A 56,701-nucleotide genomic window follows, 5' to 3' on the forward strand; every position below is an offset into this window, starting at 1 on the left:
ATCAATCCGCTGGTGGTGACCCGCGACGGCAACCTCGTCGCGCTCGACGCCAAGATGTCGTTCGACGAGAACGCGTTGTTCCGGCGGCCGGAAATCTCAGAGCTGCGCGACAAGAGCCAGGAAGACCCGCGTGAGACCTTCGCCAGCGACCGCGGCCTCTCCTATGTCGGTCTCGACGGCAATATCGGCTGCATCATCAACGGCGCCGGTCTCGCCATGGCGACGATGGATATGATCAAGATCGCCGGCGGCGAGCCGGCCAACTTCCTCGACATCGGTGGCGGCGCCTCGCCGGAGCGGGTCGCGAAATCGTTCCGCGCCGTGCTTGGCGACAAGAATGTCGAGACCATCCTGGTCAACATCTTCGCCGGCATCAACCGTTGCGACTGGGTCGCCGAAGGCGTCGTCAAGGCAATCCGCGAAGTCGGCGTCAACGTCCCCCTGGTGGTGCGGCTTGCCGGCACCAAGGTCGAGGAAGGGCGCCGCATCCTGGCCGATTCCGGCGAGGCGGTGATCGTCGCCGAAACGCTGGCGGAAGCCGCCGAAAAAGCCGTCGCCGCATGGCGTTCGGCAACGCTCAAAAAAGCAAGCTGAGGGAGCTGAAAATATGGCAATCCTGCTCAACCGCGGCACGCGGGTCATCGTCCAGGGCTTCACCGGCAAGATCGGCAGCTTCCATGCCGAAGACATGAAGCGCTACGGCACCAAGCTCGTCGGCGGCGTGACGCCCGGCAAGGGCGGTCAGAAGCATCTCGGCCTGCCGGTCTTCAACACCGTCAAGGGCGCCGTTCGCGAAACTCGCGCCGAAGCCAGCATCGTCTTCGTGCCGCCGCCTTTCGCTGCCGATTCGATCATGGAAGCCGCCGATGCCGGCATAAAGCTATGCGTCTGCATCACCGACGGCATCCCCTCGCAGGATATGATGCAAGTGAAGCGCTACATGCTTCGCTACCGTTTCGAGGACCGCATGCGGCTGATCGGGCCGAACTGCGCCGGCATGATCACGCCCGGGCAGGCACTTATGGGCATCATGCCGGGCAGCATCTATCTCCCCGGCCGCGTCGGCATCGTCGGGCGCTCGGGCACGCTCGGCTATGAGGCCGCCTCGCAGATGAAGGCGCTCGGCATCGGTGTCTCGACCAGCGTCGGCATCGGCGGCGATCCGATCAACGGCTCGTCCTTCAAGGACATGCTGAAGCTGTTCGAACAGGACGACGAAACCGATGCCGTGGTCATGATCGGCGAGATCGGCGGACCGCAGGAGGCGGAAGCCGCGATCTGGGCGCGCGACAACATGCGCAAGCCGCTGATCGCCTACATCGCCGGGCTTTCCGCGCCGAAGGGCCGGCGGATGGGCCATGCCGGCGCCATCATCTCGGCGTTCGGCGAGTCGGCGCAGGAAAAGGTCGAAATCCTCAAAGAGGCCGGCGTCGTCATCGTGCCGACGCCATCGTCCTTCGGGGAGGTCGTTGCCGATACCCTGGCCGGGATGAAGAAGGCGGCCTGACGGTCGCATGGTGCAAGATGTGAAGTCTGTTTCGGGTCGGCGGATGCATCGCGGCCCATCGATCGGCAGGAAATTCGATGAAACCGCGTTTGATTGTCACCCGGAGATGGCCGGCCCCCGTTGAAGCGATCCTCGCCGAGCGCTTCGACACGACACTCAACCCCAGCGATATGCCGCTGAGCCCTGCTGCAATGACATCGGCATTCGCGAATTTTGACGCGATCCTGGCAACGGTCAGCGACCGCTTGCCTAGTGCGGTGTTTCCCGAGAACACCGCCCGCACCCGGATTATTGCCAATTTCGGCGTCGGCTTCAGCCATATCGATGTCGCGGCAGCCCGCGACCGCGACATCGTCGTAACCAACACCCCGGGAGTGCTAACCGATTGCACCGCCGACCTCGCCCTCAGCTTGCTGTTGGCTGTCGCGCGCCGGACTGGTGAGGGCGAGCGGCAGTTGCGGGCCGGAGAGTGGCGCGGCTGGTCGCCAACCCATATGGCCGGCGCGAAGGTGTCTGGCAAAACCTTGGGTATTGTCGGCATGGGGCGCATCGGCAAGGCGACAGCCAGGCGCGCGCATTTCGGCTTCGGTATGAACATCGTGTTCTTCAATCGGTCCCCGGTCGATGATGACGAGACGCGCGCCATGGGCGCGGTGCAGATGCCAACCCTGGAAGATGTGCTCACGGCATCCGATTTCGTGTCGCTGCACTGTCCGGGCGGCGCGGAAAACCGCCATCTCATCAATGCTCGAAGCTTGCGGTCGATGAAAGGCGACGCGTTCCTGATCAACACGGCGCGCGGCGACGTCGTCGATCAGGATGCCCTGATCGACGCATTGGAAAGGCGAGAGATCGCGGGGGCGGGTCTCGACGTCTTTGCCGACGAGCCGGCCGTTCCGGAGGCGCTGAAGCGGTTGGAGAACGTGGTGCTGTTGCCGCATCTCGGGAGCGCGACCGAGGAAACGCGGGTGGCGATGGGCATGAAGGTGGTGGAGAACCTGACCGCCTTCTTCGAGGGTCGCCCGGTCCCCGATCGGGTCGCCTGAGGGCAGGCGCCGCCTTCGGTTCAGGGCGCGGCTACAGCGGCATCGGCGCGGACGAAGCAGGAAACCGGTTTGGAACAGAGCAGACGCATCAACTTTCGTGAGGACGAGCGCAGCCTTCTGTTGCGCTTGCTGCTTCAGGTCGCAAGCGCGCGTGAGCCCGAGATCGCCGCCGTTCTGGCCGGACGTCGGTCGCTTGTCTCCCTCGCCGCGGAGCAGCGCATCCCGGCGCTTCAGGCAAGCGGCGTATGGTTCCAGTTGCTGGCGATAGCTGACGAGTTGCTTGCCATGCGGGCGCGCCGCGAACTCGAACAAGGCGCGGGTGTTGACGAAGTGCCCGGATCCTTCGCCAGCGTGATCGCGCAGATGGCAGCGAACGGCCACTCCGCCGAGGAAGTCCAGGCGAAGCTCGATGAGCTTCGCGTCGGCCCGACCATGACCGCGCACCCGACGGAAGCCAAACGCGTCACGGTGCTGGAGATCCACCGCCGTATCTATCGCAAGCTGACCGAGCTCGACCAGCCGCGCTGGGCGCCGCGCGAACGCTCCCTGTTGGTCGCCGATCTGGAAAGCGAGATCGAGCTTCTGTGGATGACGGGCGAGCTGCGCCTGGAGCGTCCGACGGTCGAACGTGAAATCGCCTGGGGTCTGCATTTCTTTCGCGAAGTCATCTTCGAGGCAACGCCGCAGCTCTATGGCAAGCTTCAGGGCGCCTTCGAGCGTCACTATCCGGGAGAGCCGATCAGAATTCCCTCATTCATGCGCTATGCCTCGTGGATCGGCGGCGACCGCGATGGCAATCCAAATGTGACTGCCGCAGTCACCGCCCATGCCATGGCCGAATACTGCAACACCGCCCTAGGCTGGTATCTGACGCAGGTGCAGCGGCTGGTGACGGTGCTCAGCGCCAGCTCGAACGTCATCGACCTGCCGGCCAGCTTCAAGCCGGTGCTGCAAACGGCGCTTGATAAAAGCGGACTGGCGCACGTGATCGCCGCCCGCAACCCCGACGAACCGCTTCGCCAGTTCGCCTCGGCCTTGCTTGCCCGGCTGGAGGCCACGCGAGACGGCCGTCCGTCGGCATATCTCTCGGCAGAGGCGTTTCGGGCTGATCTGAACGGGCTGTCCTCCGTTCTCGAAGCAATCGGAGGGCGCGCGGTAGCCAAGCGCTTCATCCAGCCTCTGCTTTGGCAAGTTGGAAGCTTCGGCTTCCGTACGGTCTCGCTCGACATCCGGCAGAACTCCACGGTCGTCAACCGGGTGCTGGCCGAGCTGTTTGCGCTGACAAATCCCGCCGATCCGGTCGCAGCCGGCACGCCGCAATGGTCGGCGCGCATTCGCGCAGCCATCAGCCAGGGCGAGCGGCTGGAGATCGACGCAGGCCGGCTCTCGCTTGAAGCAGGTGAACTGCTTTCGACATTCTCAGTCATCCGCGAGCACATCTCCAGCTCGGATGCCGACGCTGTCGGCTCTTTCGTTCTCAGCATGACCCGCTCGGCCGACGATCTGCTCGCGGTCTATCTGCTGGCGCAATATTGCGGACTTTCAACCGCGCCCGGTGGCGGCGGCACAATCGGGCTGCGGATCGTGCCATTGTTCGAGACTATCGCCGATCTACAGGCCGCACCGGGCATCCTGAATGGATTGCTCGGCGTTTCGCTGGTGAGGCGGACGGTGCGAGATTTCGGCGCGCGACAGGAAATCATGCTTGGTTATTCAGATTCCAACAAGGACGGCGGTTTCCTGGCCTCCAATTGGGAACTGGCAAAAGCGCAAAAGCGCCTCGCCGCCGTCGGGCGCAAGCACAACGTCAGGATCAGTTTCTTTCACGGTCGCGGCGGCTCTGTCAGCCGTGGCGGGGCGCCGACCGGCCGGGCGATCGCGGCACAACCGGAAGGCACTGTCGCCAGAACCATGCGGGTGACGGAGCAGGGCGAGGTCGTGTCGTCGAAATTCGCCAATCGTGGCACCGGCCTCAACCAGCTCGAGGTTCTCGCCGCTGGCGTCCTGGCCCACGGTGTCGTATCGCCCGGTGATATCGAGCCGAAGGAAACGCCGGAGTTCGACGAAGCGCTGGAGGCGCTGGCAGGCATGTCGCAGGCATCCTACGCCGGGTTGATGGCCGAGCGCGGTTTCCTCGATTATTTCAACCAGGCGAGCCCGGTCGCGGAGCTGGCGCTCCTGAAAATGGGGTCACGTCCGGAGCGCCGTTTCGGCGCCAGCGGCATTGCTGACCTGCGCGCCATTCCATGGGTGTTTGCCTGGAGCCAGAACCGTCATCTGTTGACCGGCTGGTATGGCATCGGCAGCGCGCTTAGCTCTTTCGTCGCTGTGCGCGGCGAGGCCGGGCGCGAACTTCTGGCTCGCATGTTCGAGCACTCGCGCTTCTTCCGCTTGATCGTCGACGAGGCCGAGAAGACGCTCTACCAGTCCGACATGGAGATCGCGGGGCTCTACGCCCGCCTGGTGTCCGACAGCGATGCGGCCCAGCGAATCTACGCCCGCATCGCCGCCGAATACGAGTTAACGCGACGCCTGATCGGCGACCTCACGGGAGGCGATCTTTCCGCGCGCTTTCCGATGTTCAAGCGGCGTTTCGACAGTCTGAGGCGACAGATGGATGACATTCACCGGCTGCAGGTCGATCTGCTGCGTGAAGTTCGGGCAAATACCGGCACGGCGGATCAAAAGCGGGCGACCGACGCTCTGCTTGTATCGATCAATTGTATCTCGGCTGGCCTTGGGTGGACGGGATAGGTCCTAAAAAGCGAAGCGGCAGCGTGGTCTGAAGGACGCGCCGCCGCTGCCGTTTCGATCCCCGGAAAGCCCTGTGGCCGCGACGTGTCATCGCCTGCCGTCAGAGCTCGCCATAAGCAATCTGTCAGGGAAATTTTGGTGCGGTCGAGAAGACTCGAACTTCCACGGGTTGCCCCACAGCGACCTCAACGCTGCGCGTCTACCAATTCCGCCACGACCGCACGTGGTAGGAGCCGGAACCGACCGGCTCGCGGCGTGTAGCAAATCGTTTCCGGCGAAACAAGTGCGCCGCAAGCAATAATCGCCAGCGATTGGCATAACGTTCTACAGAATTGGAATGCGTAGCCGAAACTGGACGTTTCGGCCCGATAGCGCCATATGGAAGGCCAATGCATGTCGCCCGAAAGCGCAAGGCGGTTTTGGGATCATGGCATGCATAAACGAAAAACGAAAAGCCATGCCAGAACGCAGCCAGATCGCCACGTCGTTCCTACCGCTCCCCGGTTCAGCACCGGTCGAATGGCGCATCGAGCCTGGCCTCACCGCCTATCCCGATGCGCTGGCCTTCATGGAGGAGCGTGCCGAGGCGATCCGAAGCGGTGCCGCCGGCGAAATGGTCTGGCTTGTCGAACATCCGCCGCTTTACACCGCCGGCACCAGTGCCCGTAGCGAGGACCTGATCGACGCCAACCGTTTTCCAGTGTTCGCGGCTGGGCGCGGCGGTGAGTACACCTACCATGGGCCGGGCCAGCGGGTCGCCTATGTGATGCTCGACCTGAAGCGGCGTCGCGAGGATGTCCGTGCTTTTGTCGCCGCGCTTGAACAGTGGATCATCGGCACGCTCGCCGCTTTCAACGTGCACGGCGAACGCCGCGAGGACCGGGTCGGCGTCTGGGTGGTGCGACCGGATCGCCTTGCCCTGCCGGACGGCTCGCCGGCCGAAGACAAGATCGCCGCCATTGGCATTAGGCTGCGGCGCTGGGTGAGCTTTCACGGCATCGCCATCAATGTCGAACCGGACCTCGACCATTTCAGTGGTATCGTGCCGTGCGGCGTGCAGGACCACGGCGTCACCAGCCTGGTCGATCTCGGCTTGCCTGTGACAATGGCGGACCTCGACCGGGCCCTGAAATCCGCCTTCGAGGACGTCTTCGGTCCTGCCACGGCTTTGCCTGTCGAAGCCGCCCGTAAAGCCGGCTGACCCATCCGGTCTGAATATCAACACCTCAGATCAATTGCGCCGACGCCCACAGAACGCCGTAGCCATGGATGGCGAACACCGCCAGCAGCGCCCCGGCGATGACGAAGCGGTCGACCGTGCGGATAGGCTTCAGCTCGTGGCGCGGCTTGACCCCGCTGCGCATCGTCAGCAGGCTAAGGATTGAAAAGACCGCGCCCGCAGCGAGCAGAAAGCCCGGGGAAAAGCCGGCCTGTCGGCCAAGCGCCAGGAAGGCTGAAAGCAGGGAGAACGAAGCCAGCGCCAGCACGATCGGCCCCGGGCAGATCTGGCGCAGCACCTGGCCGCCATCGAACTTCCACACCGGCACCAGATTGGCGATGTTGAACAGGGCAGCAAAGCCCGCCAGCGTCGCCAGCAGCATTGCTGCCAGTCGATATCCTTCCGCGCCGGCAAAGGTGCTGGCGGCGATGACAACCGGCACCAGGAAGGCTGAGAAGCCAGCGCCCATCAACGCCACGAAGGCCACTTCGAAACGGCTGTCATATGGCCGCCCACCAATGGCAATGCCGCCGAGCAGTGGAATGAAGATCATGCGCGCCTTGCTGTGACCCATCAGGCGAAACGCAGCCATATGGCCGAGCTCGTGCAGGGCCACCACCGACGTTAGGATCGCAGCCAGCGCCAATCCGCCGAGATGCAGACCGAAGAACGGCCACAGGATCAATGCCGAGAGTGCGGCGAAGCCAACCTGGCTAAGCGGATGCTCGAACCAGCCGCCCTTTCGATACCGCCCGGTCCTTGCCCAACGCTGCAGCTTGGAGAGTTCACGGCGTATGGCGAAATAGCGGAACACCAGGAAGGCAAAGCCGCGATAGCGATCGGTCTGGCCAAGCGTGACCCGCGTGCCGCTGCCTTCGGAAACGAGCTCAGTGGTCTCGCGAAAGTCCTTCCAGAACGACGTGTCGAGCGCGGTATCCTCGATGACGCGCATCGAGAAGCGGCTGCCCTCGACCACGTCTTCAAACCGCGACTTGCGCTCGATCGGCTTGCCGTCGCGGCCTTCCCAGGACAGCATGATGCGTGCCATGCCCTCGCCATCCAGCGGCTCGGCCGAAAGGATCTCGCCGGACCAGCCGGCATCGCTGCCAAGCGGCCACAGCGCCTGCCAGAGGCGCTGCCGGTCCATAGCCACGACACTGCTGAGCCTGATCGTGCGCAAACCAAGCGGCACGCTCATCAAGAGAAAGATCAGCCCGAGATTGCTGGCCACGAGGATGGCCGTGACGATGGGCGACACGCGACGTTGCTCCCTGTCTTGGAGGGATTACCCTAAACGTCGCGGCGGCAAGAAAAGCTTAACAGGAAAACTCGGTTCCCGGTCACATGCCATTCGCGTCGGAGTCTCAGTGAAAGGCATGCCGCCAGCGTTGATGCCCCCCTCTCCCCGTCTTGAACGGGGAGAGGGTAAGTGTGAGGAGTTTCGCGCCCGAGGGACGCTTGCGTTCGCGCCACGTCCTCAACTCCAGATCACATGGCGCCGATCCAGATCGCCATGGAAATGAGAAACGTGCTCATGCAAACCAGTGAGATGACATCCTGAACCAGATCGGTCATAACTCTCTCCTGTTGTTGATATGTTTTTAATTTGTTCTAATTTTGTTCTATTGTCAACGGTCGGAATCCGGCCGCGTCCGGAATTTCCGGGCGATCAAATCGGCAGGGTTAAGGAAAGGTTGACGGGCGTGCGACAACCATCAATGGAGCCGCAACGCGCACTGAGGGCGGACTGTCTGCGAGCTCGCCAGGTCTGTCGAGACTGAGATCAGCCCGAGCCGAGCGGCACCACTTTGCCGTCGGCCAGCGTGACGCGCCGGTCCATGCGCGAGGCCAGTTCGTGATTGTGGGTGGCGATCAGCGCCGCGAGGCCCGATTGCTTGACCAGCGCCGCCAGCGCCTCGAACACATAGGAGGCGGTGACGGGGTCGAGGTTGCCGGTCGGCTCATCGGCCAACAACACCAGCGGTGCGTTGGCAACCGCGCGGGCAATGGCGACGCGCTGCTGCTCGCCGCCGGAAAGCTCGGATGGACGGTGCGACGCGCGCTTGCCGATCTGCATGTAGTCCAGCAGTTGCGCCGCTCGCTCCGACGCCTCCTTGCGGCTCAGCCCCTTGATGAGCTGCGGCATCATGATGTTTTCCAGCGCCGAGAATTCCGGCAGCAGGTGGTGGAACTGATAGACGAAGCCGACATCGTTGCGGCGGATGGCCGTGCGCTCGTCATCGGAGAGCCGCCCGCAGGCACGGCCGGCCAGGATGACGTCGCCGGCATCAGGCCGCTCCAGCAGGCCGGCAGTGTGCAGCAACGTCGACTTGCCGGTGCCAGACGGCGCCACTAGTGCGACCATCTCACCGCGCTTCAGCGAGAAATCGGCGCCGTTGAGAATGGTGAGCTTGCGCGGCCCCTGGACGTAGTGCCGCTCGACGCTCTTCAGCTCGATAATGGCCTCGGCCATCATTCATACCTCAAAGCTTCGACGGGATCGAGCCGGGCGGCCCGCCACGCCGGAAACACCGTTGCCAGGAAGGACAGCCCGAGCGCCATCAGGATGACGTAGGTCGTCTCGCGCGGGTCCATCTTCGCCGGCAGCTGGCTGAGGAAATAGAGCTCCGGGTTGAACAGCACCTTGCCGGTCATCCAGGAGAAGAACTGGCGGATGGATTCGATGTTGGTGCAGATCAGCACGCCGAGCAGCACGCCGGCGATCGTCCCGGTCACGCCGATCGCCGCCCCCGTCATCAGGAAGATGCGCAGGATAGCGCCGCGCGACGCCCCCATGGTGCGCAGGATGGCGATGTCATGCCCCTTGTCCTTCACCAGCATGATCAGGCCGGAAATGATATTGAGCGCCGCCACCAGCACGATCAGCGTCAGGATCATGAACATGACGTTGCGCTCGACCTGCAGGGCGGAAAAGAAGGTCTCGTTGCGCTGGCGCCAGTCGACGAGATCAATTGGCCGCTGCGCCGCCTCCTCCACCTTCGGTTTCAGCGCGTCGACATCGTCGGGATTGTCGACATAGATCTCGATCGTCTGGGCCCGGCCGTCCATGTTGAAATAGAGCTGCGCCTCCGAGAACGGCATGTAGACGATGGAACTGTCATATTCCGACATGCCGACTTCAAAAATCGCGGTGATCGGATAGCCCTTCATGCGCGGCGTCGTGCCGAGCGGTGTCACGTCGCCGTCGGGCGAGATCAAGGTGATGGTGTCGCCGAGCGCCAGGCCGAGATTCTCGGCCATGCGCTTGCCGATAGCGACGCCCTCGCCGGTGTCGAAACCGGCGATCGAACCCTGCTTGACGTTGGCCGCGACGATGGCGATCTTGCTCAGATCCTCGCCGCGTATGCCGCGCACCAGCGCGCCGGTCCCGCCGCCGACATTGCCTTGCGCCAGCACCTGGCCGTCGATCAGCGGGATGGCGTATTTGACGCCGGGCACGCCGTTGATGCGGCCGGCGACCTGTGCGTAGTCCTCAAGCGGCGAATCGAGCGGCTGCGCGATCAGATGGCCGTTGACGCCGAGGATGCGCGTCAACAGCTCCGCCCGGAAGCCGTTCATCACCGCCATCACCACGATCAGCGTGGCAACCCCCAGCATGATGCCGAGGAAGGAGATCGAGGCGATCACCGAGATCACCGTCTCCTTGCGCCGCGAACGCAGGTAGCGCCAGGCAACCATGCGCTCGAAGATGGAAAAAGGTCCGGCGCCCGCCGATCTTGCCACCGCCACGTCGCTCATGCGGCGCTGCCAAAGCGCTTTTTCGCGTCGGCGATCGGCAGCGTCTCGCGCTCGCCGGTCCTGCGATTCTTGATCTCGATCTCGCCTGCGGCAACGCTGCGTGGACCGACGATGACTTGCCAAGGCAGGCCGATCAGGTCGGCGGTGGCGAACTTGCCGCCCGGCCGCTGGTCGGTGTCGTCGTAGAGCACATCCTTGCCGGCGGCGACGAAGGCGGCATGCAGCTCGTCACAGACGCGGTCGCACTCGGCATCGCCCGCCTTCATGTTGATCAATCCGATGTCGAATGGCGCCACCGCTTCCGGCCAGATGATGCCGTTGTCGTCATGGCTGGCTTCGATGATCGCCGCGACCAGGCGCGACGGACCGATGCCGTAGGAGCCGCCGGAGACGAAATGATCCTTGCCGTCGGGCCCGGTCACCTTGGCGCCCATCGGCTTGGAGTATTTGTCGCCGAAATGGAAGATGTGGCCAACCTCGATGCCGCGCGCCGAAACCTTGTCACTTTCGCCGATCTTCTCCCAGGCCGCCTCGTCATGCATCTCGTCGGTGGCGGCGTAGGGCGTCGTCCATGTCTTGACGATGTCGCCGATCTCGGCGTCGTTGGCGAAGTCGGTCTTTTCTCCGGGCACGTCGAGCGAAAGATAGTCGCGATGGCAGAAAACCTGGCTCTCGCCGGTGTCGGCGAGGATGATGAATTCATGGCTGAGATCGCCGCCGATCGGCCCGGTGTCCGCCCGCATCGGAATCGCCTGCAGGCCCATGCGCGTAAACGTCCTGAGATAGGACACGAACATCCGGTTGTAGGCCGCCTTGGCGCCTTCGAAGTCGAGGTCGAAGGAATAGGCGTCCTTCATCAGGAATTCCCTGCTGCGCATGACGCCGAAGCGCGGACGCACTTCGTCGCGGAACTTCCACTGGATGTGGTAGAGATTGAGCGGCAGGTCCTTGTAGGACTTAACGTAGGCGCGGACGATCTCGGTGACCACTTCCTCATTGGTCGGGCCGTAGAGCATGTCGCGGTCCTGCCGGTCCTTGATGCGCAGCATCTCCTTGCCGTAGTCATCATAGCGGCCGCTTTCGCGCCACAGATCCGCCGACTGGATGGTCGGCATCAGGATTTCCAGCGCACCGGCGCGATTCTGCTCCTCGCGGATGATCCGGCAAACCTTGTCCAGCACCCGCTTGCCGAGCGGCAGCCACGAGAAACTGCCCTGCCCCTGCTGGCGGATCATGCCGGCGCGCAGCATCAGCCGGTGCGAGACGATTTCGGCCTCGCGCGGATTTTCTTTGAGGATAGGCAGGAAATAGCGCGACAAACGCATGGACTGGTCCGTGAGTGAGGATGGCCGCGCGGGAATCGGCGCGACACGGGCTTGCTTGCCCCGGCTTCATAGCCATTTCATGGCGGAATGGAAACCCGGACGCATCGATCCGAAAATCGGAAATCGGCTTTCGGAAAGGCACGATACATGGGGTCGAACGTGCCAGAGCGTCCTTGCGCGTCGCGCGGACAGGCGGCGTTCCAGGGATGCTGCAATGCCGCGCGCGTCTTACTGGTCGTTTCCCAAGCAAAGCCTGCCACACTATTGTGCAGTGCAGCACGAGAATGCCCGTTTCAAGGCAAAATTCTTCGTGACATTTTCATTCGCGTTGGGCTAATGTGCCCCGATAACCGAGAGGGTAGAGAAAAATCTGCTCTCCTACGCGGTCAAAGTCTTGGGAGGATGCGATCTAGGCGCGGTAACTCGCTGCCGCCGGAAACCGGAAACAGATCGGACGCGTTTAAATTGCAAGGCCTTGTGCCTTGCATTTTTTTTGTGCAAACATCTGGTTAGCAGCAGAGATTGATAAACTGGATGACCTTGCGTCAACCGGCACAAGGCCAGAATCGCCATGCCCTCCAGGCGATATCGTGTCGATCTCGAATCGGCTGAAACGCGGCCTGAAAACGGCCTATTTCGTTGGCGTCTGACTGAATTCCGGAATGATGTGCGGCACCTCGTCGAGGCTGTATCCCAACCCTTTCGTCAGGCCGTAGAAAATGCCCATGAGAACCGCCGTGGCGACGGTGGTTCGCAGGATGGCGCGCAGCATATGCGGGCCGCGCGGCGCACTTGGAACCGTGCCCAGCGTCACGTCGTGATCGTCGTCCTGTGTCCTGACGCTGAACGGCAGCACGACGAACAGCACGATCCACCAGGTGGCGAAGAAAAGTGCGGTGAACGATACCCAGCTCATGATTGCTCCAGTTCGATCAGCGTACCGAAGAAATCCTTCGGATGCAGGAACAGCACCGGCTTGCCATGCGCACCGGTCTTCGGATTGCCGTCACCCAGCACGCGCGCGCCTGCGGCCTTGAGCTGGTCGCGTGCGGCCAGGATGTCGTCGACCTCGTAGCAAAGATGGTGCATCCCGCCGGACGGATTCTTCTCCAGGAAGGCGGCGATCGGCGAGCCCTCGCCCAGCGGCTCCAGAAGTTCGATCTTGGTGTTGCCGACATTGACGAACACCACGGTCACACCGTGCTCCGGCAGTGCCTGCGGCTCCGTCACTTCGGCGCCGAGGGTGTTGCGATAGGCGGCGACGGCCACAGCCAGATCCGGCACTGCAAGCGCAACATGGTTCAGGGGTCCGAGCATATCCGAGCATTCCCTTCTGGGTCCCGATGGCTGGCGTCATACGTCAAATCGACTGATATCAACAGCCTTTCACCAGGCGCGCACTGTCGCACTTTGACGAGCCGTCCTCGAACGCTCTTGAACGGACAGAGAGCTACAAAATCACGGCCAGGCTGTTCCAACCGGCAACTGCGAAGTACAAACGGCAAATGTTCGACGCCCACCCTTCCCGCCCACGCGTTTTCACATTCGGTCTTGGCTCATTCAAAGTTGCCGCTTTGCTCGATGCCGTCGATGTTCGCAACAACCTTGCATCGGCCCTGGCACCTGGACAGTCGTCAACCGCAGTGCACGAACTCGCTGTCTCGAACTTCATCGACCGCGATCGCTACGAGCACTGTTTCATCCCGACGCTGATCGACACCGGTTCCGAAAAGATCCTGTTCGACACCGGATGCGGAGATGCGGACAGTTCGCTTTTGGATTGTCTGCAGGACCTTGGGCTCGGGCCTGATGACATTGACGTGGTGATCATCACCCACGGGCACCCGGATCACATCGGAGGACTTGTGAAGGATGGCGAACCCGTTTTCAGGCGAGCACGCTATGTATTCGGCGCGGCGGAATTCAGCTTCTGGACCGAGGGAAATGCGGTGCTCGAGGCCAGATTGAAAAATCGTGATCTATTCAGGCGCATTTGCAGCAACCTGGCCGACCAGGCAGCATTCATAGCGCCCGGAGACAAGCCTGGCATTGCCGCCATCGACGCAGCCGGTCATTCTCCCGGGCTGCTGGCGTCGAAAGCGACGGACAGCAATTGCTCATCTGGTCGGACGCGGTTCCTGCACTATGTCGTGTCCATCCAGCAGCCGGATTGGCGTGCCGATCTGGATGATGACAAAGACCTGGCGATCGAGACCCGCAGGCGACTGCTCAAGATGGCCGCTGAACAGCGTCTGCTGGTCGCCGGCTATCACATGCCATTTCCAGGTCTGGGCTATGTCGAGCAGATGGACGGCTCTTTTCGCTGGCTTCCCGTCAGCTATCAGCTGAACGTGTAGCGAACGCTGCCACCCTCACCGGGTGACAAACACCGTCACAAGCGGTTTCTTGCCCCAGGCTTCGTTGGCAGCGCCGCGCACAGCGCGCCGTACTGCCTCTTGCACCAGGTCGAGATCCTTTCGCCGCTGGCGGGGGATCGAATCCACCGCGCCGACTGCCGCATCGATCATCAGATCTTCGAGCGCCTCACCGCTTGCATCAGCCTCGGCGACGCCGATGGCGACCAGATCGGGATCGCCGGCAAGCTCATATTTGTCGTCGAGCACGACATTGACCGCGACATGGCCGGCGAAGGACAGTTTGCGCCGGTCGCGAATGCCCATCGCCTGATCGGTGCCGATCAGACTGCCGTCCTTGTAGATGCGCCCGAACGGCACCTGGTCGATGATGGTGGCGGGGCCGGGAGCGAGCCTGAGCATGTCGCCGTCTCGCACCTGCGCCACCTGGCCGATGCCGGAGGTCGACATCAGCGACCCCTGCGCCACCAGATGCGCTGCCTCGCCATGCACGGGAACGCCGATCTGCGGCCGCACCCATTCGTACATCTTGCGCAATTCGCTGCGCCGCGGGTGGCCGGAAACATGCACCAGCGCATCGCCGTCCTCGATGATCTTGATGCCGAGGTCGATCAGGCGGTTCTTGATTTCGAGGATCGCCTTTTCATTGCCGGGGATCGTGCGCGAGGAAAACACCACTGTGTCGCCGGCCGTCAGCGACACCGATTTCATTTCTTCGCGCGACAGCTTGGCCAGCGCCGCCAAAGGCTCGCCCTGGCTGCCGGTGCAGATGATCACCAGGTTTTCGCGCGGTATGAAGCCAAAATCCTCTTCGGCGATGAACTCGGGCAGCCCATCCATGTAACCGAGTTCATCAGCCACATCGATCACCCGCTTCAGCGAACGGCCGAGCACCAGGCACTGGCGTCCGGCATCGCGCGCCGCCTTGGCAATGGAGACGATGCGGCCGACATTAGAGGAGAAAGTGGTGACGGCGACGCGGCCCTTGGCGGCCTGGATGACGCCCTTGAGCCCCTCGCCCACGGCGACTTCCGAGGGTGACTCGCCTTCCCGCAGCGCATTGGTCGAATCGCAGATCAGCGCCAGAACACCCTTGTCGCCATAGGCGCGGAACCGCGCTTCGTCGGTCTTGGGTCCGATCGTCGGCTCCGGGTCGATCTTCCAGTCGCCGGTGTGGATGACGGTGCCGGCCGGCGACGTGATCGCCAGCGACATCGGCTCGGGAATAGAGTGCGCCACGGGAATGGCTTCGATCTCGAACGGGCCGACCGTGAATTTCTCGCCCGCCCGGTAAATGGTCAGCGGGATCTTCGGCGCGCCCTGCTCGCCCTGCCGCTTGGCTTCGAGCAGGCCGGCGCTGAACGGCGTCATCCAGACCGGTGCCTTCAGCTTCGGCCAGGTGTCGAGCAGCGCGCCGTAATGGTCTTCATGCGCATGCGTGATGATGATGCCGCGCAGATTGGCGAGGTTCTCCTCGATGAAGCGCGTGTCGGGCAGCACCAGGTCGACGCCGGGCAGGCTGGCGTCGGGGAAAGTGACGCCGACATCGATGACGATCCACTCGCGCGCGCTCGGCGGGCCGTAGCCGTAGAGGGCGAAGTTCATGCCGATCTCGCCGACGCCGCCGAGCGGCACGAAGACGAGTTCGGCGTTTTCCGCTTTCGCCATGGTTTTTCCCTTCCTGGCCCTCAGGCCAAGCCCGTTAGACGCGGGCAGACGCGACCGCGCCGAAATGCACGTCGCCGGCGGCGATCGTCAGAATAGAACCTTCATCGTCGCGGATCACGAAACGGCAGTCTTCGTCAATGGTTTCAAACACGCCACACACCACATTACCGTCAATTCTGACAGCAACCTCGCCGCCAAGCCCCGCCGCGCGTGCCAGCCAGCGTTGCCTGACGGCGGCAAGTCCGCGCCCCTCATCCCACAACCGGGCATTCTCGCTCCAGGCATCCGACAGCGCCAGAAACAATGTTTCCGCATCGCATGCCGCGCCCAGCGCGCGCAATGAAGTTGCCGGATAAGGCAAATCCTCGGGATAAGCCACAACATTGACGCCGATGCCGACCGCCACCGCGAAGCGGCCGCCGTCCAGGATCGCCGATTCCAGCAGGATGCCGGCTAGCTTGGCGCCTGAGGCAAGCACGTCGTTCGGCCATTTCAGCTCGAAACGGTTTTTGCCCGCACTTGCGCCGTCGAGGCCTATGGCGATCCGGCCCTTCGGCACGACCGCGTCGAGTGCATCGGCCAGCGCCAGCCCGGCCACGAAGCCAAGCGTCGCGGCAAGGCGAAGTTCGGCAGTGGTGATGACAAGCAGCGTCGCCGCGAGGTTGCCTTCCGGCGTCGCCCAGACACGGCCGCGCCGCCCGCGCCCGCTTTCCTGCTTCTTGGAAACGACCCACAATCTGCCGGGGTCGCCCGCTCGGGCATGGTCCAACGCCAGCGCATTGGTGGAGCCGACGCTGTCATGTGCCTCGAGCCGGAACCCTTCCGACGCCGAGGTAGGAGCCAGCCGAAACGCCATGCCGTTTAGAAAAATGTCTTGGCAGCGGCTTCGGCATAGGTGCCGATCGGCCCGCCGATCAGCACGTAGAACAGCACGAAGGCGCCACTGACGCCGAGCACCAGGCGCAGTTCACTCGCCATCGGCACAAAGCCGCCAACCGGCTCGTCGAACCACATGATCTTGATGATGCGCAGATAGTAATAAGCACCCACCACCGAGGCCAGCACGCCGATGATCGCCAGCGCGTAGAGGTTGGCGTTGATGGCGGCGAGGAAGACGTACCATTTCCCCCAGAAACCGGCGAGCGGCGGAATGCCGGCCAGCGAGAACATCAAGATGGTCAGGATCGTCGCCATGATCGGGTTGGTCGACGACAGGCCGGCCAGGTCGCTGATCTGTTCGACATTGCCTTCCTTGCGCCGCATGGCGAGGATGAAGGCGAACGTGCCGAGCGTCATCACCAGATAGATCAGCATGTAGATGGCAACGCCACGCACGCCCGCCTGGCTGTTGGCGGCAAGGCCGACCAGCGCGTAGCCCATGTGGCCGATCGAGGAATAGGCCATCAGTCGCTTGATGTTGGTCTGGCCGATCGCCGCGAAGGCACCGAGCGCCATCGAGGCGATCGAGATGAAGACGATGATCTGCTGCCAGTCCGAGGCGATCGGCTTGAAGGCGCCCATGGTGACGCGCACCATCAGCGCCATCGCCGCCATTTTGGGTGCGGCCGCCAGGAAGGCCGTCACGGGAGTCGGTGCTCCTTCGTAGACGTCGGGCGTCCACATGTGGAACGGCACCGCCGAGATCTTGAAGGCAAGGCCGGCCAGCACGAAGACGAGACCGAAAACCAGGCCAAGCTGGCGCTCGCCGCTGCCCAGCGCCGTGGCGATCTCCTGGAAGCCGGTGTTGCCGGTGTAGCCGTAGACCAGGCTGATGCCATAGAGGAGCATGCCCGACGACAGTGCGCCGAGGACGAAATACTTCAGGCCGGCCTCGGTCGAACGCAGATTGTCGCGGTTGATCGCCGCCAGCACGTAGATCGCCAGCGACTGCAGTTCGAGACCGAGATAGAGCCCGATCATGCTGTTGGCCGAGATCATCAGCATCATGCCGAGCGTGCAAAGCAGGATCAGCACCGGATACTCGAATTTGTCGAAATGCTCCGCCTTGGCAAAGCGCATCGACATCACCAGCGTCACCGCCGAGCCGATCAGCGCCAGCACCTTCATGAAGTGGGCGAAGGAATCCTGGATGAAGGCATTGCCATAGGCGCTGCCCTGCCCCGTGCGGAAGACCAGCCAGGCGCCTGATGTCAGCAGCACAGCGACGGCGAGGCCGGTCACCGTATTGGCGGTGTTAGCGCGCGAATAGGCGCCGACCATCAGCAGCGCCAGCGCGCCGATGGCGAGGATCAGCTCTGGCGTCGAGAGCGACAGGCTGGAGAGAAGGTCCGGCGTCATGGTTCGCAAAACCCTTGGGTTAATTCGCCGCCGCGGTCTGCGCGGCGCCGATGGATGCAGTGACATTGGTGACGAGCGACTTGACCGATTGGGCCGTCGCGTCGAAGACGGGCGCCGGATAGACGCCGAAGAATATGACCAGCACAACCAGCGGGTAGATGATCACCTTCTCGCGCGGCGACAGATCGAGCAGGCCCTTCAGGCTGTCCTTGGTCAGCGCGCCGAAAATCACCCGGCGATAGAGCCACAGCGCATAGGCTGCCGACAGGATGACGCCGGTGGCTGCGAAGAACGCCACCCAGGTGTTGACCCGGAACACGCCGAGCATGGTCAGGAACTCGCCGACGAAGCCGCTGGTGCCGGGCAGGCCGACATTGGCCATGGTGAAGACCATGAACACGGTGGCGTATTTCGGCATGTTGTTGACCAGCCCGCCATAGGCGTCGATCTCGCGCGTGTGCATGCGGTCGTAGATAACGCCGACGCACAGGAACAGCGCGCCCGAGACAAGGCCGTGGCTGAGCATCTGGAAGATCGCGCCCTGCACGCCTTCCTGGTTCATGGCAAAGATGCCCATGGTCACGAAGCCCATATGGGCGACCGAGGAATAGGCGATCAGCTTTTTCATGTCCTCCTGCATCAGCGCCACCAGCGAGGTGTAGATGATGGCGACAACCGACAGTGTGAACACCAGTGGCGCGAACATTTCTGACGCCAGCGGGAACATCGGCAGCGAGAAGCGCAGGAAGCCGTACCCGCCCATCTTGAGCAGGATTGCGGCCAGGATCACCGAGCCCGCCGTCGGCGCTTCGACATGCGCGTCAGGCAGCCAGGTGTGCACCGGCCACATCGGCATCTTCACCGCGAAGGAGGCGAAGAAGGCGAGCCACAACCAGGTCTGCATGTTGGCCGGGAAATTGTGCGTCAAAAGCGTCGGGATGTCGGTCGTGCCGGACTGATAGAACATCGCCATGATGGCGAGCAGCATCAGCACCGAGCCGGCCAGCGTGTAGAGGAAGAACTTGAACGAGGCATAGACGCGCCGCTTGCCGCCCCAGACGCCGATGATGATGAACATCGGGATCAGGCCGGCCTCGAAGAAGACGTAGAACAGCACGATGTCCAGCGCGCAGAACACGCCGATCATCAGCGTTTCGAGCAGCAGGAAAGCGATCATGTAGGCCTTGACGCGCTTCTCGATCGCTTCCCACGAGGCCAGGATGCAGAGCGGCATCAGGAACGTCGTCAGGATGACGAACAGCATTGAAATGCCGTCGACGCCCATATGGTAGGAGATGCCGGAGTCGAGCCAGGCAACCTTCTCGACGAACTGGAAACCCGCTTGCGAATTGTCAAAGCCGGTCCAGATGAACAGCGAGATGATGAACGTGAACGTCGTCGTCAACAGCGCGATGGCGCGGATGTTGCGGCGCGCGTTTTCACTGTCATCATTGATGAACAGGATGAGCAGCACACCAACCAGCGGCAGGAAGGTGACCAGCGAGAGGATTGGCCAGGCGGTCATCAGAGCATCATCCAGGTGACGAGTGCGGCAACGCCGATCAGCATGGCGAAGGCATAGTGGTAGAGGTAGCCGGTCTGCAGCTTGACGACGCGGTCGGTGACATCGATGACGCGCGCCGAGATGCCGTCAGGACCAAGACCGTCTATGATGGTGCCGTCGCCGGTCTTCCACAGGAAACGACCGAGCCGCTTGGCCGGCCGCACGAACAGGAAGTCGTACAGCTCGTCGAAATACCACTTGTTGAGCAGGAAGGCGTAGAGCAAGCGGTGGTTGACGGCGACGCTTCGCGGCAATTCCGGCGAGCGGATGTAGAACTTCCAGGCCAGCGCTAAGCCGATCAGCATAGCGATGAAGGGCGAGAGCTCGACCCACAGCGGCAGTTCGTGGATTTCGTGCAGGATGTGGTTGTCCGGCAGTGTGAACAGCGATGCCTTCCAGAACTCGGCATAGCCCTCGCCGATGAAGGCGCCGTGGAAGATGATGCCGGCGAACAGCGCGCCAGCGGCCAGGATGAACAGCGGCACCAGCATCACCGGCGGCGATTCATGGACGTGGTGCATCACCTCATGGCTCGCCCGCGGCTCGCCATGGAAGGTCATGAAGATCAGCCGCCAGGAATAGAAGGAGGTGAAGCAGGCGGCGATGACCAAAAGCACAAAGGCGAGGCCGGCAACCGAATTGTGGCCGGCAAAGGCGCTTTCGATGATGGCGTCCTTGGAGAAGAAGCCGGCGGTGCCGATGACCGTCACCGGAATGCCGACACCGGTCAGCGCCAGCGTGCCGATCACCATCATCCAGTAGGTGGTCGGGATCAGCTTGCGCAGGCCGCCCATGTTGCGCATGTCCTGCTCGTCGGAGACAGCGTGAATGACCGAGCCCGAGCCGAGGAATAGCAGCGCCTTGAAGAAGGCATGTGTGAACAGGTGGAAGATCGCGGCACCGTAGGCGCCGACGCCGAGCGCCACGAACATGTAGCCGAGCTGCGAACAGGTCGAATAGGCGATGACGCGCTTGATGTCGTTCTGGACGAGGCCGACGGTCGCCGCGAAGAAGGCCGTGAAGGCGCCGATGAAGGTCACGACCGTCAGCGCCGAATGCGACAGTTCGAACAGCGGCGACAACCGCGCCAGCATGAACACGCCCGCCGTCACCATGGTGGCGGCGTGGATGAGTGCGGAGACCGGCGTCGGGCCTTCCATGGCGTCCGGCAGCCAGGTGTGCAGCGGCACCTGCGCCGACTTGCCCACGGCGCCCATGAACAGCAGCAGGCAGACGATCGTCATTGCCGACTGCTTGTCGAGCGCGTGCCCGAGGAAGGTCAGCACGGTGGCACCTTGCGGCGCGCCTTCAGCGGGAATGAACGTCGCCGCATTGGCGAAGATGGTGCCCAGATTGACCGAACCGAACAGCACGAACAGACCGAAAATGCCGAGCGCGAAGCCGAAATCGCCGACTCGGTTGACGACGAAGGCCTTGATCGCGGCGGCGTTGGCCGACGGCTTCTTGTACCAGAAGCCGATCAGCAGGTAGGACGCGAGACCCACCCCTTCCCAGCCGAAGAACATCTGCACCAGATTGTCGGCGGTCACCAGCATCAGCATGGCGAAGGTGAACAGCGACAGATAGGCGAAGAAGCGCGGCCGGTTCGGATCGTGGTGCATGTAGCCGATCGAATAGATGTGGACCAGCGCCGACACCGTGTTGACCACCACCAGCATCACCACCGTAAGCGTGTCGATCCGGAGTGCCCAGGACGCTTCCAATCCGCCCGACTGGATCCAGCGCAGCACCGGCACGGTGAACACCTCGCCATGGCCGAAGCCGACGCTGAAGAACGCAACCCACGACAGCACCGCCGCGATCACCAGGAAGCCTGAGGTGATGTATTCGGACGCCTTGGCGCCGAGCGACGTGCCGAACAGGCCGACGATCAGGAAGCCGAGCAGGGGAAGGAAGACGATGGCCTGGTACATGGTGGTTCCGTCAACCCTTCATCATGTTCACGTCTTCGACCGCGATCGAGCCGCGGTTGCGGAAGAAGACGACGAGAATGGCAAGTCCGATGGCAGCCTCGGCCGCCGCGACCGTCAGCACGAACAGAGCGAACACCTGGCCGACCAGATCGCCGAGTGCCGCCGAGAAAGCGACGAAGTTGATGTTGACCGCGAGCAGGATCAGCTCGATCGACATCAGGATGACGATGACGTTCCGGCGGTTCAAAAAGATGCCGAACACGCCGAGCGTGAACAGGATCGCCGATACGGTCAGATAATGTGCGATGCCGACGACCATCTCAGACTCCTTCGCCCGACTTGACCTTGCGGATTTCCATGCCGGTCGCCGCGGTGCGGCCGACCTGGGCTGCGATCGACTGCCGCTTGACCCCTTCCTTGTGGCGCAGCGTCAAGACGATGGCGCCGATCATGGCGACCAAGAGCACGAGGCCGGCGATCTGGAAGTAGTAGAGGTAGTCCGTATAGAGGATGTCGCCGAGTGCTGCCGTATTCGAGCGCGTGGCGAGGTCCGGAATTGGCTTGGAGATCGTCGAGGCGAGCTGCGGTGCGAATGTGTAACCGCCCAGCACGACGATCAGCTCCGCCGCCAGGATCAGCCCGACCAGCGCGCCGATCGGCGCATACTGCAGCGCGCCTTCCTTCATCTCTGCGAAATCGACGTCGAGCATCATGACGACGAACAGGAACAGCACCATGACCGCGCCGACATAGACGACGAGCAGGATCATCGCCAGGAACTCGGCGCCGGTCAGCATGAACAGGCCGGCCGCGTTGAAGAAGGTCAAGATCAGGAACAGCACCGAATGCACGGGGTTGCGCGACGAAATGACCATGAACGCCGACGCCACCGCGACAAAGGCGAAGAGGTAGAAAAAGGCCGCCTCTAGTCCACTCAGCATGGGGTTCCCCCGGGTTCCTGTTCGAGCATGACGCTCGCGTCAGGTTCGATTTTTTGCCACCGCCTCCGGTAAGCAAGTTTCGTGTTCCTTAGACGAGGCCCCTCGCCCCGTCCATGCGTCAAATATCAGCGATACGGCGAGTCCAGCGAGATGTTGCGCGCCAGTTCGCGCTCCCACCGGTCGCCATTCGCCAAAAGCTTGTCCTTGTCGTAGTAGAGCTCTTCGCGCGTCTCCGTCGCGAATTCGAAATTCGGCCCCTCGACGATGGCGTCGACCGGGCAGGCTTCCTGGCAGAAGCCGCAATAGATGCATTTCACCATGTCGATGTCGTAACGCACCGTGCGCCGCGTGCCGTCATTGCGGCGCGGGCCGGCCTCGATGGTGATCGCCTGCGCCGGGCAGATCGCCTCGCACAGCTTGCACGCAATGCAGCGTTCCTCACCATTGGGGTAGCGGCGCAACGCATGCTCGCCACGGAAGCGCGGGCTGGTCGGCCCCTTCTCGTGCGGATAGTTGATCGTCTCCTTTGGCGCGAAGAACTGGCGCATCGACAGGAAGAAGGCGCTGACGAAATCCTGCAGCAGCAGCGATTTTGCGGCTTGGGACAGAGCGGACATCACGCAAACCCCGTGATCTTGAGGAAGGCGGCGGTGGCGACCACCATGAACAGCGAGATCGGCAGGAACACCTTCCAGCCGAGCCGCATCAGCTGGTCGTAACGGTAGCGCGGCACGAAAGCCTTCACCATGGAGATACCGAAGAACACGAAGCAGACTTTCAGCACGAACCAGATGACGCCCGGCACCCAGGTGAACGGCGCGAAGTCGAAGGGCGGCAGCCAGCCGCCGAGGAACAGGATGGTGGCCAGCGCGCACATCAGCACGATGGCGACATACTCACCGAGGAAGAACAGCAGGAACGGCGTCGACGAGTATTCGACCATGTGACCGGCGACCAGTTCCGATTCGGCTTCCACCAGGTCGAAAGGCGGCCGGTTCGTCTCGGCCAGCGCCGAGATGAAGAAGATGACGAACATCGGGAACAGCGACAGCCAGTGCCAGTCGAGGAAGGTGTTGGGCAGGCCGAGCTTAGTGCCCAGCCCATCCTGCTGCGACAAGACGATGTCGGACAGGTTGAGCGAACCGGCGCACAAAAGCACGGTGACGATGACGAAGCCGATCGAGACTTCGTAGGAAACCATCTGTGCGGCCGAGCGAAGCGCGCCGAGGAACGGATATTTCGAGTTGGACGCCCAGCCGCCCATGATCACGCCATAGACCTCGAGCGAAGAGATGGCGAAGACATAGAGGATGCCGACATTGACGTTGGCGATCGCCCAGCCCTGGTTGACCGGAATGACCGCCCAGGCCGAGATCGCCAGCACGGCAGAAACCAGCGGCGCCAGGAGAAAAACGCCCTTGTTGGCGCCGGACGGGATGACCGGTTCCTTGAAGACGAACTTCAAAAGATCGGCGAAGGCCTGCAGCGTGCCCCACGGGCCGACCACGTTCGGGCCGCGGCGCAGCTGCACCGCCGCCCAGATCTTGCGGTCGGCGTAGAGGATGTAGGCGACGAAGATCAAAAGCACGACGATCAGCACGACTGACTTGAGAAGGATCAGCAGCGCCGGCAGCACGTAGAAGGAGAAGAAAGTGTCCATGCTTATTCCGCCGCCTGCTTGAAGCCGCTCTTGGCCAGTGCCGAGCATTCCGCCATCACGGCCGATGCCCGCGCGATCGGGTTGGTCAGGTAGAAGTCCGTGACCGGCGAGGTGAAGGTGCCCTTGTTCAACCGCCCGCCGAGCTTCGCAACTTTGGCGATGTCCTCGGCATTGCCGGCCACGACCTGATCGATACGGGCCAGATGCGGGAATTCGCCATAGAGCTTCGCACGCAGCTGCGGCAGCGAATCGAACGGCAGCTTCTTGCCCAGCACATCCGACAGCGCCCGCAGGATCGCCCAGTCCTCGCGCGCATCGCCCGGCGCGAAGCCGGCGCGGTTGGTCTGCTGCACGCGGCCTTCGGTGTTGACATAGGTGGCCGACTTTTCGGTGTAGGCTGCCGCCGGCAGGATGACATTGGCGCGGTGTGCACCCTGGTCACCATGCGTGCCGATATAGACGACGAAGGCGCCGCCGGTCTTGGCAATGTCGATTTCGTCGGCGCCGAGCAGGAACAGCAGTTCCACCTCGCCCAGCATCCCGGCGACGTTCTTGCCGCTCTCGCCCGGCACGAAGCCGAGATCGAGGCCGCCGACGCGACCGGCCGCGTTGTGCAGCACTGCAAAGCCGTTCCAGTCCGCCCTTGCGGCGTTGACGGCGGCGGCGAGCTTTGCCGCTTGGCCGAGCACGGCCGCACCATCGGCGCGCGCCAGGGCGCCCTGGCCGACGATGATCAGCGGATGCGTCGCCTTCTTCAGCGTCTGGAAGAACTTGCCATTGCCGTCGGCCAGATCCTTCAGCGAATCCGGTCCGGCGCCCAGTTGTTCATAGTCGTAGCGCGTGTCGCCGACATCGCCGATGACGCCGACCGGCAGATTGCCGATCCGCCAACGCTTGCGGATGCGCGCGTTGAGCACCGAGGCTTCATAGCGCGGATTGGCGCCGATGATCAGCACCGCGTCGGCCTGCTCGATGCCCTCGATGGTCGGGTTGAAGATATAGCTGGCCCGGCCGAGCGCCGGATCGAGTGCGGCGCCGTCCTGACGGCAGTCGGTGTTCTTCGAACCGAGCGAAGCCATCAGCAGCTTCAGCGCGTAGATTTCCTCGACCGCGGCGAGATCGCCTGCAATGGCGCCGATCTTTTCTGGTTTTGTCTTCGACACCGCATCCTTGATCGCGGCAAAGGCCTCGGCCCAGCTTGCCGGTGCCAGCTTGCCATCCTTGCGCACATAGGGGCGGTCGAGGCGCTGCGTGCGCAGACCGTCCCAGATGAAGCGGGTCTTGTCGGAGATCCACTCCTCGTTCACCTGCTCGTTGACGCGCGGCAGGATGCGCATCACTTCGCGGCCGCGGCTGTCGACGCGGATCGCCGAGCCGACGGCGTCCATCACGTCGATGGATTCGGTCTTGGTCAGTTCCCACGGCCGCGCCTGGAAGGCGAACGGCTTCGAAGTCAGCGCGCCGACCGGGCAAAGGTCGATGACATTGCCTTGCAGCTCCGAGGTCATCGCCTGTTCGAGATAGGTGGTGATCTCGGCGTCCTCGCCACGGCCGATCAGGCCGAGTTCGGAAATGCCGGCGACTTCGGTGGTGAAGCGGACGCAGCGCGTGCAATGGATGCAGCGGTTCATCACCGTCTTGACCAGCGGGCCGATATACTTGTCTTCGACCGCGCGCTTGTTCTCGTGATAGCGCGAGGAATCGACGCCAAAGGCCATCGCCTGGTCCTGCAGGTCGCATTCGCCGCCCTGGTCGCAGATCGGGCAATCCAGCGGATGGTTGATCAGCAGGAATTCCATCACGCCCTCGCGGGCCTTCTTGACCATCGGCGTGTTGGTGAAGATCTCCGGCGCCTCGCCATTCGGGCCGGGGCGCAGGTCGCGCACGCCCATGGCGCAGGAGGCCTGCGGCTTGGGCGGTCCGCCCTTCACCTCGATCAGGCACATGCGGCAATTGCCGGCGATCGACAGCCGCTCATGGAAGCAGAAACGCGGCACTTCCGCGCCAGCGTCTTCCGCCGCCTGCAGCAGCGTGTAGTGGTCGGGTACAGTGATCTCTTTCCCGTCGACCTTGAGCTTTGCCATTCGCCTCGAACCCCTGCGGATTTCCCGCAATCTCTTGTCCCGGGCACGGTCGAAACCGTACCCGGCATTTCAATCATTTCCCGACGGCGAGTGCCGTCGCCTGGGCAGTCCAATCGTCACGGACGATACGGCCGGTGAGCGACAAATAATCCTCGACCCAGGCAACCTCTTCCGGCGCCCAGGCCGCGACCTGGGCATATGTCCAGATGCCCAGGCCATTGAGAACCTGCTCCAGCTTCGGGCCGATGCCCGATATCGCCTTGAGATCCGACGGCTTCCCGGGCTTGTCCATAGCCTTTGGCTGCCGGAAATCCTCCGGCATCAACGCGGCCGGAACCGCGCCCGCGATCGGGCCTGCGTCGACGACCGGCACCGTGTCGGCTGCTTCCCTGGCAACCATGTCAGTCACATCCTGCGCGAAGGATTGCGCTTCGGCGATCAAGGTCTTGGTCGCCGCGCGGGCGGCCTTGGAAGCGCTCTTTTCCGTCTCCGGGAAACGCTCGGTGCGCGCCTCGAAATCATCGACGATCGGCTGCAGCAGCCGTTGCGAGGCTTCGGCAGCCCCCGAGAGTGCGCCCAGCCAGACGCCGAAGGCGTGGTTCGCCAGCCCGATACCGAGCGCCGACATCGCCGCGGCACCCGCGACAGGGTGCGCGAGAAGGTTGACGGCGCTCGCCATCTCCTTCGGCATCATCCTGGTCAGATCCTGATTCATCTTCTCGTATTGGTCCAAATTGGGCATCAAAGAGTAGGGTGTCGAATACGGCGCCATAGATATCTCCTGGTCGTTTCTTCGTTCGCCCGCCCCGGTTGTCTCAAATCGGGCACTTGCCCGCATTCCGCTTCGGGTTTTTCGCCCGAATTCACAATTTCTCTATTCCGCCGCCACCATCACCGGCTCGGCCCGGTGCGCATTGCGCGAAAACTCGTCGATGCGGCGTTCCACCTCGCCGCGGAAATGCCGCATCAGACCCTGGATCGGCCATGCCGCCGCGTCGCCCAGCGCGCAGATCGTGTGGCCCTCGACCTGTTTGGTGACATCGAGCAGCATGTCGATCTCGCGCTTCTGCGCTTCGCCGCGCACCAGCCGTTCCATCACCCGCCACATCCAGCCGGTGCCTTCACGGCACGGCGTGCACTGGCCGCAGCTCTCGTGCTTGTAGAAGTAGGAAAGCCGCGCGATCGCCTTCACGATATCGGTCGACTTGTCCATGACGATGACAGCCGCCGTGCCGAGGCCGGATTTGAGGTCGCGCAACGCGTCGAAATCCATCGGCGTATCGATGATCTGCTCTGCCGGCACAAGTGGCACCGAAGCGCCGCCCGGGATGACCGCCAGGAGATTGTCCCAGCCGCCACGAATGCCGCCGCAATGCGTCTCGATCAGTTCGCGGAACGGGATCGACATCGCCTCTTCGACCGTGCACGGGTTGTTGACGTGGCCGGACACGCAAAAAAGCTTGGTACCGACATTGTTGGGCCGGCCGAAGGACGAGAACCAGGCGGCACCGCGGCGCAGGATGGTCGGCGCAACGGCGATGGATTCGACATTGTTCACGGTTGTCGGGCAACCATACAAGCCGACATTGGCCGGAAATGGCGGCTTCAGCCGCGGCTGGCCCTTCTTGCCTTCGAGGCTTTCGAGCAGAGCGGTCTCCTCGCCGCAGATATAGGCGCCGGCACCATGGTGCATGTAGATGTCGAAGTCGTAGCCGGACGTGTTGTTCTTGCCGATCAGCTTGGCCTCGTAAGCCTCGTCGATGGCCCGCTGCAGCGCCTCGCGCTCGCGGATGAACTCGCCGCGAACATAGATGTAGGCGGCAATCGCGCCCATGGCGAAGCCGGCAAGCAGCGCGCCCTCGACCAGCGTGTGCGGGTCATTGCGCAGGATGTCGCGATCCTTGCAGGTGCCGGGCTCGGATTCGTCTGCATTGATGACGAGGTAGCTCGGCCGGCCGTCGCTCTGCTTGGGCATGAACGACCATTTCAGGCCGGTCGGGAAGCCGGCGCCGCCGCGCCCACGCAGGCCGGATGCCTTCATCTCGTTGACGATCCACTCGCGCCCCTTGGCGACGATGCCGGGCGTGTTGTCCCAGGCGCCGCGCGCCATCGCGCCGGCCAGCGACTTGTCGAAGAGGCCGTAGATGTTGTTGAAGATGCGGTCTTTGTCCTGAAGCATTTTTCGTCCCTCAGACCGGCTTCTTGCCGAAGACGCGGATGTATTCGGCGACGCCACCCTTGGCGAGCGCCTTGGCCTGCTTGACCCAGTCGTCGCGATCGATGCGGCCGTGGAAAGCGAGATAACCGTCCACCCACTCGCGCTCGGCCTTCTTCCAGGACGCTACCTGCGCGAAGGTGAAAATACCAAGCGAATGCAGGACGCCCTCGATCTTCGGGCCGACACCGGAGATCAACTTGAGGTCGTCGACCAGCGCAGGCCTGTCGATGCCGGCCGGACGGTTCTTGTCCTCGAGCGACGGCTTGGCCGGCTTGGCAGCCTTCGCGGCCGGCACCTTGACTTCCGGCGCCTTGAAGGCGCTCGCCGGCTCGGCCTTGGTCTTCGGACCGTGGCGCTGCTTGGAAACCTGCTCGACCTCGGAGGCTGCCTTGTTGGCATTGGCGGCCGAATGCAGCGGGGCCGAAACACTGGCCGCTTTTTCAACTGCCGGCGCGACCTTGGTCTTTGAAGGCGTCTTCAAAGCCGGGCTGGTTTCAGGGGCATCGGTCTTCGGCTTGCTGGCATTGGACGGAGCGACAGGGACGGCAGCCGGCGCGACCGTGGCGATTATCGCGCCCGGGGCCGCCTGGGCGGCCTTGGCTGCCTGCTCGGCTTCCCTGTCGCGGGTCGACTTGAGGATCGCCTTTTCGCTCTTCAGGGTCGTGAGGCCGGAGGCTGGCTCCGAGCCGATGCGTCCGTCCTGCGGCCCGGGCTTCACCGAGGCGCCCTTGCCGGCGTCATAGAGATCGATGATTTCGGCCAGCCTTTCAGGCGTCAAATCCTCGAACGTATCCTTGAAAATCATCACCATCGGCGCGTTGACGCAGGCGCCGAGGCACTCGACCTCTTCCCACGACAAGGTGCCCTTGTCGTTGGTGTGGAACTGGTCGTGATGGATTTTTGAGCGGCACACATCCATCAGCGCTTCCGAGCCGCGCAGCATGCAGGGCGTGGTGCCGCAAACCTGGATATGGGCGCGGGTGCCGACCGGGCTCAGCTGGTACTGCGTATAGAAGGTGGCGACTTCCAGCCCTCGGATACGGGGCATGCCGAGCATGTCCGAAATCGTCTCGATCGCCGCCTTCGTCACCCAGCCTTCCTGCTCCTGCGCCAGCATCAAAAGCGGAATGATCGCCGACTGTTCGCGGCCCTTGGGATATTTCTTGAGCCATTGCTTCGCCGCTGCCGCGTTCGCCCGGTTGAAGGCGAAGGACGCTGGCTGGACGCTGGCTTCTGCGAGACGGCGGACTGACATTTAGCGATCGACCTCACCAAACACGATGTCGAGGGAGCCGAGAACGGCGGTGACGTCGGCCAGCATGTGGCCGCGGCAGAGGAAATCCATGGCCTGCAGATGCGCGAAACCGGGGGCGCGCAGCTTGCAGCGGTAGGGCTTGTTGGAGCCGTCGGAGACGAGATACACGCCGAACTCGCCTTTCGGCGCTTCGACCGCCGCATAGACCTCGCCGGCCGGCACGCGGTAGCCCTCGGTGTAGAGCTTGAAGTGATGGATCAACGCTTCCATCGAGCGCTTCATCGCCTGGCGCTTCGGTGGCACCACCTTGCCATCGAGGTTCGACACCGGGCCGGTGCTCTCCTTGCCGAGCAAAAGGTCGACGCACTGGCGCATGATCTTTGCCGACTGGCGCATTTCTTCCATGCGCACGAGGTAGCGGTCGAAGCAGTCGCCGTTCTTGCCGATCGGAATGTCGAAATCCATTTCCGAATAGCATTCATAGGGCTGCGACTTGCGCAGGTCCCAGGGCGCGCCCGAACCACGTATCATCACGCCCGAGAAGCCCCAGGCCCAGGCATCGGCCAGGGAGACGACGCCGATGTCGACATTGCGCTGCTTGAAGATGCGGTTGCCGGTGAGCAACTGATCGAGGTCGTCGATCGACTTCAGGAACGGGTCGATCCACTTGCCGATGTCCTCGACCAGCTTCTGCGGCAGGTCCTGATGGACGCCGCCGGGGCGGAAATAGGCGGCATGCATGCGCGAACCGGAGGCGCGTTCATAGAACACCATCAGCTTTTCGCGCTCGACGAAGCCCCACAGCGGCGGCGTCAGCGCGCCGACGTCCATCGCCTGCGTCGTCACATTGAGGATGTGCGACATGATGCGGCCGATCTCGCAGTAGAGCACGCGGATCAGCTGGCCGCGCTTCGGCACATCGATGCCGAGCAGACGCTCGGCGGCCAGCGCGAAAGCGTGTTCCTGGTTCATCGGCGCGCAATAGTCGAGCCGGTCGAGATAAGGTATGGCCTGCAGGTAGGTCTTGGCCTCCATCAGCTTTTCAGTGCCGCGGTGCAGCAGCCCGATATGCGGATCGACGCGATCGACGACTTCGCCGTCGAGCTCGAGAACCAACCTCAAAACACCATGCGCGGCAGGGTGTTGCGGTCCAAAGTTGATGTTGAAATTGCGGACGGAGGTTTCAGCCATTCTGGCGCCTCAATTCGTCTTGGCTTTTTCATCGCCCGGCAGGACGTAATCCGTCCCTTCCCATGGCGAGAGAAAATCGAAATTGCGGAATTCCTGCTTGAGCTCGACCGGCTCGTAGATGACGCGCTTGGCTTCGTCGTCGTAACGCACCTCGACGAAGCCGGTCAGCGGGAAATCCTTGCGCAGCGGATGGCCTTCGAACCCGTAGTCGGTCAACAGGCGCCGCAGATCCGGGTGGCCGGAGAACAGCACACCGTAGAGATCGTAGGTCTCGCGCTCGAACCAGTCGGCGCCGGGATAGACGCCGGTGATCGACGGCACCATCGTTTCTTCGTCGGCCTGCACCTTGACGCGGATGCGCACGTTCTGCTTCGGCGACAACAGATGATAGACGACGTCGAAGCGCTTGGCCCGCGACGGATAGTCGGCGCCGCAGACATCGATGATCGAGATGAACTGGCAGCGCGCGTCGTCGCGCAGGAAGGTCATCACCTCGACCAGATCGCGCGGCTCGACGTGAACGGTGAGTTCGCCATAGGCCATCACCGCGTCATTCATGCGGCCGATCAGCCTCTCGCCGAGATAGGTCGACAGTTCGCTCAGGGATGCGGTCATGGATTTACCGTTCGATCGTGCCGGTGCGGCGGATCTTCTTCTGCAGGAGAAGAATGCCGTAAAGCAGCGCTTCGGCGCTCGGCGGACAGCCGGGCACATAGATGTCGACCGGCACGATGCGGTCGCAGCCGCGCACCACCGAATAGGAATAGTGGTAGTAGCCGCCGCCATTGGCGCAGGAACCCATCGAGATGACGTAGCGCGGCTCCGGCATCTGGTCGTAGACCTTGCGCAGCGCCGGGGCCATCTTGTTGGTGAGCGTGCCGGCAACGATCATGATGTCGGACTGGCGCGGAGACGCGCGAGGCGCAACACCGAACCTCTCCGAGTCATAGCGCGGCATCGAGGTGTGGATCATCTCGACCGCGCAGCAGGCGAGGCCGAAGGTCATGAACATCAGCGAACCGCTGCGCGCCCAGGTGATCAGCGCTTCCGTCGAGGTGACGAGAAAACCCTTGTCGGCGAGTTCATTGTTGATTTCGAGGAAGAAAGGATCGTCCTCCCCCACCGGCCTGCCAGTGTTGGGATCGATCAGACCCTTTGGCTTTGGCGCGACGAGCGTGCCGGAACTGTTGTTCAATCCCATTCCAGCGCTCCTTTTTTCCATTCATAGGCAAAGCCGATGGTCAGCACCGCCAAAAAGACCATCATCGACCAGAAGCCGAGCATGCCGATCTTCGAGAAGGACACCGCCCACGGGAACAGGAAGGCCACTTCCAGATCGAAGATGATGAACAGGATCGAGACCAGGTAGAAGCGAATGTCGAATTTCATGCGGGCGTCGTCGAACGAGTTGAAACCGCACTCGTAGGCGGAAAGCTTTTCGGGATCGGGATTGCGGTAGGCGACCAGGAAGGGGGCGGCCAACAGCGCCAGGCCGACGACGAGTGCAACGCCGATGAACAGGACGATGGGCAGGTATGAACCTAAAAGTGCGTTCATGCTCGGCTTTCCGTTGGCGCCAATCCACGTTGATTACAGCACCGGACCCTAATGCGGAAGCGTGACAGTTTAACCGCTGAACCGTTTTAAGGGCCTATGCTGCAACGCGGCGAGGGTTAGCGCAGCACTTCCAGCGAAGCAAGTCAAACCTTGTTCAAAACGCGGTGCTGGACGGCATATCCGAGGAAACTGGTCCGATCCGCTCCTGTTTGATTTCCTTCTCTTTTCACTCCACTTTTGTCTCCTGACATGGTTGCCGCCAAAACCCTGCTAGCATGGGCCGGAATCACCCATCAGAACTTCGGCCAACCACCCTCAGAGTGATGTCTGCATGAAGGAAAAGTTCTCGCTTGCCATGGCCCGGCGCATCGCGCTCGCCGCCCAGGGGTTTCTCGATCCCCGCCCCGCCGGTATGCCCGACCGCCGCCATTTCGCCCGCGTTCTCTCCCGCATCGGCCTGCTGCAGATCGATTCCGTCAGTGCAGTGGTGCGCGCCCACTATATGCCGCTCTATTCGCGCCTTGGCCCCTACCCCTTCGCTCTGCTCGACAACGCCGCCGTGACGCGCAAGCGCACGGTGTTTGAATACTGGGCACACGAAGCCTCCTTCCTGCCGGTCGAGACCTACCCGCTGATGCGCTGGCGCATGCAGCGGGCCGAGCGCGGCGACGAAATGTATCTCGGCCTCGCCAAATGGGGCCGCGAACATGCTGGCTACATCGAACAGATCTATCGCGAGGTCGTTGAGCGCGGGCCGATCGCCGCTTCCGCGCTCGAAGGCCAGAAAGGCTCGGGCGGCTGGTGGGGCTGGAGCCATGCCAAGCACGCCTTCGAATGGCTGTTCTGGGCCGGGCGCATCACAACGGCGCACCGTCGCGGTTTCGAGCGGTTCTACGATCTGCCGGAGCGCGTGCTGCCGCAGGCGATCCTCGACCTGCCGGTGCCCGCCGCCGAGGACGCGCACCGCGAGTTGCTGCGCATTTCTGCCCGCGCCCACGGCATCGCGACATCAGGCGACCTGCGCGACTATTTCCGCCTGTCGCCCGCCGACATGAAGGGCCGACTGGAGGAACTGGTTGAAACAGGCGAACTGCTGCCTGTGCGTGTCGAAGGCTGGGACAAGCCGGCCTATCTTCATAAAGACGCGCGTTTGCCACGAAAAATCGAGGCCCGCGCTTTGCTGGCGCCGTTCGATCCGGTCGTCTTCGAACGGTCACGCACGGAGCGGCTGTTCGATTTCCACTATCGCATCGAGATCTATACCCCGGCCGATAAACGCCAGTATGGCTACTACGTCCTGCCGTTCCTGCTCGGCGACCGGATCGTCGGCCGCGTCGACCTCAAGGCCGATCGCCCCGCCAGTGTCCTGCGCATCCATGCCGCCTATGCAGAGCCCGGCGCGCCGCCTGAAACCGCTGCAGAACTCTTCGAGGAATTGAAGCAGATGCAGGGCTGGCTCGGCCTTGAACGTATTGAAGTGACATCAGCCGGTGATTTGGGTCCGGCGCTGGCCGACCTGACCGTGTCGTAAGCCCACGTTGACACCGCCGCCCGCAAAAGCCTAAATCCGCTCCAGACGGTCTCCTCTCTTCAACGAGAGGAGCCAAGAGGGAATGCGGTGCGAAATTCCGATTTCAAATCCGCGGCTGTCCCCGCAACTGTAAGCGAAGAGCCAAGGCCGAAAGCCACTGGGGTATTCCCGGGAAGGCGGCTACCCAAGGCGATGACCCGCGAGCCAGGAGACCTGCCGTCTGCGACTATAGAATCCGATCGCCCGGCGGGTTTCCGGGCAAGGAGCCCGATTTTTGGACCACGACAGCAGTTTTTCGGCTGGCACAGCGGACAATTCGTCCGGCGAGAGCGATGCCCTTGCCGGCGTGACGGTCATCGTCTGTGCTTCCTGTCGCGATGAAACAGGTTCCGATGCTCATCCCCGCGCCGGCGAACTGCTCGCGGATGATACACGCCGCGCTGCATCTGGCGAAAACATCCGCGTCCGCAGCGTCGAATGCCTCGGCAATTGCAAGCGCCGGCTCAGTGCCGCCATCCTGCGCGACGGCTGCTGGAGCTACGTCTTCGGCGACCTGACCACAACCGGCGGCGCCGACCTCGTCACCGGCGCCAAACTCTTCGCCACCTCGACCGACGGCCTGATCCCGTGGCGCGGCCGTCCCGATAGCCTCAAGCGCGGCCTCGTGGCCCGCATCCCTCCCCTCGACCTGCTGAAGGACTGATCATGACTGCTTCCGTCTCCCGCGTCCCCTGCACCGTCGTCACCGGCTTCCTCGGCGCCGGCAAGACGACGCTGATCCGCCATCTCCTGGAAAACGCTGGCGGCAAGCGGATCGCCATCATCGTCAATGAGTTCGGCGACATCGGCATCGACGGCGAGATCCTGAAGGGCTGCGGCATCGACACGTGCCCGGAGGAAAACATCGTCGAACTGGCCAATGGCTGCATCTGCTGCACCGTTGCGGACGATTTCGTGCCGGCGCTCGACCAGATCCTGTCGCTGTCGCCGAAGGTCGACCACATCCTGATCGAGACCTCGGGCCTGGCTCTGCCCAAGCCACTGGTCCAGGCCTTTCAGTGGCCGACAGTGAGGAGCCGCGTGACGGTCGATGGTGTCATCGCCGTCGTCGACGGTCCCGCACTCGCCGAAGGCCGCGTCGCCAATGACATGGACGCACTTCAGGCACAGCGCGCCCAGGATGAGACGCTCGATCACGACGATCCGGTCGAGGAGGTGTTCGAGGACCAGATCGCCTGCGCCGACCTGATCATCCTGTCGAAGAGCGACCTGATGGACACTGCGGGCTCCGCCCGCGCCAACGCCATCATCAATGAGCACATCGCTCGCGCCGTGAAGATCGTGCCGACGTCGCAAGGCAAGGTCGATCCGTCGGTGCTGCTCGGCCTTGGCCTTGCCGTCGAGGACGACATCGAGAACCGCAAGACCCACCACGACGACGAACTCGACCACGAGCACGACGACTTTGACTCTTTCGTCATCGACATTGCCTCGATCGCCAATCCCGATGACCTGGCAAAGCGCGTCGCTACCGCCGCCGAGGAAGAGAACGTGCTGCGCGTGAAAGGCTTCGTCGAGGTCGGCGGCAAGCCGATGCGGCTCTTGCTGCAGGCCGTAGGACCGCGCGTCAATCACTACTACGACCGCGCCTGGACCGCCGGGGATGACCGCCGCTCGCGCCTCGTCGTCATCGGCCTGAAGGGGCTGAACCGCCCGGCGATCGAGCGTATACTCGCCGGCTGACGCAAACCACGGGCCGCGATGCACATCCTCACAACGACCTCCGCCTCGCTCGACGATCTCGCCGAGCCGGTCGATCTGCGGCAGACGCCGGCGGATATCGTGGCCCTGTCCTTCACCGACAGCGATCTTGCCGGACTGGCGGCGGCATGGAAGGCCGATGCCGAGCGCCTGCCCTCGATGCGGCTGGCGGCCTTGCGCGACCTGCGTCATCCGATGTCCGTCGACCTCTGGGTCGACAGCGTCGCCCGCCACGCCAAAGTTATCCTCGTGCGCATCCTCGGCGGCTACGACTGGTGGCGCTACGGCTGCGACCAGCTTGCCTCGACCGCCCGCGCGCGCGGCATAAAACTGGCTCTGCTGCCCGGCGAATGCCGCGACGAGGATCTGCGCCTGATCGAAGCCTCGACACTGCCGCGCGAGGAACTCAACGGCCTGCTCGACTATTTTCGCGAGGGCGGTCTGGCTAATATGAACGCGCTGGTGCAGAAGCTGGCGCGGCTGGCAGGGTCTGAAGCAACAATTTCGGCGCCTGTCGCGGTACCGAAGGCCGGCTACTATGAGCCGGGCCGCGGGGTCGTCCCCCTTCCTCTCGAGGGGCAAGGAAACACCGCGCCTGTCATCCCCATCCTGTTCTACCGTTCGATGCTGCTGGCCGCCGATGTCGCACCGATCGACGCCCTTTTTGAAGCGCTGCGGCAGCGCCGTATGACGCCGGTCCCCATCTTCGTCTCCAGCCTCAAGGACCCGGTATCGCAGGCGTTCGTCGAAACCGCGCTGGCCGCGTTGAAACCTGCCGCCATCGTCACCGCGACCGCCTTCGCGTCCGGCGCCGAACCCGGCGTCGAAACCCTGTTCGATCGTGCCGGCGTGCCAGTCTTCCAGGTCATCGTCGCCACCACCCGCCACGACATCTGGGAAAACAACCAGCGTGGGCTGGCGCCCGCCGACCTCGCAATGCATGTCGTGCTGCCCGAACTCGACGGCCGCATCCTGGCCGGCGCCATTTCCTTCAAGGGCGAAAGCGAGGTTGATCCAGCACTTGGTCACCGCGCCTTCGCCAACCGGCCGGAGCCGGATCGTGTGGCGCAAATCGCGGACCGCGTCGCGGCCTTCATCAAGCTGCAAGAAACGCCCCGCGCCGAGCGCAAGCTTGCCATCCTGATCCCGGATTACCCGAGTGCCCCGGGCCGCACCGGCTATGCCGTCGGCCTCGACGTGCCGTCCAGCGTGCTGGCGATGCTGCATGACCTCAAGGGACAGGGCTATGCCGTTGACGGCATTCCGCAAACGCCGCGTGAGCTGTTGGATTTGCTGGAAAGTTCAAACCACGGGCTGAAGCTTGACGACTATCTGTGCTTCTCAACCGAACTGCCGAGGGCGGCGATAGCTGCCGTAGAAGCCGCCTGGGGTAAGGCGAAAGATGAAACAGGTTTGCGCGACGCGCTAACCTCCGCAAATTTCCCCTTCCGCGCCGCCACCTTCGGCAACGTCACCGTGGCGCTTGCTCCCGACCGCGGCCGGTCAGTGGATCGGCGCGCCGATTATCACGACCCGACGCTGCCGCCGCGGCATGCGCTGATCGCCTTCGGCCTGTGGCTGCGCAAGTCGCTCGGCGCTCATGCGCTTGTCCATGTCGGCGCCCACGGCACGCTGGAATGGCTGCCCGGCAAGACGGTTGCGCTCAGCCAGGACTGCTTTCCCGAGATCGTCACCGGTCCCTTGCCCGTGATCTATCCCTTCATCGTCTCCAACCCCGGCGAAGCGGCACAGGCCAAGCGGCGCATCGCTGCCGTCACCCTTGGGCATCTGCCGCCGCCGCTGACCGGCGCCGGACTGGACGAGGATCAGCACAGGCTCGAGCGGCTGGTCGACGAGTATGCCCAGGCCGATGGGCTCGACCGCCGCCGCCGAGATCGTCTGGCAAAGCTGATCGTCGACACCGCCCAGAAGACCGGCCTCGCCTCAGAAGCCGGCGTTGCCAAAACCGACGCGCCCGACGAGGCGTTGCGCCGCATCGACGCCTGGCTTTGCGACCTCAAGGATTTCGCCATCAAGGACGGGCTGCATATCTACGGCCGCGCCTCCGAGGACGAGCCTGACACTATGCGACGTCAAAGCGCGGCTGCCGAGACGATGGCATTCCTGGCGGCACTCGATGGCCGCCACGTCAAGGCCGGCCCGGCAGGAGCGCCGGCGCGCGGACGCGCCGATGTATTGCCCACCGGCCGCAACCTGTTCACGTCGGACCCGCGCACCATGCCGACGCCGACCGCCTATGACCTCGGCAAAGCGGCAGCGGAAGAAGTGGTGCGTGGCTATATGCAGTCGCATGGCGACTGGCCGCGTTCGCTGGTCATCGACCTCTGGGGCTCAGCCTCGCTGCGCACCGGCGGCGAGGAGATCGCACAGGGCCTGGCGCTGATGGGCTGCCGGCCGCAATGGGATGCCGCGACCGGCCGCATCACCGGCATCGAGGTGCTACCGCCGGCAACCGTCGGCCGACCACGCGTCGACGTCACCTGGCGCATTTCCGGCCTGTTCCGAGACATGTTCCCAACCCAGATCGCGCTGATCGATGCCGCGGCCAACGCCGTTGCCGCCCGCGACGAGGAGGATTCGGAAAACCCGCTCGCGGCCAAGACCCGCGCGGATGGCAAGATCAGCCCGCGCATCTTCGGCACCTCGCCCGGCACTTACGGCGCCGGCGTCGAGGACTTGCTGTCGAGCGGCGACTGGGCAGCGCGCGAAGAGATCGGCCGCGCCTATCTCGACGCCACCTCGCATGCCTATGGCGGCGCCGGGGGCGAAGGCGTCTCGGCACCCGGCGCCTTCGAGGGCCGCATCGCCGAAGCCGATCTTCTCGTCCACACCGGCGACGATCCCGGCCGCGATATTCTCGAAGGCTCCGCCGACGTCGCCTTCATCGGCGGATTTTCGGCGGCCCTGGCGGCGCTTGGCAGGAATGCCGATGTCATCGTGCTCGACACCACCGATCCGCAAAAGCCGAGGCCGCGTTCGCTTGGTGCGGCGGTGGCCCGCATCGTACGGGCCCGCGCCGTCAATCCACGCTTCATATCAGGGCAGATGCGCCACGGCCCGCGCGGCGCCTCCGAATTCGCCGAAACCGTCGATCGCCTGGTCGGCTTCGCCGAAACCACCCTCGCAATATCAGGCACGCTGATCGAGGCCGTGCATGATGCCTATCTCGGCGATCCCCTGGTGCGTGCCTTCATCCTGCGCGAAAACCCTGCAGCCGCCAAAGTCATCGCCGAGCGCTTCCTGTCGGCGCGGCGGCGCGGGCTCTGGCATCCCTTGCGCAATTCCATCGACGACGATCTCGCCGCGCTGATTGCCGAGGCTGAAGCGCTTGGGGTTGCGGCATGAACGCCTTCTCGCGTCGCGGCGCCTGCCCGGCTCTGGCAGCCCCCATGCAGACCGGCGATGGCCTGCTGGTGCGGCTCAACCCCGTTGCTGGAGGCCCATCTTCTGGAGGATTGTCGCCAAAGCTTTTGATCGCACTCGCCGAATCGGCCCTGCGGCACGGCAACGGCATCATGGAAGTCACCGCGCGCGGCAGTTTGCAGATACGCGGCCTGACACCGGAAAGCGCGCCGCTGCTGGCGACGGAGGTCGATGCGCTTGATATCGCTGTGCGGACCGGCGTGCCGGTCGAGACCGGGCCGCTGGCGGGCATCGATCCGCTGGAAGTCGCCGATCCGAGGCCGCTGGCCGAACGGATCAGGGCAGCGGTCGAGGAAGCCGGGCTCGTGCAACGGCTCGGCCCGAAGGTTTCGGTCGTTGTCGACGGCGGCGGGCAGCTTCTACTGGATTCGGTAACGGCCGATGTGCGGCTTGCCGCAACGCGCAGCGATGCGGGAGTACGGTGGCTGGTGTCTGCCGCGGGCGATGGACAGAATGCGAGGCCGCTGGCCACGGTGGAAGACGATGCTGCATGCGATATTGCCATTGCCGTGCTCAGGATGACTGCCGAGAAGGGCCGCGAAGCCCATGCAAGGGATTTGACCGAGAGGCAGCTAGCTTCTCTTGCAAGTTGGCACTCCGTCCCACCCCCCTCTGTCCTGCCGGACATCTCCCCCGCAAGGGGGGAGATTGGGCCATCATCTCCGCTTTCGCTAGTCGCAGGCGTTGCAGCAATCACTCAGCGTCCAAAAGGAGAGCCGGCGGCAGAGCTGCCGATCTCCCCCCTTGCGGGGGAGATGTCCGGCAGGACAGAGGGGGGTGGGCAGGATCGCTATCCTGCGCCATCGACTCGCTCTCCCATCGGAACTTTCGACCTCGCCGCCTCTGGCGTCGCCCTCGCCATTGCCCTGCCCTATGGCAGCATGCCAGCGGACAAGATCATCGCCCTCACCCAGGGCGCCCTCGCCCTTGGCACAACCGAAATCCGCCTGGCGCCAAGCCGTACCCTGCTCTTTCTCGGTCAGCCGATAGCCGCTAACCAGCCTCTTCAGGACTCGGCCGCCACCCTCGGATTCGTCACCGACGCCGCCGATCCGCGCACACGCATCGCCGCTTGTCCCGGCACGCCGGCCTGCGCCTCCGGCCGGATCGCCACGCGCGACATTGCCGAGGCGATTGCCGCTGAAAATGCCGACATCCTCGACTTCACCTTGCACATTTCCGGCTGCGCCAAGGGCTGCGTCCATCCGGGCAAAGCAGCGCTTACGCTGGTCGGCGGCGAAAACGGAGCCGGACTTGTCGTGAACGCGACGGCAAAGGGCCTTCCTGCCGGCTACAGGCCGGGCTATGACGCCGCGCGCGGCATCAGCCGCGTCGCGGCAGCAATCCGCAGCGCACGACTTCCCGGCGAAACAGCCGCCGCTTGCCTGACAAGGCTTGGCGCGGCCGGCATCGCCGAGGCTTATCGACAGGCCCAAACTTACCAACGGAAATGAGCATGGCCGCCTACGACTACATCCACGACGGCACGGCGATCTACGAGCGCTCCTTCGCCATCATTCGCGCCGAGGCTGACCTGTCGCGCTTCTCCGAAGCAGAGGCCGATGTCGCCATCCGCATGATCCATGCCTGCGGCCAGGTCGAAGCTGCCAGCCATTTTGTCTTTTCGACGGGTTTCGTTGCCGCCGCGCGCACGGCACTTTCGGCTGGTGCGCCGATCTTCTGCGATGCGGAAATGGTTTCGCATGGCGTCACCCGCGCCAGGCTGCCGGCCGGCAACGAGGTGATCTGCACCTTGCGCGACCCGCGCACACACGAAATCGCCAGGGAGATCGGCAACACCCGCTCCGCGGCCGCCATCGACCTGTGGGGAGAGCGCATGGCCGGCTCGGTGGTCGCCATCGGCAATGCGCCGACCGCGCTCTTCTATTTGCTGGAAAAACTGCGCGACGGTGCGCCGAAGCCGGCGGCGATCATCGGCATGCCGGTCGGCTTCGTCGGCGCGGCCGAATCCAAGGATGCGTTGGCCGAGAATTCCTATGGCGTGCCCTATGCCATCGTGCGCGGCCGGCTTGGTGGCAGCGCCATGACTGCCGCGGCACTCAACGCCCTGGCGAGGCCTGGCCTGTGAACGCGCTCCCCAAAGGCCGTCTCGTCGGTGTCGGCACCGGTCCCGGCGATCCCGAACTGTTGACGCTGAAAGCCGCACGAGCCTTGGCCGAGGCCGATGTCGTGGCGTATTTCGCCAAACGCGGCAACAACAGCAACGCGCGCGCCATCGTCGAAGCCCAATTTCGCCCGGGCATGACGGAACTGCCGCTGCTCTATCCCGTCACCACCGAAATCGACAAGGATCACGACGACTACCGTTCGCAGATCGCCGGTTTCTACGAGGAGTCAGCCGAGAAGGTCGCCGAACACCTTGAAGCAGGCAGGATGGTTGCCGTGCTGTCCGAGGGCGATCCGCTGTTCTACGGCTCCTACATGCACCTGCATGTGCGGCTCGCCCATCGCTTTCCGACCGAGGTCATTCCCGGCGTCACCGCCATGTCCGGCTGCTGGTCGGCGACCGGCTTGCCGATTGTCCAGGGCGACGATGTGCTGACGGTATTGCCGGGCACAATGAGCGAGTTCGAGCTCACCCGACGGCTGGCCGACACCGACGCCGCCGTCATCATGAAGGTCGGCCGCAACCTGCCCAAGATCAGGCGGGCGCTGGAGGCAACCGGCAAGCTGGCGCGCGCCGTCTATGTCGAGCGCGGCACCATGGCCGGCAGCGTCTCGATGCGACTTGCCGACAAGCAGGACGACAAGGCGCCTTATTTTGCCATCGTGCTTGTCGCCGGCTGGTCCGGCCGGCCCGGCGTCTTGGGAGCGCAGGCATGAGCGGCCGTCTCACCGTCATCGGGCTCGGGCCCGGCAATGCCGATCAGGTGACGCCTGAGGCCAGCCACGCCGTGGCGCAGGCGGCGTTCTTCTACGGCTATAAGCCCTATCTCGACCGGCTCGAATTGCGCCCGGATCAGACTCGCGTTGCCTCCGACAACCGCGAGGAACTCGCCCGCTCCAAGGACGCCTTGACCAAAGCCGCGGAAGGCCATGACGTCGCCGTCGTTTCCGGTGGCGACCCCGGCGTCTTCGCCATGGCGGCTGCCGTCTGCGAGGCGATCGAGGCCGGCCCTGCTGAATGGCGTGCGGTCGATGTCGCCGTGGTGCCCGGCATCACCGCCATGCTCGCCGTTGCCGCCCGCATCGGTGCCCCGCTCGGCCATGATTTCTGCGCCATTTCGCTGTCCGACAATCTGAAGCCCTGGGAATTGATCGAGTTGCGCCTGCTGGCGGCGGCCGGCGCCGGCTTCGTCATCGCGCTCTACAATCCGATCAGCAAGGCGCGCCCCTGGCAGCTCGGCCGCGCCTTCGAATGCCTGACCGCGATCCTGCCCGGCACCACACCGGTGATTTTCGGCCGTGCCGCCGGCCGTCCCGACGAGCGCATCGAAGTCACTCTGCTGGCCGATGTCGACGCGCGAAGAGCTGATATGGCGACCTGCATCATCATCGGCTCGCCTGAAACCAGGATCATCAAGCGCGACGACAGGCCCGCGCTGGTCTACACGCCGCGCTCGTCCACAGGTCAGAGAAGATGATCGGCTCCGAACTGGTTGACAATGGCGGCCAGCGCTTCGACGGTTTCAGCCGAAGGGACATCCGGCAGGGCCGGCCTTTGGATCATGACCACATCGATGCCAAGTGCTCGCGCCGCGGCGATCTTGCCATAGGTTGCGTCACCGCCGCTGTTCTTGGACACCACGACATCGATGCGATGCTCTTGGAGCAGCGCGCGTTCTTCCGCCTCGCGGAACGGCCCCCGGGCCAAAAGATAGTTAGCATCGGGAACGGCCAGCTTCGGCTCGACCGCATCGACGCTGCGGATGAGATAGTGATGCTGGGGCGCTGCTTCGAAAGCGGCAACCTCTTGCCGGCCCAGCGCCAGAAAGGCACGACGAGGCGCGGGACCCAGCGCTTGCACGGCATCGCTGACGATATCGACCTGCGTCCAGCGGTCGCCTGCGACAGGCTCCCAGCCCGGCCGCCGCAAGGCGATGATCGGTACGCCGGCCACTCGCGCGGCTTGCGCCGCATTGGCCGAGATTCGCGCCGCATAGGGATGCGTGGCGTCGATAAGAAGGTCGATGCCCGTCTCCCGCAGATAGGCAGCCAGTCCATTGGCGCCGCCGAACCCTCCGGTTCGCACAGGCACGCCTTGCGCAACCGGGCTTTCGGTACGGCCAGCCAGCGACAGCGTGACCGAGGCGCGCGCCGCCAGTTTTCCGGCCAGCTGCCGGGCTTCCGTGGTTCCGCCGAGGATCAGAATGCGGTGAATCATCATGCCTGCTGAGGGTCCGCGCGGCGCCAAGCTTAACTCAAGATGGCTTACAGTCGTCGGCATCGGCGAGGACGGTTTAGCGGGTCTCGGCGACGAGGCCAAGCGGCTGATCGCCAAAGCGGAAATCATCTTCGGTGGCAAGCGGCACCTCGCACTTGTCGCCTCCTTCGCCAAGGGCGAGGCGCGCCCATGGCCGGTTCCTTTCGATGCCGATATGGTCGACGTGCTGGCGCTTGCCGGCAGAAACGTGTGCGTGCTCGCCTCCGGCGATCCGTTCTTCCATGGGGTTGGCGCCACCCTCGCCCGCAAGGTGAAGGCCCAGGAGATGCATGTCATCCCGGCACCATCGGCCGTTTCGCTGGCAGCGGCCCGCCTTGGCTGGCCGCTGCCGGATATCGAGACCGTGTCGCTGCATGGCCGGCCGCTCGACCTGATCCGGCCGCTGCTGCAGCCGAAAGCGCGCATCTTGGCGCTGACGTCGGACGCCGCAGCACCTGCTGCAATCGCGCGCCTGCTCGTCGAACTCGACTTTAGCGCATCGCGGCTTACTGTGCTCGAGGCGCTAGGCGGTCCGAACGAAAACCTGCGCTCGGCCCGTGCCGATGCCTTCGACCTCGAAAACATCAATCCGCTCAATGTTTTGGCGATCGACGTTGAATCGGGGCCTGATGCGCGCATCCTGCCGCTCACGGTTGGCCTTGCCGATCATCTGTTCGACCATGACGGCCAGATCACCAAGCGCGAAATCCGCGCTATCACCCTGTCGGCGCTGGCGCCACGTCGCGGCGAGTTGCTGTGGGACATCGGCGCCGGCTCCGGCTCCATCGGCATCGAATGGATGCTCGCCCATCCTTCGATGCGTGCCATCGCCATCGAGGCGGACCAGATCCGCGCCGCCCGCATTGGCCGCAACGCTGCTGCCTGTGGCGTTCCCGGCCTGATCGTGGTGGAGGGCAGTGCACCCAAGGCGCTCGCCAGGCTGGACACGCCGGACGCGATTTTCATCGGCGGCGGCGGCAGTGATACCGGCGTCTTGAACGCCGCCATCAAAGCCCTGCGCGCCGGCGGCCGTCTCGTCGCCAACGCGGTGACGCTGGAGATGGAAACCCTGCTTCTCGCGCGTCACGTCTCGCTCGGCGGCTACCTTACCCGCATAAACATATCCCGCGCGTCGCCGGTGGGCTCGATGCAGGCGTGGCGGCCTGCCATGCCGGTCACCCAATGGAATTGGGTGAAGCCATGATGGTCGCAGGCATCGGCAGCCGAAAAGGCGTGACAGTCGAAGACGTACTTGCGGCGATAGAAACCGCGCTGGAGACGCACGGGCTGACGATGACAGCGTTGTCCGCCTTGGCGACCGCTCCCCTGAAGCAGGACGAAAAGGCCATTTTCGCCGCCGGACATCAGCTCAATCTTCCGGTCATCGTCGCCGATGCGGCCGCGATCGGGGCCGCCTCGTCGGCCACGCTCAGCCATTCCGTTCTCTCGCAGGATCTGGCTGGCACGCCATCGGTTTCCGAAGCATCCGCGCTTGCCGTCGCCGGCAAGGACGCGAGGCTGATCGGAGCCCGTATAGTGCTTGGCCCGGTCACCTGCGCCATCGCCATCAGCGGAGATGCGCCATGACCGTGCATTTCATCGGTGCCGGTCCAGGTGCCGCCGATCTCATCACGCTGCGCGGCGCCAGGCTGCTGGCCAGCTGCCCGGTCTGCCTGCATGCCGGTTCGATCGTCGCGCCCGAATTGCTGCAACACTGTGCGCCGGGGACAAAACTGATCGACACCGCGCCGATGTCGCTCGACGAGATCGAGGCCGCGTATCTCGATGCCCACAAGGCCGGCCATGATGTCGCCCGTCTGCACTCCGGCGACCTGTCGGTGTGGAGCGCGGTTGCCGAGCAGATCAGGCGGCTGGAGAAGCACGGCATTCCCTACACGCTGACGCCGGGCGTCCCCTCCTTCGCCGCCGCGGCCGCAGCACTTCGCCGCGAATTGACCATTCCCGAAGTCGCGCAAAGCCTGGTGCTGACCCGCATCTCCGGCCGCGCCTCAAAGATGCCGCCTGGAGAAACGCTGGCTGGTTTTGGCCGCACCGGCGCCACGCTCGCCGTTCACCTTGCCATCCATGCCATTGACCGCGTCGTCGCCGAGCTGACGCCGTACTATGGTGGGGATTGCCCGGTGGCGATCGTCTTCCGCGCCTCATGGCCGGACGAGCGCGTGCTGACCGGCACGCTGGAAACAATCGAGGCACAACTCGCTGCCGATCCGATGGAGCGCACGGCGATCATCTTCGTCGGCCGTTCGCTGGCGGCGGAAGGCTTTGGCGAGAGTTCATTATACGACGCCCATTACCAGCGGCGTTTTCGCGGACGGGACGGATTGTGAGCGGCAGCACCAGGAACAAGGGCGAGAACGCTACGCTGGAACAGGCGTTGTCCCGGCTGAATTTCAAGCCGCGCCGCCTTGAGCCAGGCCATGTCTGGCTGGCCGGCGCCGGCCCCGGGGACCCAGGCTGCCTGACCCTGGAAGTGCTGGCGGCCTTGGCCGAGGCGGATGCACTGGTCTACGACGCGCTGGTCTCCTCCGATGTCGTCGCCGTTGCCGCAAACGCCGAGCTTTTCTTCGCCGGTAAGCGCGGCGGAAAACCGTCGATGAAGCAGGACGACATCACCGCCCTGCTGGTCCGGCTGGCGCGCGAAGGTCGCCGCGTCGTCAGGCTGAAGGGCGGCGATCCCTATATTTTCGGTCGTGGCGGTGAAGAAGCCTTGGCGTTGGCGCGGGAACATATCCCGTTCCGCGTACTGCCCGGCCTGACATCGGGGCTGAGCGCGCTGGCCGCGACCGGCATCCCCGCCACCATGCGCGGCATCAACAAGGCGGTGATCCTGGCCACCGGCCACGCCGCCGGTTCCGATGACGATATCGACTGGGGCGCAATCGCCCGCACCGGCCAGCCGGTCGTGGTCTATATGGGCATGGCCAATCTGCCCCTCATCGCCGCGGAACTGCTCGACGGTGGGCTGGCGCCGTCGACGCCGGCGGCAGTGATCGTTGCCGCGACGACGCCGCAGGAACAGACCGTCGTCGCCACGCTCGCCACCATTGCCGAGGAAGCCGCCGCCGCCGGGCTGACCTCGCCGGCGCTGATCGTCGTTGGCGGCATCGTTGCCATGCGCGCGGCACTGGCGGGCAACCCGTGAGCGCCCGTGCCATCATCATCGGCGCACCGCGCTCCGGCTCGGGCAAGACCAGCGTCACCATCGGCATCCTGCGCGCGCTGACCCGGCGGGGCTTGAAAGTACGCGGCGCCAAGTCAGGCCCCGACTATATCGACCCCGGCTTCCACACCGCCGCTACCGGTCTGTCCGGCGTCAATCTCGACAGCTGGGCGATGCCGCCATCGCTGCTCAACGCACTCGCCGCGCAAGCGGCTGATGACACCGATTTCGTCATCCTCGAAAGCGCCATGGGCCTGTTCGACGGCATCCCGGCGGCTCCCGGCCGCACCGGCTCGGCGGCCGATCTCGCCCGCCTTTACGGCCTGCCCGTGCTGCTGGTGCTCGACGTTTCCGGCCAGTCGACCACGGCGGCCGCCGTCGCCAAAGGGTTTGCCACCTACGATCCTCATGTGCGCATGGCTGGCGTCGTGCTCAACCGGCTGGGCAGCGAGCGCCACAGGCGGCTCTCCGGCGACGCCATCGAGGCGCTCGGCCTGCCGATTGTCGGCGCAATCCTGCGCGACCCGACGCTGAACCTGCCGGAGCGACATCTCGGCCTAGTCCAGGCCGGCGAATATGATGATCTGATGGCGCATCTCGACCGGCTGGCCGACATGGCCGAGAAGTCGCTCGATCTCGATGCCGTAATGAGGCTGGCGACACCCCTCACCCCAGCGCCCGGCGGCTTTGACGACGCGCTTTCGCCGCCCGGCCAGAGGATTGCACTGGCTGAAGATGCCGCTTTCACCTTCCTCTATCCGCATGTGGCGGCCTGTTGGCGCAAGGCCGGCGCCGAGATCGTCCCGTTCTCGCCGCTCGCCGACGAGGCCCCCGACGAAGGCTGCGATGTCTGCTGGCTGCCCGGCGGCTATCCCGAGCTCCATGCCGGCAAGCTCGCCGCCGCCACGAATTTCCGCGCCGGAATGGCAAGATTCGCCGAGACGAAGCCCATCCATGGCGAGTGCGGTGGCTTCATGGTGCTTGGCGAAGCCCTGGAGGACGCGTCGGGCGAAACGCACGGAATGCTCGGCCTGCTCGGTCACTCCACCAGCTTTGCCAAACGCAAGATGAATCTCGGTTACCGCGAGGCGCGGCTGCGCGCTGGTTGTCCGTTGGGCGCGCAAGGCGCGCTGATCCGCGGCCACGAATTCCACTATGCGCAGATGATCGCGACCGGCAATGACGAGCCGCTGGCCGACCTCGCCGACGGCCAGGGCAACCCCATTGGCGCCTCGGGTTACCGGCGCGGCCATGTCAGCGGCACCTTCTTCCACGCCATTGCGAGGGGCTAGAGCATGATCCCGAAAAATGGCAGCCGGTTTTGGGAAGAAATCCGACTCAAATTCCAGAACTTCAGCCGTTCGCCCCGGCAAATCCCCAGCGATATCGCGCTTTGCCTGGTCTTCTTCACCCGGCTGCCGCTGCCCGTCTTCGACTTTCGCGGCCGCAGCCTTGCATCCGCGATCTGGGCCGCCCCGGTCGCCGGCCTTGTCGTCGGCCTGATCGGCGCCATCGTCTTTGCCACGGCGGAACGGTTTGGCCTCGCCATGGACCCGGCGGCGGCCCTTGCCCTTGTGGCAACCCTGCTCACCACCGGCTGCCTGCATGAGGATGGGCTCTCCGACGTCGCCGATGGCTTTGGCGGCGGCAAATCGCGCGGCCGCAAGCTCGACATCATGCGCGACAGCCGCATCGGCGCCTACGGTGCCGCAGCACTCGCTCTGTCGCTGCTGATCCGCTGGAGCGCATTGCAGGAATTCACCGAACCCACGCAGGCCCTCTTCGCTCTCTTGGCCGCACATGCCGCCTCGCGCGGCGTGCTGGGCGCCTTCATGCACCTGCTGCCCCCCGCCCGGTCCGAGGGCCTCTCGGCGGATGCCGGTACCGTCTCGTTCGAAACCGCCATAGCCGGTGCCGTGCTCGGCGCGATACCGCTGCTGTTGCTCGGGCTCGGCGGCGCCATTGTCGCGCTTATCCTGCTCGGCCTGCTGTTTGCCGCCTTCCGCGCCGTTTGCCTCAACCAGATCGATGGCCAGACCGGCGACACGATCGGCGCCTTGCAGCAGCTGAGTGAAATCGCCGTGCTGCTCATCGCTTCCGTTGCTCTTTCCTGATTCCCCCTTGGCCTGATTCCCTTTCGGAGACTTTGCCCCCATGTCCTTCAAATCGCTCGATGAACTGCGCGCCGCTTGCGTCGATCTACCCGCCGGCAGCGATGCTGCCGCAAATGCGGTCGCCCGCCGCCAGGACACGCTGACCAAGCCGCAAGGCAGCCTCGGCCGGCTCGAGACCATCGCCTCGTGGCTGGCACGCTGGCAGGGCCGCGATATGCCAAAACTCGACCGGGTGAAGGTCTTTGTCTTCGCCGGCAACCATGGCGTTACCGCACAAGGCGTGTCGGCCTATCCTTCCGAAGTCACGGTGCAAATGGTGGCGAATTTCGCCGGCGGCGGTGCCGCCATCAATCAGTTGGCCCGCATCGCCGGCGCCGAACTCGACGTCATCCCGCTCGATCTCGACCATCCCACGGGCGACTTCACGCAAGGGCCGGCGATGGATGAGACGGCGTTTCTTGCCGCCGTGTCGGCCGGCTACGACGCGGTGACGAAAGACCTCGACCTTATCTGCTTCGGCGAAATGGGTATCGGCAACACCACGCCGGCCGCCGCTATTTCAGCGGCCCTGTTTGGCGGCGGTGCGGAGAAGTGGACCGGCCGCGGCACCGGCGTCGACGACGCTGGCCTGAAGCGCAAGGTGGTCGCCATCGAGGCCGGCTTGAAGCGCCATGCCGCCGCCCTTGCCGATCCGCTGGGGGTTGCCGCCGCACTCGGCGGGCGCGAACTCGCCGCCATCTTCGGCGCCACGCTCGCCGCCCGCCATCTGGGCATACCCGTGCTGCTCGACGGCTTCGTCTGCACCGCCGCCGCCGCACCGCTGGCAAGGCTGCACCCGACAGGGCTCGCCCATACGATCGCTGCACACGTCTCGGCCGAATCGGGCCACCGTGGCTTGCTCGAAGCGCTCGGCCTGCCGCCGCTGCTCGATCTCGGCATGCGGCTCGGCGAAGGCTCCGGCGCCTGCCTCGCCGTCAACATCGTCCGCTCGGCGTTGGAGTGCCATGCCCGCATGGCAAGTTTTGCCGAGGCTGGTGTGTCGGAGAAGTAAACGCCGACTTCCCGTATAGATCGGACAAGCCACAGGCACCACAGCAAGGGCGGTATCTTTCAATTGTAGCGATTCTCGAATAGGTCTGGTGGATGAAAAAGCTTCATCCTGCTGCCGCTGCTGTGACTATCGCCGTGCTGCTTGCAGTTGTGCTTCGGCGTAATGGATATTCAAGTTACGGCCCGATCGACACCGCGATTCTGGCGGTTTTCCTGGTTTTCTTCTGGTGGCTGATCAGTGATTTTTCAGGCGGCAAGGCCAGCATTGATGCCGATGGCCATCAAAGTGCGGACAACGGCATCGCATTTCGGCTCGGCAGGTTTCTGAACCGCATTTTTCGGCGCGGCAATCGCAGCCTTTGATGCCCCGCCCGGATGATGTTGAGGGCGCCGCCGGTCAAATCGCCATGAAGGCCAGGTTCAAAGCCAGTCTTGGGAAGACCGCACCATAACCGGCGCATGCCCGAGACGCGTCAATGCGTCTCGCTTTCAGGTCTTTTCCACCAAGTCTTTGAAGAATTTGGTGGGTGCGCACAGGATTGAACTGTGGACCCGCTGATTAAGAGTCAGCTGCTCTACCAACTGAGCTACGCACCCACTCGGCCGGCAAAAACCGGCGTTGGCGGGCATATAGCCGCCACCATCGGTCCTGTCCAGCCCTGCCGGAATCATTTCCCGACAAATCGACCGAGCCCGTCTGCGGTTAGACGAACAGTCTGCCTTCCGCCACCTTGACCGCGTTGCCGCCGATGCGCGCCGAGGCCAGTTTTCCGCCTTGCACGGTCAGTTCGAGGCGGATGCGCGACGGCCGGTGCATCTCCAGCCCCTGCTCGATCCACAGTTGCGAAACACCGTCGGTCGGCGCGTCGAAATGCATGATGGCGCCGGCGAAGGCGGCCGCCGCCGAGCCGGTCGCCGGATCCTCATAGGACGGCGTGCCCGGCACGATCATGCGGACATGGAACGCGCTTTCGTGGTTCACCGTCTCGCGGCAATAGACATAGGGGCTGGCGAAGGCCCACTCGCTCTTACGCGGCGCCAGTTCCGACCACGCCTGGTTGTCCAGCCGGATTCGGCCCGCTGCCTCGAGATTGGCGACCGGGATGGTGACATAGGGCACACCCGCCGACCAGAACGAGACGCGGTGATTCTCGAAGCCAATCTCGTGCGGCGCCAGCCCAAGGGCCGCACCGATCGCCTCCGGATCGGCTTCGAGCTTCAGCGGCTCCGGCAGCTTCGCCAGATCGAATTCGGCGAAAATGTTGCCATCATGCTTGCTGACGGCGCAACGCACCGGACCGATGTTTTCTTCCAGCACGAAGATGCCGGCGCCGCCCTCTCCCGCCAGTTCGGCCAGCGCAATCGCCGAGCCCACCGTCGGATGGCCCGCGAACGGCATTTCATAGTCGGGGGTGAAGATACGGATGCGGTTTTTGTGCTTGGGATTGTCCGGCGGCAGCACAAAGACCGTTTCGGACAGGTTGAACTCGCGCGCGATGGCCTGCATCGCGGCCGTGTCCAGACCCTTGCAATCCAACACCACGGCCAGCGGGTTGCCGGCCAGTCGCTCGGTCGTAAACACGTCGTAAAGCAAGTAATTCCGGGTTTGCATGCCTGCCTCAATCCCAACATGGGCGAAATTTAATTTGATATTTGAACCAGTAACCCTGATCTGTGCACAGATAGGGACATTGCGCATCATAGGGGTCCAACGTGGACCAGATTGTCAATCTGCCAAAGACGGAATCGGATTCCGCCATCGAGACGGCGCTCGGGCTCGACAGGCAAGGTCTGCGCAAGACGCGCCGGCGTGGCTGGCTCTATGCGCTGCTGACTCTGATCGTGCTCGCCGCCGGTCTTGGGCTTTATCAATGGTATGCCGGCTCGCCGGCCAAGATCGACTACACCACCGTGCCGGCCGCCAAGGCCGATCTCACTGTCGCGGTGTCGGCGACCGGCACGCTGCAGCCGCTCACCCAAGTCGATATTTCCAGCCAGCTCTCCGGCATCATCCGCTCGGTGTCCGTCGAGGAGAACCAGCAGGTCAAGAAGGGCGACGTGCTGGCCGCCCTCGACACCGCCAAGCTGCAGGTCCAGATCGAGCGGGCGCAGGCGTCCGCCAAGGGAGCGGCCGCCAATGTCGAGGACGCCACGGTGACGCTCGCCGAGAATGAGAAGGCGCTTGTCCGCGCGGCCTCGCTGACCAATCGTGGCATGGCGACCGACCAGTCGCTCGAGGCGGCGACCGCGACGCGCGACCGCTCCAAGGCGGCACTCGACAGCGCTGAGGCCAATCTCGCCATCGCCAATGCCGATCTGAAATCACAGCAGACCGACCTCGCCAACAGCACCATCTATGCGCCGATCGACGGCATCGTGCTGACGCGCTCGGTCGACCCCGGCCAGACGGTCGCCTCCTCGCTGCAGGCGCCGGTGCTGTTCATCATCGCCGCCGATCTCAGAAACATGGAGCTGGTGGCGGCGGTCGACGAGGCCGACATCGGCGCGGTCAAGACCGGCCAGCATGCCCGTTTCACCGTCGATGCCTTCCCGGACCGGCCGTTCGACGCCGAGATCCGCGACATTTCCTATGCCTCGGTCACCACCGACGGCGTCGTCACCTACAATGCACGTCTTGAGGTCGACAACAACGAGCTGTTGCTGCGGCCCGGCATGACCGCAACCGTTTCGGTCGTCACCCGGCAGGCCAAGGACGTGCTCACAGTGCCCGCCACCGCCTTCCGTTATCGCCCGGCCCAGCAGGCGGCCCGCGGCTGGAGCCTCAGCGACCTGTTCACCGGCCGCATGGGTCGCCCCGGCGGCAACCGACAGCGCCAGGCCGCGACGACGCCAACCGACGGCTCGCGCACGCTCTATGTGCTGGAGAATGGGCGGCCGCATCCGGTCAACGTCAGGATCGGCTCAAGCGATGGCGAATTGACCGAGATCACCTCGGGCCTCAAGGAAGGCGCTGAGGTCATCACCGCATCGCAGCAGCGGAGCTGAGGCCGTGGCTGCCGGTGCTGCCCTCATCACCTTCGACAAGGTCTGGAAGAGCTATGGCCAGGGCGAGGCCAAGGTCCATGCGCTGGCCGGCGTCGACCTTGCCATCCGGCGCGGCGAATTCGTCGCCATCATGGGCCCGTCCGGCTCCGGCAAGTCGACGGCGATGAACATCATCGGCTGCCTCGACACGCCTACGGCCGGCACCTATTCCTTCATGGGCATCGACGCCGGCCGGCTCGACCGCAACCGCCGCGCTATGCTGCGCAACCTCTATGTCGGTTTCGTCTTCCAGGGCTACAATCTCTTGGCCCGCACCACGGCGGCGGAAAATGTCGAACTGCCACTGATCTATCGCGGCGTTGCCGCCCGCGAGCGCCGCGACCTTGCCATGCAGGCGCTGTCCCAGGTCGGCCTTGTCGGCCGCGAGCACCACACGCCGGCAGAACTCTCCGGTGGCCAGCAGCAGCGCGTGGCGATCGCGCGTGCCATCGTCACGAGGCCGACGCTGCTCGTCGCCGACGAGCCGACCGGCAATCTCGACACCGCGCGCACGCACGAGATCATGGAGCTGCTGACAAAGCTCAACAAGGAGCTCGGCCTGACCGTCGCCATGGTCACCCACGAGGCCGACGTCGCCGGCTATGCCGAGCGCACCATCCGCTTCCTCGACGGCCATGTGGCCTCCGACAGCATGAACCTGGAGACGGCATAACCATGATCTGGGAAACCGTCCGCCTCTCGCTGCGCTCGATCCGCCGCAATGTGCTGCGCTCGTTCCTGACGCTGCTCGGCATCGTCATCGGCGTCGCCGCCGTCATTGCCATGCTCACCATCGGCTCCGGCACCACCGAAAAGGTCAAGGCCGACATCTCCAAGCTCGGCAGCAACCTGCTGGTCGTCCGCTCCGGCCGCCCGGCCGGGCCAGGCGGTCCGGGCGGGCTCGACCAGGTGGTCCGTCCGCTGGCCGAAAAGGACCTCGCGGCACTCGTCGCGCATCTGACCGGCGCGCGCGCCATTTCGCCGGCCTCGCAAAAGCAGGTCCGCGTCATCTTCGGCACCGAGAGCCTGACCTCGGGCGTCACCGGCACCGACAGCGCCTATCTCGATGCGCGCGACTGGAAGCTGGTTTCCGGCCGTCCGTTCAGCGATTCCGAAACCCGCTCCGGCACCGGCGTCTGCCTGATCGGCGAGACAGTGCGCCAGCAATTCTTCGGCGCCGGTGACCCGGAAGGTGAGTTCATCCGCGTCAACCGCACCTCCTGCAAGATCATCGGGCTGCTCGAGCCTAAGGGCTATACCGGCTTCGGCCAGGACCAGGACAATGTCGTCCTGATGCCGCTGCACGCCTATCAGCGCCGCATCGCCGGCAATCGCGACATCGACAACATCTACATCGCCGCCGACGACCGCACGCCGACCAGCGAGTTGCAGCCGCGCGTCGAGGACATTTTGCGCGATATCAGGCGCGTCACCCCCGACCGCGAGAGCGATTTCGCCATCCGCGACATGACCCAGATCGCCGACGCCATGGCCAGCGCCACCACCACCATGACCGGCATGCTGGGCGCGGTCGCCGGCGTCAGCCTGCTGGTCGGCGGCATCGGCATCATGAACATCATGCTGGTCTCGGTCACCGAGCGCACGCGCGAGATCGGCATCCGGCTTGCCATCGGCGCGCATGAAAAGCACATCCTCATCCAGTTCCTGGTCGAGGCGACGGTGCTGTCGCTGCTCGGCGGCATCATCGGCATCCTGATCGGCCTGGCGCTGGCCGGCATCGCCTCGGTGGCGCTGACCATCCCCTTCGCGCCAAGCCCGGCGGTCATCCTGCTCGCCGTCGGTTTTTCAGCGCTGATCGGCATGGTGTTCGGCTTCTTCCCGGCGCTGCGCGGCGCCAGGCTCGACCCCATCGACGCGCTGCGGCACGAGTAACCCGAGGCCAGGTCCCCACGGCGATCTCGCCGGGGGCCTCTTCCGCGTCGTGAATATCCCAGGCGGCCGACCGCGAGACCGACGGCCTCATGACCCTCCCAAGTTCGCGCCCAGTATAACGAGAAGCTCGTCCAACTGCTCGAACTGCTCGGGCATCCCATCCTCCATTCCGGCGATGGCCTCGTCGAGCGATTCCTTCGATGGATAGAGTTCGTGCAGCACCAGCAGCGTCTTGCCGTCTTTTTCTTCGAAGGTCACCGTGGTCACGGCGGCGTCCTCACTTTCCTCATTCGTCCAGACGAGGCGCGAGTTAGGTATCACTTCGAGGTACTTACCGTAGAATGCCATGGCGCTTGAGTCATCGTGGCCAAACGCAACACGGTACCCGCCTCCGACACGAACATCCATCTCGCAGGAATGCAGAGGCACGCCCGTCGACTTCGGTGCCCACCACTGCATAAACAGCTCGGACTTGGTCCACGCCTCGTACACGATGCGCGCCGGGCCATTGAACGTACGCGTAATGACGAGCTCTCGCTCGGACTTCCGTTCGATCGTCGTGCGGCTATTCATGGGGGTGGGCTCACCCTCTCTTCTTGCGTCCATCGGCTTTCTCCTTCCGTTTCAATTCCTCGACAACCTTGTCCAATTCGTCGAAGCGTGCGCCCCAGAGCTGGCGGTACCTCTCGATCCATGCCGCCTCTTCCTCCAGTCGGCGCAGGCCGAGCTTGCAGGTCCGCACGCGCCCGACCTTCTCCGTGGTGACGAGCCCCGCCTGCTCCAAGACGCCGACATGCTTCTTCATGCCCGTAAGGGTCATGTGGAACTTCTCGGCGAGCTCCGTGATCGAAGCATCGGAACTTCCGAGCTGCTCCAGGACGCCGCGTCGGGTGGTGTCCGAAAGCGCGGCGAACGAGGCATCGAGATGGGGGCGAAGATACTGAACCATATGGTTCAGTATCTAACAGACGGATTGGCGGCGTGCAACAGGAGACCCGGCGCGTGCTGCGTGTCGCCTTCAACGCTTCCAAATCGACCTCATTTCGATGCAGATTCGATCGACTCGGCGATCTCCAGGCCCTAAGGCAAAACATCTCTGGTCGGGGGCGAACAACGCATGAGCAAGAAGACACGACTGATCCTGGCGATGGTCGTCATCGAAGCAGTCCTTGCAGGCATCTGGTGGTATCTCGCCCGCTTCGGCATGGCCAATCCCGATCGGGTCACCGCCGATTTCCAGGCAGTCGTCGGACAGACCATGGGAATGGCGATGGGCGGCTTGCTGGGTCTTGGCTTTATCTTGTTCTTCGTCGCCGCCCGCAACGATCGCAAGGCGGCGCAGGACAAGACGCGTCGTTAGTCCACACCCGCAAAATGCCACTCGACCAGCGGCTTCATATGCGCCGCCAATCCGTCCGGCAGGTCGGCGGCGTGGCGGATGATGACCGGCCCCTCGATTTCCGGCTCGGTCTCGGTGGCGACGAAGGCTGAGATTCGCCGGGCAAGTTCGTCAGCCGGAGCAGTCTCGCGATAGCGGCGGAAGATCACCGTTCCGCTGGCCGTCGACAGGACGTGGTAGCGCTTGCCGCGTGGCGCGTCCGACAGATCCAGACCGGTCTCCTCGCGCACCTCGCGGACCATGTTGAAATCGACGTCGACCTGGCCGTCGCGAAAATCGATGGGCTCGAACGAGCCGGCGGCGAAATAGACGCGCCCGGCATTGACCGTGTGCGAGCCCATGCGGATAGCCACCAGCGCATTGTCACCGGCCACCAGCACGGCATGGGCATAGGCATGTTCGGCGCCCGAATTCTCGCGCCGCTGACGCCAAAGCATGAAGGTGGAGTAGTTGACCGCATGGCAGCGGCCGACGAGACGGTTGTCGCGATACGTGAGTTGCGACAGCAGCACCACCGTGCCGTCGAACAGCGCCGGCTTGGCTG

General features: G+C 64.0%; 54 protein-coding genes, 2 tRNA genes and 1 riboswitch (2 of these 57 running past the window's edge). Of the genes, 26 read left to right on the forward strand and 30 right to left on the reverse strand.

Annotated features, from left to right (window positions below):
* The 4 genes from AC07FD_RS11825 to AC07FD_RS11840 form a co-directional block, all read left to right on the forward strand.
* Window positions 1-594, forward strand: partial view of a malate--CoA ligase subunit beta gene (locus AC07FD_RS11825; protein ID WP_184873480.1) — the 3' portion only. Its footprint begins 591 nt before the window's first position; the window shows 594 of its 1,185 coding nt (coding positions 592-1,185); its start codon lies off the left edge, out of view; the stop codon is at window positions 592-594.
* A 13-nt stretch (window positions 595-607) separates the two neighbouring features.
* On the forward strand, window positions 608-1,507 hold the full coding sequence (gene sucD / locus AC07FD_RS11830) for a succinate--CoA ligase subunit alpha (protein WP_095087264.1): 900 nt from the start codon (window positions 608-610) through the stop codon (window positions 1,505-1,507).
* Between the two features lie 77 nt (window positions 1,508-1,584).
* Window positions 1,585-2,553, forward strand: a complete 969-nt coding sequence (locus AC07FD_RS11835) for a 2-hydroxyacid dehydrogenase (RefSeq protein WP_478349997.1) — start codon at window positions 1,585-1,587, stop codon at window positions 2,551-2,553.
* A 69-nt stretch (window positions 2,554-2,622) separates the two neighbouring features.
* On the forward strand, window positions 2,623-5,307 hold the full coding sequence (locus AC07FD_RS11840) for a phosphoenolpyruvate carboxylase (protein ID WP_478349998.1): 2,685 nt from the start codon (window positions 2,623-2,625) through the stop codon (window positions 5,305-5,307).
* A gap of 136 nt (window positions 5,308-5,443) precedes the next feature.
* Here AC07FD_RS11840 and AC07FD_RS11845 read toward each other — a convergent pair.
* Window positions 5,444-5,528 (reverse strand) — tRNA-Leu (locus tag AC07FD_RS11845).
* Between the two features lie 236 nt (window positions 5,529-5,764).
* On the opposite strand from AC07FD_RS11845, the gene lipB reads away from it, so the two are divergent.
* Window positions 5,765-6,508, forward strand: a complete 744-nt coding sequence (lipB, locus tag AC07FD_RS11850) for a lipoyl(octanoyl) transferase LipB (protein ID WP_478349999.1) — start codon at window positions 5,765-5,767, stop codon at window positions 6,506-6,508.
* 25 nt (window positions 6,509-6,533) lie between these two features.
* Here lipB and AC07FD_RS11855 read toward each other — a convergent pair whose 3' ends face one another.
* From AC07FD_RS11855 to mce, 6 genes are all read right to left on the reverse strand, one after another.
* A complete protein-coding gene (locus tag AC07FD_RS11855; protein ID WP_478350000.1) occupies window positions 6,534-7,784 on the reverse strand; it encodes a site-2 protease family protein in 1,251 nt (416 codons plus the stop codon).
* A gap of 525 nt (window positions 7,785-8,309) precedes the next feature.
* On the reverse strand, window positions 8,310-9,002 hold the full coding sequence (locus AC07FD_RS11860) for an ABC transporter ATP-binding protein (protein ID WP_184873474.1): 693 nt from the start codon (window positions 9,000-9,002) through the stop codon (window positions 8,310-8,312).
* Window positions 8,999-10,285, reverse strand: a complete 1,287-nt coding sequence (locus AC07FD_RS11865) for a lipoprotein-releasing ABC transporter permease subunit (protein ID WP_457151926.1) — start codon at window positions 10,283-10,285, stop codon at window positions 8,999-9,001. The genes AC07FD_RS11860 and AC07FD_RS11865 overlap by 4 nt, the downstream gene beginning before the upstream one ends.
* A complete protein-coding gene (gene proS, locus AC07FD_RS11870; RefSeq protein ID WP_478350001.1) occupies window positions 10,282-11,610 on the reverse strand; it encodes a proline--tRNA ligase in 1,329 nt (442 codons plus the stop codon). The genes AC07FD_RS11865 and proS overlap by 4 nt, the downstream gene beginning before the upstream one ends.
* A gap of 631 nt (window positions 11,611-12,241) precedes the next feature.
* Window positions 12,242-12,526: a DUF1467 family protein gene (locus AC07FD_RS11875; RefSeq protein WP_095087253.1), complete on the reverse strand. Its 285-nt coding sequence runs from the start codon at window positions 12,524-12,526 to the stop codon at window positions 12,242-12,244.
* Window positions 12,523-12,927 (reverse strand): methylmalonyl-CoA epimerase, encoded by a 405-nt coding sequence (mce, locus tag AC07FD_RS11880; RefSeq protein ID WP_478350002.1) that lies wholly within the window; start codon window positions 12,925-12,927, stop codon window positions 12,523-12,525. Before mce ends, AC07FD_RS11875 begins: the two co-directional genes overlap by 4 nt.
* 188 nt (window positions 12,928-13,115) lie before the next feature.
* Between mce and AC07FD_RS11885 the strand changes: the two genes are divergently transcribed.
* Window positions 13,116-13,967: an MBL fold metallo-hydrolase gene (locus AC07FD_RS11885; protein WP_478350003.1), complete on the forward strand. Its 852-nt coding sequence runs from the start codon at window positions 13,116-13,118 to the stop codon at window positions 13,965-13,967.
* Between the two features lie 15 nt (window positions 13,968-13,982).
* Here the strand turns inward: AC07FD_RS11885 and AC07FD_RS11890 are convergent, their stop codons facing one another.
* The 17 genes from AC07FD_RS11890 to AC07FD_RS11970 all read right to left on the reverse strand — a co-directional run bounded on the left by AC07FD_RS11890 (window position 13,983) and on the right by AC07FD_RS11970 (window position 32,355).
* A complete protein-coding gene (locus AC07FD_RS11890; RefSeq protein WP_184873469.1) occupies window positions 13,983-15,653 on the reverse strand; it encodes a ribonuclease J in 1,671 nt (556 codons plus the stop codon).
* 34 nt (window positions 15,654-15,687) lie between these two features.
* On the reverse strand, window positions 15,688-16,509 hold the full coding sequence (locus AC07FD_RS11895) for a biotin--[acetyl-CoA-carboxylase] ligase (RefSeq protein ID WP_478350004.1): 822 nt from the start codon (window positions 16,507-16,509) through the stop codon (window positions 15,688-15,690).
* Between the two features lie 5 nt (window positions 16,510-16,514).
* The gene (nuoN, locus tag AC07FD_RS11900; protein ID WP_478350005.1) at window positions 16,515-17,951 is read right to left on the reverse strand and encodes an NADH-quinone oxidoreductase subunit NuoN; all 1,437 of its coding nucleotides are present in this window, start codon (window positions 17,949-17,951) and stop codon (window positions 16,515-16,517) included.
* A 19-nt stretch (window positions 17,952-17,970) separates the two neighbouring features.
* Window positions 17,971-19,476, reverse strand: coding sequence for an NADH-quinone oxidoreductase subunit M (locus tag AC07FD_RS11905; protein ID WP_095087237.1), 1,506 nt, complete (start codon window positions 19,474-19,476; stop codon window positions 17,971-17,973).
* On the reverse strand, window positions 19,476-21,449 hold the full coding sequence (nuoL, locus tag AC07FD_RS11910; RefSeq protein WP_478350006.1) for an NADH-quinone oxidoreductase subunit L: 1,974 nt from the start codon (window positions 21,447-21,449) through the stop codon (window positions 19,476-19,478). The genes AC07FD_RS11905 and nuoL overlap by 1 nt, the downstream gene beginning before the upstream one ends.
* 10 nt (window positions 21,450-21,459) lie before the next feature.
* Window positions 21,460-21,768, reverse strand: coding sequence for an NADH-quinone oxidoreductase subunit NuoK (gene nuoK / locus AC07FD_RS11915; protein ID WP_023676620.1), 309 nt, complete (start codon window positions 21,766-21,768; stop codon window positions 21,460-21,462).
* A 1-nt stretch (window position 21,769) separates the two neighbouring features.
* Window positions 21,770-22,390, reverse strand: coding sequence for an NADH-quinone oxidoreductase subunit J (locus AC07FD_RS11920; protein ID WP_478350007.1), 621 nt, complete (start codon window positions 22,388-22,390; stop codon window positions 21,770-21,772).
* A gap of 125 nt (window positions 22,391-22,515) precedes the next feature.
* Entirely contained in the window at window positions 22,516-23,007 is a 492-nt protein-coding gene (nuoI, locus tag AC07FD_RS11925) for an NADH-quinone oxidoreductase subunit NuoI (RefSeq protein WP_023812382.1), read from the reverse strand.
* Window positions 23,007-24,050, reverse strand: a complete 1,044-nt coding sequence (gene nuoH / locus AC07FD_RS11930) for an NADH-quinone oxidoreductase subunit NuoH (protein WP_095087231.1) — start codon at window positions 24,048-24,050, stop codon at window positions 23,007-23,009. The genes nuoI and nuoH overlap by 1 nt, the downstream gene beginning before the upstream one ends.
* A gap of 2 nt (window positions 24,051-24,052) precedes the next feature.
* Entirely contained in the window at window positions 24,053-26,134 is a 2,082-nt protein-coding gene (nuoG, locus tag AC07FD_RS11935) for an NADH-quinone oxidoreductase subunit NuoG (protein ID WP_478350008.1), read from the reverse strand.
* A gap of 73 nt (window positions 26,135-26,207) precedes the next feature.
* Window positions 26,208-26,906: an NADH-ubiquinone dehydrogenase gene (locus tag AC07FD_RS11940; RefSeq protein WP_478350009.1), complete on the reverse strand. Its 699-nt coding sequence runs from the start codon at window positions 26,904-26,906 to the stop codon at window positions 26,208-26,210.
* 102 nt (window positions 26,907-27,008) lie between these two features.
* Window positions 27,009-28,313 carry an NADH-quinone oxidoreductase subunit NuoF gene (nuoF, locus tag AC07FD_RS11945; RefSeq protein WP_095087224.1) on the reverse strand — a complete coding sequence of 435 codons (1,305 nt, stop codon included), beginning with the start codon at window positions 28,311-28,313 and terminating at the stop codon, window positions 27,009-27,011.
* Between the two features lie 10 nt (window positions 28,314-28,323).
* The gene (locus AC07FD_RS11950; protein ID WP_478350010.1) at window positions 28,324-29,607 is read right to left on the reverse strand and encodes an NADH-quinone oxidoreductase subunit E; all 1,284 of its coding nucleotides are present in this window, start codon (window positions 29,605-29,607) and stop codon (window positions 28,324-28,326) included.
* The gene (locus tag AC07FD_RS11955; RefSeq protein ID WP_477289396.1) at window positions 29,608-30,798 is read right to left on the reverse strand and encodes an NADH-quinone oxidoreductase subunit D; all 1,191 of its coding nucleotides are present in this window, start codon (window positions 30,796-30,798) and stop codon (window positions 29,608-29,610) included. It abuts the gene before it with no gap.
* A gap of 9 nt (window positions 30,799-30,807) precedes the next feature.
* Entirely contained in the window at window positions 30,808-31,413 is a 606-nt protein-coding gene (locus AC07FD_RS11960; RefSeq protein ID WP_478350011.1) for an NADH-quinone oxidoreductase subunit C, read from the reverse strand.
* 4 nt (window positions 31,414-31,417) lie between these two features.
* Window positions 31,418-31,999 carry a NuoB/complex I 20 kDa subunit family protein gene (locus AC07FD_RS11965; protein WP_478350012.1) on the reverse strand — a complete coding sequence of 194 codons (582 nt, stop codon included), beginning with the start codon at window positions 31,997-31,999 and terminating at the stop codon, window positions 31,418-31,420.
* Complete coding sequence (locus tag AC07FD_RS11970; protein ID WP_095087214.1) at window positions 31,990-32,355, reverse strand: NADH-quinone oxidoreductase subunit A; 366 nt, start codon at window positions 32,353-32,355, stop codon at window positions 31,990-31,992. Before AC07FD_RS11970 ends, AC07FD_RS11965 begins: the two co-directional genes overlap by 10 nt.
* A 331-nt stretch (window positions 32,356-32,686) precedes the next feature.
* On the opposite strand from AC07FD_RS11970, the gene AC07FD_RS11975 reads away from it, so the two are divergent.
* The 8 genes from AC07FD_RS11975 (at window position 32,687) to AC07FD_RS12010 (ending at window position 42,696) form a co-directional block, all read left to right on the forward strand.
* Window positions 32,687-33,886, forward strand: a complete 1,200-nt coding sequence (locus AC07FD_RS11975) for a winged helix-turn-helix domain-containing protein (RefSeq protein ID WP_478350013.1) — start codon at window positions 32,687-32,689, stop codon at window positions 33,884-33,886.
* Window positions 33,887-33,915: 29 nt separating this feature from the next.
* A riboswitch (cobalamin riboswitch) is annotated at window positions 33,916-34,121 on the forward strand.
* 39 nt (window positions 34,122-34,160) lie between these two features.
* Window positions 34,161-34,589: a DUF1636 family protein gene (locus AC07FD_RS11980; RefSeq protein ID WP_478350014.1), complete on the forward strand. Its 429-nt coding sequence runs from the start codon at window positions 34,161-34,163 to the stop codon at window positions 34,587-34,589.
* A gap of 2 nt (window positions 34,590-34,591) precedes the next feature.
* Window positions 34,592-35,629, forward strand: coding sequence for a cobalamin biosynthesis protein CobW (cobW, locus tag AC07FD_RS11985; protein WP_478350015.1), 1,038 nt, complete (start codon window positions 34,592-34,594; stop codon window positions 35,627-35,629).
* 18 nt (window positions 35,630-35,647) lie between these two features.
* Entirely contained in the window at window positions 35,648-39,013 is a 3,366-nt protein-coding gene (gene cobN, locus AC07FD_RS11990) for a cobaltochelatase subunit CobN (protein WP_478350016.1), read from the forward strand.
* Window positions 39,010-40,545, forward strand: a complete 1,536-nt coding sequence (gene cobG / locus AC07FD_RS11995; protein WP_478350017.1) for a precorrin-3B synthase — start codon at window positions 39,010-39,012, stop codon at window positions 40,543-40,545. Before cobN ends, cobG begins: the two co-directional genes overlap by 4 nt.
* Before the next feature lie 2 nt (window positions 40,546-40,547).
* Window positions 40,548-41,180, forward strand: a complete 633-nt coding sequence (locus tag AC07FD_RS12000; protein WP_478350018.1) for a precorrin-8X methylmutase — start codon at window positions 40,548-40,550, stop codon at window positions 41,178-41,180.
* Window positions 41,177-41,935 (forward strand): precorrin-2 C(20)-methyltransferase, encoded by a 759-nt coding sequence (locus AC07FD_RS12005; RefSeq protein WP_478350019.1) that lies wholly within the window; start codon window positions 41,177-41,179, stop codon window positions 41,933-41,935. Before AC07FD_RS12000 ends, AC07FD_RS12005 begins: the two co-directional genes overlap by 4 nt.
* Window positions 41,932-42,696 carry a precorrin-3B C(17)-methyltransferase gene (locus tag AC07FD_RS12010; RefSeq protein ID WP_478350020.1) on the forward strand — a complete coding sequence of 255 codons (765 nt, stop codon included), beginning with the start codon at window positions 41,932-41,934 and terminating at the stop codon, window positions 42,694-42,696. Before AC07FD_RS12005 ends, AC07FD_RS12010 begins: the two co-directional genes overlap by 4 nt.
* Here the strand turns inward: AC07FD_RS12010 and AC07FD_RS12015 are convergent.
* Window positions 42,684-43,436 carry a cobalt-precorrin-6A reductase gene (locus AC07FD_RS12015; RefSeq protein WP_478350021.1) on the reverse strand — a complete coding sequence of 251 codons (753 nt, stop codon included), beginning with the start codon at window positions 43,434-43,436 and terminating at the stop codon, window positions 42,684-42,686. The genes AC07FD_RS12010 and AC07FD_RS12015 overlap by 13 nt on opposite strands.
* A gap of 1 nt (window position 43,437) precedes the next feature.
* Between AC07FD_RS12015 and cbiE the strand changes: the two genes are divergently transcribed.
* The 8 genes from cbiE (at window position 43,438) to AC07FD_RS12055 (ending at window position 50,183) form a co-directional block, all read left to right on the forward strand.
* Window positions 43,438-44,679: a precorrin-6y C5,15-methyltransferase (decarboxylating) subunit CbiE gene (gene cbiE, locus AC07FD_RS12020; RefSeq protein ID WP_478350022.1), complete on the forward strand. Its 1,242-nt coding sequence runs from the start codon at window positions 43,438-43,440 to the stop codon at window positions 44,677-44,679.
* Entirely contained in the window at window positions 44,676-45,062 is a 387-nt protein-coding gene (locus tag AC07FD_RS12025) for a cobalamin biosynthesis protein (RefSeq protein ID WP_478350023.1), read from the forward strand. The genes cbiE and AC07FD_RS12025 overlap by 4 nt, the downstream gene beginning before the upstream one ends.
* Window positions 45,059-45,823, forward strand: coding sequence for a precorrin-4 C(11)-methyltransferase (gene cobM / locus AC07FD_RS12030; RefSeq protein WP_478350024.1), 765 nt, complete (start codon window positions 45,059-45,061; stop codon window positions 45,821-45,823). Before AC07FD_RS12025 ends, cobM begins: the two co-directional genes overlap by 4 nt.
* On the forward strand, window positions 45,820-46,638 hold the full coding sequence (cobA, locus tag AC07FD_RS12035) for a uroporphyrinogen-III C-methyltransferase (RefSeq protein WP_478350025.1): 819 nt from the start codon (window positions 45,820-45,822) through the stop codon (window positions 46,636-46,638). Before cobM ends, cobA begins: the two co-directional genes overlap by 4 nt.
* Window positions 46,635-47,948 (forward strand): cobyrinate a,c-diamide synthase, encoded by a 1,314-nt coding sequence (locus tag AC07FD_RS12040; RefSeq protein WP_478350026.1) that lies wholly within the window; start codon window positions 46,635-46,637, stop codon window positions 47,946-47,948. Before cobA ends, AC07FD_RS12040 begins: the two co-directional genes overlap by 4 nt.
* A 3-nt stretch (window positions 47,949-47,951) precedes the next feature.
* Window positions 47,952-48,770 carry an adenosylcobinamide-GDP ribazoletransferase gene (gene cobS / locus AC07FD_RS12045; RefSeq protein ID WP_478350027.1) on the forward strand — a complete coding sequence of 273 codons (819 nt, stop codon included), beginning with the start codon at window positions 47,952-47,954 and terminating at the stop codon, window positions 48,768-48,770.
* Between the two features lie 40 nt (window positions 48,771-48,810).
* A complete protein-coding gene (cobT, locus tag AC07FD_RS12050; RefSeq protein ID WP_478350028.1) occupies window positions 48,811-49,821 on the forward strand; it encodes a nicotinate-nucleotide--dimethylbenzimidazole phosphoribosyltransferase in 1,011 nt (336 codons plus the stop codon).
* A gap of 92 nt (window positions 49,822-49,913) precedes the next feature.
* Window positions 49,914-50,183, forward strand: coding sequence for a hypothetical protein (locus tag AC07FD_RS12055; RefSeq protein WP_478350029.1), 270 nt, complete (start codon window positions 49,914-49,916; stop codon window positions 50,181-50,183).
* A gap of 158 nt (window positions 50,184-50,341) precedes the next feature.
* Here AC07FD_RS12055 and AC07FD_RS12060 read toward each other — a convergent pair.
* Both AC07FD_RS12060 and AC07FD_RS12065 read right to left on the reverse strand, forming a co-directional pair.
* Window positions 50,342-50,417: transfer RNA gene (locus AC07FD_RS12060), tRNA-Lys, on the reverse strand.
* Window positions 50,418-50,523: 106 nt separating this feature from the next.
* Complete coding sequence (locus tag AC07FD_RS12065; RefSeq protein ID WP_478350030.1) at window positions 50,524-51,432, reverse strand: PhzF family phenazine biosynthesis protein; 909 nt, start codon at window positions 51,430-51,432, stop codon at window positions 50,524-50,526.
* Between the two features lie 101 nt (window positions 51,433-51,533).
* Between AC07FD_RS12065 and AC07FD_RS12070 the strand changes: the two genes are divergently transcribed.
* From AC07FD_RS12070 to AC07FD_RS12080, 3 genes are read left to right on the forward strand one after another with little or no spacing between them, the layout of a single operon-like run.
* Window positions 51,534-52,826, forward strand: coding sequence for an efflux RND transporter periplasmic adaptor subunit (locus AC07FD_RS12070; RefSeq protein WP_478350031.1), 1,293 nt, complete (start codon window positions 51,534-51,536; stop codon window positions 52,824-52,826).
* A gap of 4 nt (window positions 52,827-52,830) precedes the next feature.
* The gene (locus AC07FD_RS12075; RefSeq protein ID WP_478350032.1) at window positions 52,831-53,538 is read left to right on the forward strand and encodes an ABC transporter ATP-binding protein; all 708 of its coding nucleotides are present in this window, start codon (window positions 52,831-52,833) and stop codon (window positions 53,536-53,538) included.
* A 2-nt stretch (window positions 53,539-53,540) separates the two neighbouring features.
* The gene (locus AC07FD_RS12080; protein WP_478350033.1) at window positions 53,541-54,758 is read left to right on the forward strand and encodes an ABC transporter permease; all 1,218 of its coding nucleotides are present in this window, start codon (window positions 53,541-53,543) and stop codon (window positions 54,756-54,758) included.
* An 87-nt stretch (window positions 54,759-54,845) separates the two neighbouring features.
* Here the strand turns inward: AC07FD_RS12080 and AC07FD_RS12085 are convergent, their stop codons facing one another.
* Both AC07FD_RS12085 and AC07FD_RS12090 read right to left on the reverse strand, forming a co-directional pair.
* Complete coding sequence (locus tag AC07FD_RS12085) at window positions 54,846-55,364, reverse strand: SRPBCC family protein (RefSeq protein ID WP_478350034.1); 519 nt, start codon at window positions 55,362-55,364, stop codon at window positions 54,846-54,848.
* Window positions 55,342-55,707, reverse strand: coding sequence for an ArsR/SmtB family transcription factor (locus AC07FD_RS12090; RefSeq protein ID WP_478350035.1), 366 nt, complete (start codon window positions 55,705-55,707; stop codon window positions 55,342-55,344). The genes AC07FD_RS12085 and AC07FD_RS12090 overlap by 23 nt, the downstream gene beginning before the upstream one ends.
* A 168-nt stretch (window positions 55,708-55,875) precedes the next feature.
* On the opposite strand from AC07FD_RS12090, the gene AC07FD_RS12095 reads away from it, so the two are divergent.
* On the forward strand, window positions 55,876-56,118 hold the full coding sequence (locus AC07FD_RS12095) for a hypothetical protein (protein ID WP_478350036.1): 243 nt from the start codon (window positions 55,876-55,878) through the stop codon (window positions 56,116-56,118).
* On the opposite strand, the gene AC07FD_RS12100 is transcribed toward AC07FD_RS12095, so the two are convergent.
* A protein-coding gene (locus AC07FD_RS12100; RefSeq protein WP_478350037.1) for a hypothetical protein crosses the window boundary here: on the reverse strand, window positions 56,115-56,701 show its 3' portion. It continues 130 nt past the right edge of the window; the window shows 587 of its 717 coding nt (coding positions 131-717); its start codon lies beyond the right edge, outside the window; it ends in the stop codon at window positions 56,115-56,117. The genes AC07FD_RS12095 and AC07FD_RS12100 overlap by 4 nt on opposite strands.

It is taken from the genome of Mesorhizobium waitakense (genome assembly GCF_056431085.1).

Coding starts and splice junctions, on each gene's coding strand:
- AC07FD_RS12000 (WP_478350018.1), top strand. CDS start 40,548: ATGGCCGCCTACGACTACATCCACGACGGCACGGCGATCTACGAGCGC.
- cbiE (WP_478350022.1), top strand. CDS start 43,438: ATGCCTGCTGAGGGTCCGCGCGGCGCCAAGCTTAACTCAAGATGGCTT.
- AC07FD_RS11865 (WP_457151926.1), bottom strand. CDS start 10,285: ATGAGCGACGTGGCGGTGGCAAGATCGGCGGGCGCCGGACCTTTTTCC.
- AC07FD_RS12085 (WP_478350034.1), bottom strand. CDS start 55,364: ATGGACGCAAGAAGAGAGGGTGAGCCCACCCCCATGAATAGCCGCACG.
- sucD (WP_095087264.1), top strand. CDS start 608: ATGGCAATCCTGCTCAACCGCGGCACGCGGGTCATCGTCCAGGGCTTC.
- AC07FD_RS12025 (WP_478350023.1), top strand. CDS start 44,676: ATGATGGTCGCAGGCATCGGCAGCCGAAAAGGCGTGACAGTCGAAGAC.
- cobW (WP_478350015.1), top strand. CDS start 34,592: ATGACTGCTTCCGTCTCCCGCGTCCCCTGCACCGTCGTCACCGGCTTC.
- lipB (WP_478349999.1), top strand. CDS start 5,765: ATGCCAGAACGCAGCCAGATCGCCACGTCGTTCCTACCGCTCCCCGGT.
- AC07FD_RS11905 (WP_095087237.1), bottom strand. CDS start 19,476: ATGACCGCCTGGCCAATCCTCTCGCTGGTCACCTTCCTGCCGCTGGTT.
- cobN (WP_478350016.1), top strand. CDS start 35,648: ATGCACATCCTCACAACGACCTCCGCCTCGCTCGACGATCTCGCCGAG.
- AC07FD_RS12080 (WP_478350033.1), top strand. CDS start 53,541: ATGATCTGGGAAACCGTCCGCCTCTCGCTGCGCTCGATCCGCCGCAAT.
- AC07FD_RS11875 (WP_095087253.1), bottom strand. CDS start 12,526: ATGAGCTGGGTATCGTTCACCGCACTTTTCTTCGCCACCTGGTGGATC.
- AC07FD_RS11955 (WP_477289396.1), bottom strand. CDS start 30,798: ATGGCTGAAACCTCCGTCCGCAATTTCAACATCAACTTTGGACCGCAA.
- AC07FD_RS11885 (WP_478350003.1), top strand. CDS start 13,116: ATGTTCGACGCCCACCCTTCCCGCCCACGCGTTTTCACATTCGGTCTT.
- AC07FD_RS11940 (WP_478350009.1), bottom strand. CDS start 26,906: ATGGCGCCGTATTCGACACCCTACTCTTTGATGCCCAATTTGGACCAA.
- mce (WP_478350002.1), bottom strand. CDS start 12,927: ATGCTCGGACCCCTGAACCATGTTGCGCTTGCAGTGCCGGATCTGGCT.
- nuoH (WP_095087231.1), bottom strand. CDS start 24,050: ATGGACACTTTCTTCTCCTTCTACGTGCTGCCGGCGCTGCTGATCCTT.
- AC07FD_RS11950 (WP_478350010.1), bottom strand. CDS start 29,607: ATGTCAGTCCGCCGTCTCGCAGAAGCCAGCGTCCAGCCAGCGTCCTTC.
- AC07FD_RS12065 (WP_478350030.1), bottom strand. CDS start 51,432: ATGCAAACCCGGAATTACTTGCTTTACGACGTGTTTACGACCGAGCGA.
- AC07FD_RS11960 (WP_478350011.1), bottom strand. CDS start 31,413: ATGACCGCATCCCTGAGCGAACTGTCGACCTATCTCGGCGAGAGGCTG.
- nuoL (WP_478350006.1), bottom strand. CDS start 21,449: ATGTACCAGGCCATCGTCTTCCTTCCCCTGCTCGGCTTCCTGATCGTC.
- AC07FD_RS11970 (WP_095087214.1), bottom strand. CDS start 32,355: ATGAACGCACTTTTAGGTTCATACCTGCCCATCGTCCTGTTCATCGGC.
- AC07FD_RS11920 (WP_478350007.1), bottom strand. CDS start 22,390: ATGCTGAGTGGACTAGAGGCGGCCTTTTTCTACCTCTTCGCCTTTGTC.
- nuoI (WP_023812382.1), bottom strand. CDS start 23,007: ATGTCCGCTCTGTCCCAAGCCGCAAAATCGCTGCTGCTGCAGGATTTC.
- AC07FD_RS11835 (WP_478349997.1), top strand. CDS start 1,585: ATGAAACCGCGTTTGATTGTCACCCGGAGATGGCCGGCCCCCGTTGAA.
- AC07FD_RS11895 (WP_478350004.1), bottom strand. CDS start 16,509: ATGGCGTTTCGGCTGGCTCCTACCTCGGCGTCGGAAGGGTTCCGGCTC.
- nuoG (WP_478350008.1), bottom strand. CDS start 26,134: ATGGCAAAGCTCAAGGTCGACGGGAAAGAGATCACTGTACCCGACCAC.
- AC07FD_RS12055 (WP_478350029.1), top strand. CDS start 49,914: ATGAAAAAGCTTCATCCTGCTGCCGCTGCTGTGACTATCGCCGTGCTG.
- nuoK (WP_023676620.1), bottom strand. CDS start 21,768: ATGGTCGTCGGCATCGCACATTATCTGACCGTATCGGCGATCCTGTTC.
- AC07FD_RS11860 (WP_184873474.1), bottom strand. CDS start 9,002: ATGATGGCCGAGGCCATTATCGAGCTGAAGAGCGTCGAGCGGCACTAC.
- AC07FD_RS11975 (WP_478350013.1), top strand. CDS start 32,687: ATGAAGGAAAAGTTCTCGCTTGCCATGGCCCGGCGCATCGCGCTCGCC.
- proS (WP_478350001.1), bottom strand. CDS start 11,610: ATGCGTTTGTCGCGCTATTTCCTGCCTATCCTCAAAGAAAATCCGCGC.
- AC07FD_RS11890 (WP_184873469.1), bottom strand. CDS start 15,653: ATGGCGAAAGCGGAAAACGCCGAACTCGTCTTCGTGCCGCTCGGCGGC.
- cobT (WP_478350028.1), top strand. CDS start 48,811: ATGTCCTTCAAATCGCTCGATGAACTGCGCGCCGCTTGCGTCGATCTA.
- nuoN (WP_478350005.1), bottom strand. CDS start 17,951: ATGACGCCGGACCTTCTCTCCAGCCTGTCGCTCTCGACGCCAGAGCTG.
- AC07FD_RS12090 (WP_478350035.1), bottom strand. CDS start 55,707: ATGGTTCAGTATCTTCGCCCCCATCTCGATGCCTCGTTCGCCGCGCTT.
- cobS (WP_478350027.1), top strand. CDS start 47,952: ATGATCCCGAAAAATGGCAGCCGGTTTTGGGAAGAAATCCGACTCAAA.
- cobG (WP_478350017.1), top strand. CDS start 39,010: ATGAACGCCTTCTCGCGTCGCGGCGCCTGCCCGGCTCTGGCAGCCCCC.
- AC07FD_RS12015 (WP_478350021.1), bottom strand. CDS start 43,436: ATGATTCACCGCATTCTGATCCTCGGCGGAACCACGGAAGCCCGGCAG.
- cobM (WP_478350024.1), top strand. CDS start 45,059: ATGACCGTGCATTTCATCGGTGCCGGTCCAGGTGCCGCCGATCTCATC.
- nuoF (WP_095087224.1), bottom strand. CDS start 28,313: ATGCTTCAGGACAAAGACCGCATCTTCAACAACATCTACGGCCTCTTC.
- AC07FD_RS11965 (WP_478350012.1), bottom strand. CDS start 31,999: ATGGGATTGAACAACAGTTCCGGCACGCTCGTCGCGCCAAAGCCAAAG.
- AC07FD_RS12010 (WP_478350020.1), top strand. CDS start 41,932: ATGAGCGGCCGTCTCACCGTCATCGGGCTCGGGCCCGGCAATGCCGAT.
- AC07FD_RS12095 (WP_478350036.1), top strand. CDS start 55,876: ATGAGCAAGAAGACACGACTGATCCTGGCGATGGTCGTCATCGAAGCA.